The organism is Chryseobacterium formosum (genome assembly GCF_026460885.1).
Taxonomy (GTDB): Bacteria; Bacteroidota; Bacteroidia; order Flavobacteriales; family Weeksellaceae; genus Chryseobacterium; species Chryseobacterium formosus.
Map to the genome: position 1 here is coordinate 1 of NZ_JAOVZW010000019.1, position 57,671 is coordinate 57,671.

The 57,671-nt window shown below is 32.3% G+C and carries 58 protein-coding genes (1 of these 58 running past the window's edge); 30 read left to right on the plus strand and 28 right to left on the minus strand.

Going from position 1 to position 57,671, the window contains the following annotated elements; all coding sequences use genetic code 11:
• From OF897_RS15390 to OF897_RS15405, 4 genes are all read right to left on the minus strand, one after another.
• Positions 1-198: phage tail protein (locus OF897_RS15390; RefSeq protein ID WP_267266563.1), on the minus strand; the 198-nt coding region annotated here is incomplete at its 3' end.
• A 38-nt stretch (positions 199-236) separates the two neighbouring features.
• Positions 237-1,973, minus strand: coding sequence for a phage tail sheath family protein (locus OF897_RS15395; RefSeq protein WP_267266564.1), 1,737 nt, complete (start codon positions 1,971-1,973; stop codon positions 237-239).
• A gap of 76 nt (positions 1,974-2,049) precedes the next feature.
• Positions 2,050-3,843 carry a phage tail sheath family protein gene (locus OF897_RS15400; RefSeq protein ID WP_267266565.1) on the minus strand — a complete coding sequence of 598 codons (1,794 nt, stop codon included), beginning with the start codon at positions 3,841-3,843 and terminating at the stop codon, positions 2,050-2,052.
• A gap of 48 nt (positions 3,844-3,891) precedes the next feature.
• Complete coding sequence (locus OF897_RS15405) at positions 3,892-4,482, minus strand: DUF4255 domain-containing protein (protein ID WP_267266566.1); 591 nt, start codon at positions 4,480-4,482, stop codon at positions 3,892-3,894.
• 568 nt (positions 4,483-5,050) lie between these two features.
• Between OF897_RS15405 and OF897_RS15410 the strand changes: the two genes are divergently transcribed.
• The 15 genes from OF897_RS15410 to OF897_RS15480 all read left to right on the plus strand — a co-directional run bounded on the left by OF897_RS15410 (position 5,051) and on the right by OF897_RS15480 (position 16,790).
• A complete protein-coding gene (locus tag OF897_RS15410) occupies positions 5,051-5,365 on the plus strand; it encodes a hypothetical protein (protein WP_267266567.1) in 315 nt (104 codons plus the stop codon).
• Positions 5,366-5,413: 48 nt separating this feature from the next.
• Positions 5,414-6,892: a contractile injection system tape measure protein gene (locus OF897_RS15415; RefSeq protein ID WP_267266568.1), complete on the plus strand. Its 1,479-nt coding sequence runs from the start codon at positions 5,414-5,416 to the stop codon at positions 6,890-6,892.
• 197 nt (positions 6,893-7,089) lie between these two features.
• On the plus strand, positions 7,090-8,577 hold the full coding sequence (locus OF897_RS15420; RefSeq protein ID WP_267266569.1) for a hypothetical protein: 1,488 nt from the start codon (positions 7,090-7,092) through the stop codon (positions 8,575-8,577).
• Positions 8,578-8,855: 278 nt separating this feature from the next.
• Positions 8,856-9,569 (plus strand): hypothetical protein, encoded by a 714-nt coding sequence (locus OF897_RS15425; protein ID WP_267266570.1) that lies wholly within the window; start codon positions 8,856-8,858, stop codon positions 9,567-9,569.
• Positions 9,566-10,426 carry a hypothetical protein gene (locus OF897_RS15430; RefSeq protein WP_267266571.1) on the plus strand — a complete coding sequence of 287 codons (861 nt, stop codon included), beginning with the start codon at positions 9,566-9,568 and terminating at the stop codon, positions 10,424-10,426. Before OF897_RS15425 ends, OF897_RS15430 begins: the two co-directional genes overlap by 4 nt.
• Before the next feature lie 628 nt (positions 10,427-11,054).
• On the plus strand, positions 11,055-11,519 hold the full coding sequence (locus OF897_RS15435) for a hypothetical protein (protein WP_267266572.1): 465 nt from the start codon (positions 11,055-11,057) through the stop codon (positions 11,517-11,519).
• Positions 11,498-11,794 (plus strand): hypothetical protein, encoded by a 297-nt coding sequence (locus OF897_RS15440; RefSeq protein ID WP_267266573.1) that lies wholly within the window; start codon positions 11,498-11,500, stop codon positions 11,792-11,794. Before OF897_RS15435 ends, OF897_RS15440 begins: the two co-directional genes overlap by 22 nt.
• 32 nt (positions 11,795-11,826) lie before the next feature.
• Positions 11,827-12,474: a helix-turn-helix domain-containing protein gene (locus tag OF897_RS15445; protein ID WP_267266574.1), complete on the plus strand. Its 648-nt coding sequence runs from the start codon at positions 11,827-11,829 to the stop codon at positions 12,472-12,474.
• Positions 12,475-13,044: 570 nt separating this feature from the next.
• A complete protein-coding gene (locus OF897_RS15450; RefSeq protein ID WP_267266575.1) occupies positions 13,045-13,656 on the plus strand; it encodes a hypothetical protein in 612 nt (203 codons plus the stop codon).
• Positions 13,657-13,928: 272 nt separating this feature from the next.
• The gene (locus OF897_RS15455) at positions 13,929-14,348 is read left to right on the plus strand and encodes a hypothetical protein (protein WP_267266576.1); all 420 of its coding nucleotides are present in this window, start codon (positions 13,929-13,931) and stop codon (positions 14,346-14,348) included.
• Between the two features lie 77 nt (positions 14,349-14,425).
• The gene (locus tag OF897_RS15460) at positions 14,426-14,797 is read left to right on the plus strand and encodes a hypothetical protein (RefSeq protein WP_267266577.1); all 372 of its coding nucleotides are present in this window, start codon (positions 14,426-14,428) and stop codon (positions 14,795-14,797) included.
• A gap of 108 nt (positions 14,798-14,905) precedes the next feature.
• Positions 14,906-15,058: a hypothetical protein gene (locus OF897_RS15465; protein WP_267266578.1), complete on the plus strand. Its 153-nt coding sequence runs from the start codon at positions 14,906-14,908 to the stop codon at positions 15,056-15,058.
• A gap of 75 nt (positions 15,059-15,133) precedes the next feature.
• Complete coding sequence (locus tag OF897_RS15470) at positions 15,134-15,646, plus strand: hypothetical protein (protein WP_267266579.1); 513 nt, start codon at positions 15,134-15,136, stop codon at positions 15,644-15,646.
• A 313-nt stretch (positions 15,647-15,959) separates the two neighbouring features.
• Positions 15,960-16,409 (plus strand): transposase, encoded by a 450-nt coding sequence (locus OF897_RS15475; protein WP_267266580.1) that lies wholly within the window; start codon positions 15,960-15,962, stop codon positions 16,407-16,409.
• A gap of 42 nt (positions 16,410-16,451) precedes the next feature.
• Positions 16,452-16,790 carry a helix-turn-helix domain-containing protein gene (locus tag OF897_RS15480; protein WP_267266581.1) on the plus strand — a complete coding sequence of 113 codons (339 nt, stop codon included), beginning with the start codon at positions 16,452-16,454 and terminating at the stop codon, positions 16,788-16,790.
• 6 nt (positions 16,791-16,796) lie between these two features.
• On the opposite strand, the gene OF897_RS15485 is transcribed toward OF897_RS15480, so the two are convergent.
• From OF897_RS15485 to queG, 3 genes are all read right to left on the minus strand, one after another.
• Positions 16,797-17,435, minus strand: coding sequence for a murein L,D-transpeptidase catalytic domain-containing protein (locus tag OF897_RS15485; protein WP_267266582.1), 639 nt, complete (start codon positions 17,433-17,435; stop codon positions 16,797-16,799).
• 3 nt (positions 17,436-17,438) lie between these two features.
• Complete coding sequence (locus OF897_RS15490; RefSeq protein WP_267266583.1) at positions 17,439-18,122, minus strand: TIGR02117 family protein; 684 nt, start codon at positions 18,120-18,122, stop codon at positions 17,439-17,441.
• A gap of 347 nt (positions 18,123-18,469) precedes the next feature.
• A complete protein-coding gene (gene queG / locus OF897_RS15495; protein ID WP_267266584.1) occupies positions 18,470-19,432 on the minus strand; it encodes a tRNA epoxyqueuosine(34) reductase QueG in 963 nt (320 codons plus the stop codon).
• Between the two features lie 108 nt (positions 19,433-19,540).
• Here queG and OF897_RS15500 point away from each other — a divergent pair, with 108 nt between their 5' ends.
• Together OF897_RS15500 and OF897_RS15505 are read left to right on the plus strand one after the other, a co-directional pair.
• Complete coding sequence (locus OF897_RS15500) at positions 19,541-19,840, plus strand: rhodanese-like domain-containing protein (RefSeq protein WP_267266585.1); 300 nt, start codon at positions 19,541-19,543, stop codon at positions 19,838-19,840.
• A 32-nt stretch (positions 19,841-19,872) separates the two neighbouring features.
• On the plus strand, positions 19,873-20,490 hold the full coding sequence (locus tag OF897_RS15505) for an HD domain-containing protein (protein WP_267266586.1): 618 nt from the start codon (positions 19,873-19,875) through the stop codon (positions 20,488-20,490).
• A gap of 72 nt (positions 20,491-20,562) precedes the next feature.
• On the opposite strand, the gene OF897_RS15510 is transcribed toward OF897_RS15505, so the two are convergent.
• The 12 genes from OF897_RS15510 to OF897_RS15565 all read right to left on the minus strand — a co-directional run bounded on the left by OF897_RS15510 (position 20,563) and on the right by OF897_RS15565 (position 35,208).
• Positions 20,563-21,333, minus strand: coding sequence for an alpha/beta fold hydrolase (locus tag OF897_RS15510; protein ID WP_267266587.1), 771 nt, complete (start codon positions 21,331-21,333; stop codon positions 20,563-20,565).
• A gap of 3 nt (positions 21,334-21,336) precedes the next feature.
• The gene (locus OF897_RS15515) at positions 21,337-22,281 is read right to left on the minus strand and encodes an NAD(P)H-dependent flavin oxidoreductase (protein ID WP_267266588.1); all 945 of its coding nucleotides are present in this window, start codon (positions 22,279-22,281) and stop codon (positions 21,337-21,339) included.
• 134 nt (positions 22,282-22,415) lie between these two features.
• Positions 22,416-23,783: a peptidylprolyl isomerase gene (locus tag OF897_RS15520; protein ID WP_267266589.1), complete on the minus strand. Its 1,368-nt coding sequence runs from the start codon at positions 23,781-23,783 to the stop codon at positions 22,416-22,418.
• An 89-nt stretch (positions 23,784-23,872) separates the two neighbouring features.
• The gene (locus OF897_RS15525; RefSeq protein ID WP_267266590.1) at positions 23,873-24,796 is read right to left on the minus strand and encodes a PfkB family carbohydrate kinase; all 924 of its coding nucleotides are present in this window, start codon (positions 24,794-24,796) and stop codon (positions 23,873-23,875) included.
• Between the two features lie 69 nt (positions 24,797-24,865).
• Complete coding sequence (gene gldD / locus OF897_RS15530; RefSeq protein WP_267266591.1) at positions 24,866-25,423, minus strand: gliding motility lipoprotein GldD; 558 nt, start codon at positions 25,421-25,423, stop codon at positions 24,866-24,868.
• A 268-nt stretch (positions 25,424-25,691) separates the two neighbouring features.
• A complete protein-coding gene (gene mutY, locus OF897_RS15535) occupies positions 25,692-26,738 on the minus strand; it encodes an A/G-specific adenine glycosylase (protein ID WP_267266592.1) in 1,047 nt (348 codons plus the stop codon).
• Between the two features lie 34 nt (positions 26,739-26,772).
• Positions 26,773-27,243: a hypothetical protein gene (locus OF897_RS15540; protein ID WP_267266593.1), complete on the minus strand. Its 471-nt coding sequence runs from the start codon at positions 27,241-27,243 to the stop codon at positions 26,773-26,775.
• A 76-nt stretch (positions 27,244-27,319) separates the two neighbouring features.
• Entirely contained in the window at positions 27,320-28,681 is a 1,362-nt protein-coding gene (locus OF897_RS15545) for a DUF5458 family protein (protein WP_267266594.1), read from the minus strand.
• Positions 28,682-28,705: 24 nt separating this feature from the next.
• The gene (locus OF897_RS15550; protein WP_267266595.1) at positions 28,706-29,242 is read right to left on the minus strand and encodes a type VI secretion system contractile sheath small subunit; all 537 of its coding nucleotides are present in this window, start codon (positions 29,240-29,242) and stop codon (positions 28,706-28,708) included.
• A 151-nt stretch (positions 29,243-29,393) separates the two neighbouring features.
• On the minus strand, positions 29,394-31,493 hold the full coding sequence (locus tag OF897_RS15555; protein WP_267266596.1) for a M13 family metallopeptidase: 2,100 nt from the start codon (positions 31,491-31,493) through the stop codon (positions 29,394-29,396).
• Between the two features lie 198 nt (positions 31,494-31,691).
• Complete coding sequence (locus OF897_RS15560) at positions 31,692-33,746, minus strand: M13 family metallopeptidase (RefSeq protein WP_267266597.1); 2,055 nt, start codon at positions 33,744-33,746, stop codon at positions 31,692-31,694.
• A gap of 214 nt (positions 33,747-33,960) precedes the next feature.
• Entirely contained in the window at positions 33,961-35,208 is a 1,248-nt protein-coding gene (locus tag OF897_RS15565; protein WP_267266598.1) for a CinA family nicotinamide mononucleotide deamidase-related protein, read from the minus strand.
• A 112-nt stretch (positions 35,209-35,320) separates the two neighbouring features.
• Here OF897_RS15565 and OF897_RS15570 point away from each other — a divergent pair, with 112 nt between their 5' ends.
• Positions 35,321-35,797: a DUF7832 domain-containing protein gene (locus OF897_RS15570; protein ID WP_267266599.1), complete on the plus strand. Its 477-nt coding sequence runs from the start codon at positions 35,321-35,323 to the stop codon at positions 35,795-35,797.
• A 130-nt stretch (positions 35,798-35,927) separates the two neighbouring features.
• Here the strand turns inward: OF897_RS15570 and OF897_RS15575 are convergent, their stop codons facing one another.
• The 3 genes from OF897_RS15575 to OF897_RS15585 all read right to left on the minus strand — a co-directional run bounded on the left by OF897_RS15575 (position 35,928) and on the right by OF897_RS15585 (position 39,362).
• Positions 35,928-36,467: a lipocalin family protein gene (locus tag OF897_RS15575; RefSeq protein WP_267266600.1), complete on the minus strand. Its 540-nt coding sequence runs from the start codon at positions 36,465-36,467 to the stop codon at positions 35,928-35,930.
• 350 nt (positions 36,468-36,817) lie between these two features.
• Complete coding sequence (locus tag OF897_RS15580) at positions 36,818-37,552, minus strand: LytR/AlgR family response regulator transcription factor (RefSeq protein ID WP_267266601.1); 735 nt, start codon at positions 37,550-37,552, stop codon at positions 36,818-36,820.
• 28 nt (positions 37,553-37,580) lie between these two features.
• Positions 37,581-39,362, minus strand: a complete 1,782-nt coding sequence (locus OF897_RS15585) for a tetratricopeptide repeat-containing sensor histidine kinase (RefSeq protein ID WP_267266602.1) — start codon at positions 39,360-39,362, stop codon at positions 37,581-37,583.
• Between the two features lie 131 nt (positions 39,363-39,493).
• Here OF897_RS15585 and OF897_RS15590 point away from each other — a divergent pair, with 131 nt between their 5' ends.
• From OF897_RS15590 to OF897_RS15615, 6 genes are all read left to right on the plus strand, one after another.
• Positions 39,494-40,069, plus strand: coding sequence for a hypothetical protein (locus OF897_RS15590; RefSeq protein ID WP_267266603.1), 576 nt, complete (start codon positions 39,494-39,496; stop codon positions 40,067-40,069).
• Positions 40,070-40,076: 7 nt separating this feature from the next.
• Positions 40,077-41,219, plus strand: coding sequence for a hypothetical protein (locus OF897_RS15595; RefSeq protein ID WP_267266604.1), 1,143 nt, complete (start codon positions 40,077-40,079; stop codon positions 41,217-41,219).
• 112 nt (positions 41,220-41,331) lie between these two features.
• On the plus strand, positions 41,332-42,297 hold the full coding sequence (locus OF897_RS15600; RefSeq protein ID WP_267266605.1) for an SIMPL domain-containing protein: 966 nt from the start codon (positions 41,332-41,334) through the stop codon (positions 42,295-42,297).
• Positions 42,298-42,402: 105 nt separating this feature from the next.
• Positions 42,403-43,077, plus strand: a complete 675-nt coding sequence (locus OF897_RS15605; protein WP_267266606.1) for an SIMPL domain-containing protein — start codon at positions 42,403-42,405, stop codon at positions 43,075-43,077.
• A gap of 139 nt (positions 43,078-43,216) precedes the next feature.
• On the plus strand, positions 43,217-44,812 hold the full coding sequence (locus OF897_RS15610) for a DUF4139 domain-containing protein (RefSeq protein ID WP_267266607.1): 1,596 nt from the start codon (positions 43,217-43,219) through the stop codon (positions 44,810-44,812).
• Positions 44,813-45,063: 251 nt separating this feature from the next.
• The gene (locus OF897_RS15615) at positions 45,064-46,254 is read left to right on the plus strand and encodes a vWA domain-containing protein (protein ID WP_267266608.1); all 1,191 of its coding nucleotides are present in this window, start codon (positions 45,064-45,066) and stop codon (positions 46,252-46,254) included.
• Between the two features lie 185 nt (positions 46,255-46,439).
• Here OF897_RS15615 and OF897_RS15620 read toward each other — a convergent pair whose 3' ends face one another.
• Positions 46,440-47,645 (minus strand): NAD(P)/FAD-dependent oxidoreductase, encoded by a 1,206-nt coding sequence (locus tag OF897_RS15620; protein WP_267266609.1) that lies wholly within the window; start codon positions 47,643-47,645, stop codon positions 46,440-46,442.
• Positions 47,646-47,758: 113 nt separating this feature from the next.
• On the opposite strand from OF897_RS15620, the gene OF897_RS15625 reads away from it, so the two are divergent.
• Positions 47,759-48,139 carry a SpoIIAA family protein gene (locus tag OF897_RS15625; RefSeq protein ID WP_267266610.1) on the plus strand — a complete coding sequence of 127 codons (381 nt, stop codon included), beginning with the start codon at positions 47,759-47,761 and terminating at the stop codon, positions 48,137-48,139.
• A gap of 39 nt (positions 48,140-48,178) precedes the next feature.
• On the opposite strand, the gene OF897_RS15630 is transcribed toward OF897_RS15625, so the two are convergent.
• Complete coding sequence (locus OF897_RS15630) at positions 48,179-49,381, minus strand: MFS transporter (protein ID WP_267266611.1); 1,203 nt, start codon at positions 49,379-49,381, stop codon at positions 48,179-48,181.
• Between the two features lie 168 nt (positions 49,382-49,549).
• Here OF897_RS15630 and OF897_RS15635 point away from each other — a divergent pair, with 168 nt between their 5' ends.
• Positions 49,550-50,401 (plus strand): AraC family transcriptional regulator, encoded by an 852-nt coding sequence (locus tag OF897_RS15635; RefSeq protein ID WP_267266612.1) that lies wholly within the window; start codon positions 49,550-49,552, stop codon positions 50,399-50,401.
• Positions 50,402-50,639: 238 nt separating this feature from the next.
• On the opposite strand, the gene lipA is transcribed toward OF897_RS15635, so the two are convergent.
• Positions 50,640-51,506, minus strand: a complete 867-nt coding sequence (gene lipA / locus OF897_RS15640; protein ID WP_055983032.1) for a lipoyl synthase — start codon at positions 51,504-51,506, stop codon at positions 50,640-50,642.
• 108 nt (positions 51,507-51,614) lie between these two features.
• Between lipA and OF897_RS15645 the strand changes: the two genes are divergently transcribed.
• On the plus strand, positions 51,615-52,247 hold the full coding sequence (locus OF897_RS15645; RefSeq protein WP_267266613.1) for a hypothetical protein: 633 nt from the start codon (positions 51,615-51,617) through the stop codon (positions 52,245-52,247).
• Here the strand turns inward: OF897_RS15645 and OF897_RS15650 are convergent, their stop codons facing one another.
• The gene (locus OF897_RS15650) at positions 52,248-52,808 is read right to left on the minus strand and encodes an RNA polymerase sigma factor (protein ID WP_267266614.1); all 561 of its coding nucleotides are present in this window, start codon (positions 52,806-52,808) and stop codon (positions 52,248-52,250) included. It abuts the gene before it with no gap.
• A gap of 147 nt (positions 52,809-52,955) precedes the next feature.
• Here OF897_RS15650 and tyrS point away from each other — a divergent pair, with 147 nt between their 5' ends.
• Positions 52,956-54,251, plus strand: coding sequence for a tyrosine--tRNA ligase (gene tyrS, locus OF897_RS15655; protein ID WP_267266615.1), 1,296 nt, complete (start codon positions 52,956-52,958; stop codon positions 54,249-54,251).
• Positions 54,252-54,311: 60 nt separating this feature from the next.
• Here the strand turns inward: tyrS and OF897_RS15660 are convergent, their stop codons facing one another.
• Together OF897_RS15660 and OF897_RS15665 are read right to left on the minus strand one after the other, a co-directional pair.
• The gene (locus OF897_RS15660; protein WP_267266616.1) at positions 54,312-54,722 is read right to left on the minus strand and encodes a hypothetical protein; all 411 of its coding nucleotides are present in this window, start codon (positions 54,720-54,722) and stop codon (positions 54,312-54,314) included.
• A gap of 256 nt (positions 54,723-54,978) precedes the next feature.
• Positions 54,979-55,428 (minus strand): hypothetical protein, encoded by a 450-nt coding sequence (locus OF897_RS15665; protein ID WP_267266617.1) that lies wholly within the window; start codon positions 55,426-55,428, stop codon positions 54,979-54,981.
• Between the two features lie 223 nt (positions 55,429-55,651).
• On the opposite strand from OF897_RS15665, the gene OF897_RS15670 reads away from it, so the two are divergent.
• Together OF897_RS15670 and OF897_RS15675 are read left to right on the plus strand one after the other, a co-directional pair.
• Positions 55,652-56,290 carry an alpha/beta hydrolase gene (locus OF897_RS15670; RefSeq protein WP_267266618.1) on the plus strand — a complete coding sequence of 213 codons (639 nt, stop codon included), beginning with the start codon at positions 55,652-55,654 and terminating at the stop codon, positions 56,288-56,290.
• 92 nt (positions 56,291-56,382) lie between these two features.
• A protein-coding gene (locus OF897_RS15675; RefSeq protein ID WP_267266619.1) for a PDZ domain-containing protein crosses the window boundary here: on the plus strand, positions 56,383-57,671 show its 5' portion. 37 nt of this gene lie beyond the right edge of the window; only the first 1,289 of its 1,326 coding nucleotides appear in the window; the start codon lies at positions 56,383-56,385; its stop codon lies off the right edge, out of view.

The window sequence follows — 57,671 nt, forward strand, 5'->3', positions numbered from 1 at the left end:
GAAAGTTCCTCTCTTTAAAGTAATGTTGCTGAAAGTTTTCAATCCAGGCATCTTGATTTTACTAAAATCCGGACTTGCTCCATGTCTGTATTCAATTAAAGCTGCTTCGGCATTTAAACCGCTCACCTCCTGAAAACCTACTTTTGTTCCGCCCCAATCTACTTCAAAGGCAAACTTTACTAATGGATATGTACTCATAATTATTTTATATTTTTTTTTATTAAGTTTAAATTATTTTATGCTTCCTGTAATTTGTGTGAAAAACGAAGCACAATAAATTCAGCAGGACGCACTGCAGCCATACCGATTTCAATGACCATTTTTCCTTCTAAAATATCCTGAGCCGACATTGTTTTGTTCAAACCTACACTCACATAATAAGCTTCTTCCGGCTTGCTTCCTGCCAATGCGCCATCTTGCCATTGTTGATTAAGGAAATTTTCGATCATTGTTTGTACACGAATCCATGTATTGGCAGTATTTGGTTCGAAAACGAAACGTTCTGTAGCTTTTTTCACAGACTCTTCTACCATGTTGAAGAAACGACGTACTGAAATATATCTCCATTCGTTGCTGTTTCCGTCCAAAGTTCTTGCTCCCCAAACCAATGTTCCTTTTCCTGTGAACGTTCTGATAGCGTTGATCGACTTTCCTGATGCAGCATCTACATTAAGCAAATCTTGTTGTCTGTCAGAAATTTTTTCTGTTGGTGCTACAACATAATTAAGTCCTAAGTTAGCCGGTGATTTAAATACTCCGGAAGTACTATCCACTTTAGCATAAACTCCTGCCATTGAAGATGATGCACCCAATACTACAGATTTAGACTCAATTGCTTTTTTAGCTTGATTATAGAAATCAGAGTTTGTTGATTTTAATCCTGCTAAAGTTGAAATACCAAATGTACCAGTAACTAAAACATCAGCTTCATCAAAACTATAGCTTAAAACTGTTTTTAATTTTGGATGATAAGCAGCTCCGTAGTTTAAACCTTTAGCCGTAACTTTTTCTCTAAAAATAGCAGTATCATCTCCAAGAACATCCATGATAACAAATCTATCTTTCATCAATTCTGCCTGATTCAAAGCACTGTTGTATGCAGAGTAAGCAGTAGTAATATCAGTAGCGTCAATGTCAGCAAGATATTCAGCATAAGCAGCAGATGCTGTAGCTGTATTTGTAGCAGTAGTTGAAACTGTAGTAAAAACAGCAGCAGCAGTTTGAGCAGCAATTTTAACAGTGCCAACGGTAGCATTAGCCGCATCTGCAGCAACTTGTGTAGCAACTACTACAGCTTTAGCAGCTTGATTTTCGACAACTTGATCAAGGTTAGCAGGATTTGTAACAGGATAAGTATCTAGCTTCAAAACAGCAGCATCAATAGCAGCTAAAATATCATCACCACCATCAATAGCTGTCGTCACAGCAGCTGAAACAGCTCCGGCAGCAGCTTTAGCTTTAGTAGCTAAATCCTCGTTAACTTCTGCAACTAAAATAGCAGCTTCGGCAGCAGCAACATCAGCAGCAGTAGGAACTAAGCCTTGAAGATCCGGGAAAACGATAAGTGTAGGTTCGTCTTCTTTCTTTAGTAATTCAAGACCTTTTAGTAAAGTTTTATTTGTAGTAGTAGATTGTACAAGAACATCGTCTGAGTAATTTCCTACCGCTACAATATAACAAGGACCTCCACCATTTGCAAAATACATTTGCATCGCATAATACATTTTGTAATCACTTACTTTAGGTTGCGTTGCCGTTACAACATCGTCTTTGAAAGCTACAGCAAAAACTTCAGGATTTACTTTTCCAAAAAGAGCTTCGTACTCCATCATAGAAGAAATTCTTGTTGGCTTCATTTGCTCTCCTTCTGCAGTATACCCGATAAAAGCAGGAATAGCTGTTTCAACTTGCGCTACGGAAGGCGGAAATTTTGCCAGTTCCTCCACATAGACTCCAGGGGTTTTGTAATTCATTTTTAAAAAAATTTAAATTAATATTAATTATATCTCGAAATAATACTTCGAATTTTCATCAGTGATTGACTGTTTTTTATGATCGTTGTAATTTGTGTGAAAACTGCAATACAATAAATTCTGCAGGACGTACTAATGCTATTTCAATGGTTGCATTTAAAATATTATCATTCGTAATTGAATCTTTGGTTGCGTCAACTTGTACTTTATAAGCTTCTTTCGGAGTACTTCCGGCTAATGCACCATCCATCCACTGTTGATTAAGGAAATTTTCCAACATTGTTTTTGCTCTTAAATATGTAAAAGGAATAGTAGGCTCATCAATAAATGTTTTGAGTGCTACATTAATCGATTGTTCAAGCATATCAAGATAGCGACGTACATGAATATATTTCCATATATTATCTGTATTATCCTCATTTTTATCTTTCCCTTGAAGCGTTCTTGCTCCCCAAACCAAAATACCTTTTCCTGTGAATGTTCTGATTGCATTGATTGATTTTCCGGTACCATCGATGTTTAGACCTGACTGTTCTTCTTCCGAAACTTTTTCTGTAGGAGCTACTACATAATTAAGACTTACATTTGCCGGAGATTTCCATACTCCTCTTGTATTGTCTATTCTACCATATACTCCAGCCATTGCTGATGACGGTGGTAAAACAACTTTCAACGACGCAATTTCTTTTTTTATCTGATTATATAAAGCTGAATTTGAAGATTCTAAATCTTTAAGTTTTATTCCATCAGCATCACCTTTTTCGTCTTTTATATTAAGAATTGCATCTCTTAGTGCTTCAAATTCTCCGCTAAAAATAGGTGCATCTCCGTCAAATTCTTTAGGCATTACAAAATCGTCTATTATTCCGTTATGTATAGCGTCTAATACAATTTTTGCTTCCTCAATTGCCTCCGCTAAATCTGATTTTGCATCGACTGCATGACCTGTTGTATCATCAGCCGTTTCATTAATTTCTTCAGCAATTGCAATAGCTTGACTTAGTAAATCAGCAAGAACAAAAGCATCTGCAGATTCGCTCAAGATTTCTTCGCTTGCTAAGGTTTTTAATCCTTCTAAAGCAGCAATCTCACCTGCATAAAAGACAGCACTATCTTGTCCCGCTTGTTGTAAACCAGTGTGTACAATATCTGTTTCAGTCTCATCAAAAGTATAATTGAGAATTGTTTTTAAATGAGGAAAATAAGCTGCTGCGTAACTGGTTGAATCTACTTCAGCTCTAAAATGCCCAATGGTATTAAGATTATTTGATGAGGTTGTAGAATTTCCGTAATATGTATCTAAAATGGCAAATCTATTTTTTTCTTCTAATTCTAATTTTTCGTTTATTGTGTAATTATAAAGATCATAAAAATCAGTTTCATCTAATGAGACAGCATCTGGGAAAAGAATAAGGATGGGTTCTTTAATCGATTCTAAGGTTTCGATCTTATGCAGTCCGTTTTTCAGTGAAGATAATTCTACTCCTTCCGAAGCCGATGCATAAGTTCCCACAGAAACAATGTAACACGGACCGCCACCATTGGCAAAATACATCTGTAGCGAATAGTACATTAAAAATTGTACATCCGGCTTTACAACAGTTATTCCCTTATCTTTGGTATCTTTTAATTGAAGACTTTCTTTTTTTGCTTTTCCAAACTTATCTTCATATTCCAAAAGAGAACCTATTTTAAGATTTTCATTAGTCGTATTATTAATATTTGTCGTATTATTATTAATATCATAACCTTGAGGTACTAGTTCGGTATACCCGATGAATGTAGGTATAGCGGTATCTATTAATGAAATTGAATTAGGAAATTTTCTAATTTCTTCAACTGAAACACCGGGTGTTGTTGGATTTGGCATGATTTAAAAAATTTGAGAAATGGTTATTAGTTTTTTTTGGTTTTATGATTAATCGACTTTAAAACTTTTAATATTTACCTTATCAATCAATTCAATATCTTTAGCAGGTAGATTAGGGGCAATTTTTATCACACTGATTTTATAAAATGCAGAAGGCATTATCTTTCCGCCCAGCAATCCCCACACATAGCTTAGCTGTTCAAAAGGAATAGTGTGTAATTCGATTCTGAAGCTAAAACTTTTTGATGGTGTAGAATCAACATATGTCAATGTATTGTTTACCTGAAATACTTCGATAGTTTTTGAAATATTAATCAAAGCTCTATCATAACTAGACCTGTTTGCTGCAATCATTACATATAGATTTAAGTAAGCAGGGGGACTTTCCAATTCATAACCGGTTACAGTATTTCCAACTTTTACCGGAGTATATCTTGAGGCATTTTTCATGATAGATTCTTCCTCCACATTTAGCAAAGTGATGACTACTTTATCGTTGATACCAGAAGCATCCTCCTCATCATTTTTTGCGATGTTATTTACAGTAGCGATATCAACATCATCTGGAACATTCGGATCCCATAAACCATCCTGGCTATTTAGTTTATTTTTTAAAACGGTTAATACTTTATCAATCATAATTTCTGTTCTTGATTATTATGGTGCAAACATACAATCATCCCCAATCAAAAGACAAATATTTTGAGGTATCTATACAGTCTTTGCAGTAAACAATATTTTCACATCATTTTGATAAAATAAAACCTTAACACATTTAAAACACTATAAAACAAATTATTACAAACACAAATTAAAAGATAAAATTTAAATAAAATTATTTTAATCTAATGACAGTGAAATTACACCGAGTGATTTATTTATAATTCAATAACTATATTTTGTTTTATTTCAACAGAAAATAAAATATTTTTTTAGCAGTTTTAGATTGCTTCTTTAAAATCAACTTGTATTGTAAATAATTTAATTCAATAAATAATTGTCTTGTTTTTAGCTTTAAAAAGAATTTCGATTTTTTTGATTTTTTTTGATTTGAAGTATCATTTTTTTCTTTCTAAAAATTATAATTCCCAAATATTAGAAATAATTTTATGTTTTACTGCAAAGACCGAATAGAGCTGCCTAATAATTCTAAAAATGTCTTTTGTTCGTCTAATTTTGTCCTCAATAATTTTAAAACTTAAATCATATGAATATCAAAAACCTTTTTGGCAAGCGTAATGAAATCATTGGCGGTCATTTCAATGAGCTACGATCAAAATTGGGTGTAGCTAATCAAAACGAAGAATATATTTTTTCTGTGAGGACAGAAATCTGCAACCAATGTCCTTTAAAAAATGGCAACAATTGTAACGCTGTAAAATGGATGAATCCCAATACTTTAGAAGTTTCAGACCATCCAAAAGACGGATTTATAAGAGGTTGTGGATGCAGATTGAGTGCAAAGCAAAGATCAAAATTAAGTCTTTGTCCTGCTGGTTTTTGGGGAGGAGAATTTGATTAAAATCAAAACAATGTAACAACTTTTTTTTATAATTAAAACCATTTTAGCGTGAAGCAAGATCATATCATACAGAAAGTTTTTGTTGAAATTACCGTAAACAACAAAGAAAAAGCATTTAGTATAAAAGAAGATATTAGTAGCTTCTTATCTATTGATGTTTTTCCGGAAATAGAAAAATACATCAATGCTTTAGAGTACAAATTAGATGATCATACTTTGCAAATTCCTCGATTGGAACTGAATCTAGACGTAAAAAACAGCTCTCTAAATGCTGAACTAAAAGATAAAATTGCTCAACTCTTTAAAGATGAGCTCTCTGAAATTACAAAACCAATTACAAATTCAGATCAAGAAACAGAAAATGATTCTAAGGCATATCTAATTGACAATCAGGAAAAAATAATTCAAACGTTTATCTATTTTTTAGAAAAAGGATATATGCCTTGGTGGAATTCGGATACAGATGGGATTCCTTTTTTAGAGTCGACAGTATTTAACACATTGATTTTAAACAATAATTTTCAAAAAAGGATTAGATCTATTTTACCAAACGAAAATGTTAAGGAACGCATAATCAATCAACTTTCAAATGAACAAATTGCGCAATTATGTTTATCTATTTCAAAAAATAAAGAATTAAAAATCAACTTAGAGACCGATATAATACAACACATCTCAAAACTGAATCATGCCGAAAGACAAATTGTTTGGGGTTTAGTGTTAAATGTATTATCAGAGCATTTAAACTCATCAACTATTAATCTTAAGGAATATTTTTTACAACAAATAGTAAAAATAGAATCATTTTCACATAATTTATCAAAAGTAAAGGCTAACTATCAGAAATTGAGAATTGTAGCTAAGATATTTCCTTTAATTAAAGAAGAAGAAATTCTCGAAAGCATTGAAAGCATCAAAAATAATACAATAAATAATTCTGAAAATGCAAAAAATTCAGCGGAAACAGTTTATAAAACAGATGAAACATTAAATAATATTTTAAGCCAAAAAGATGAAAATTTAATTAAAGAAGATGGGCAGTACGTTCAGAATGCAGGGCTTATTTTGATACATCCATTCATCAAAACTCTTTTTGAATATTGTAATCTTCTACATCCAAAAACTCATCAACTTACTGATCCTGAATCGTGTGCACATTTACTACATTATATTGCTACCGGAAAAACAAATGCTCCAGAATATGATATGACTTTTGAAAAATTCTTATGTAATATTCCGATAAATCAAACCATAAACAGACATATTAAAATTTCTCGTAAGCATAAAACCCAAGCCAAAAATGTTATAGAAAGTGTTCAGCACAACTGGAATCCAATGAAAAAATCATCTGCAGCATTATTACAAAACGAGTTTTTCCAACGTTCAGGCAAATTAGTTGCCTCCGACCATGATTTCACTTTAACAATAGAACGAAAAACACAAGATATTTTGCTTGATAAACTTGGTTGGGGAATTAGTATGATTAAATTGCCGTGGCAGGAAAAATTTATATTGGTAAATTGGTAATTAAACGTGTTTAAATACTCTCTGCTTTTGTTGTTGTAGGAGGCTGTTTAATGATGATCACTTCGGTTATCGGTACAAAACCTCTGATTATTTCAGCGGTTTTTTTATTTACTTATAAAAAATCACACAAAAGTGCTATTGTTTTACAGAGGCTTTATTTATTAATTTTAAACTATAAAAATCTTAAAACCAAAACCATGAAACTATTCACAATTGGAGACAGCATTAGTCAGGGATTTATGTCTGGTGCAGCAGCAAAAACTGAGCTATGCTACTCTACTCTTATCGCCCAGCAATTAGGAATTAAAAATTATCAGTATCCGACGTGGCCTGAAGAAGGAATGCCCGTAAATGTTGAGAAACTATTTAGAAATTTAGAAGAAAAGTATGGTTCAAGTATAAGCACATTAGAATGGACATTAGCTTTAGCGACAACTATTCCATCCTATCTTAACACTGTCGAAAAATACTACGAAAGGGGTAATGGTGCAGCAGACAAACCATATCCCGGTAAAATATCTTATTTTGATAATGTTTCGGTGAGAGGATTTAACGTTTCTGATGCATGGCTTATTAATGCCAAATACTGTAAAGAACAAATAAAAGCAAACAGCTCCGGAAATGGTGTTTTTTCCAGTGTGGACAATAGTTTTCTGAGAACAGCATTGCGGGTTTTAAATCCTCAACTTTCAAAAGAACATGATGAAAAAACTCAGTTGGATTGGCTTAAATATCATTCTGATAAAGAAGGGGTTGAAAATGTTATCATTTGGTTGGGTTCTAACAATGCTTTGGGAACTATTGTAGATTTAAACATCCATTTTACAGAAGGAAATGGTAAAATAACCGATAAGCCAAGTGATACTTTTATTAAAGAAAGTAATGGAAGGGGAAAAGAAATAGCCTATAATCTTTGGCATCCAAAAGATTTTGAAGCAGATTATATTGAATTATTAGACAGAGTGGACAGAATTTTAGAGGGCAAAAACACGAAGGTATTTTTAGGAACAGTTCCTTTGGTGACGATTGCCCCTTTAGCAAAAGGTGTTGGTGAAACATTTACCGTAAAAGTTGAAAATGAAACAGAAAAAGATAAATTTGATGATGTAATTTATTCGAAATACTATACCTATTTCCCATTTGAAGAGGATTTTGCAGCTAAAACGGGAATTAATTTGGGATATAATCAGGTAACACATATTGACAATTGTATCCGAGAATACAATAAAACAATTAAACGCTTGGCTGAGGAAAGAAATAAGAAAACCCCCGGAAGATACACCATTATAGATTATAGCAAAATGCTTGACAGTATGGCATTCAAAAGAAATGGCGGAACACCTACCTATAAATTTCCGGCATATTTTGATTTCCAATATCCACTTCCCAACACAAAATATTACCACGCCGATACAGACGGAAACCTAAAGCAAGGCGGAATTTTTTCTTTAGATGGCGTTCACCCCACTGCAATTGCACATGGTTTGATTGCCTACGAAACTTTGAAAATCATGAAAGATTTAAATGTTCCGGATGCAGATCCTGACAAACTAAACTGGAAGAAAATCATAGAATCAGACACGCTTTACACCAAGCCAATCTCTTTAATGCATGAAATCTACGACAATAAGAAACTTGCAGAATGGCTCATGGATATTTTAAAGAAAATAAGAAAGCATAAATAAAAACTAATAACCATTGATATAACCAAGCCTCTGAGATTAATAATTTCAGGGGCTTTTAATCATTAATAAATTTCAAATTAACGCTGAATGCTTTTCAAAGAGTCTTTTTAAATTTCAATAATCTGAATCACTTTTGTTCTTAAGAGCTTAGCTTCTTTAATAGTTTAAAATCTTACATTCAATCTTTTTAATTGACTTGAACAACTTTATTCTTCAAATTATAAATTTATTTGTAAATTATTGTCCGATAAAAATGATTAACCCTCAACTTTCGAGACATGAGTGTATTCACTTACCACTTGGTAAAAACATCTTATTTTTCAGCTCTAAAAGCAATTTTATTTCCACTTAATCCGAAAAAAGTTAAGGGTTTAATTCATGCGGAATCCATGACTGTCATGACGCTGGGTTCACCTGTATTTTCACCTTCCCGAATGCTGATTCGGCAGATTGCAGTATTTGCACAGTGGGAAAATGAGGCGGTAATCGATCAGTTTTTAGATAAAAACAGTTTCGGTAAAATTTTAGCAAAAGGTTGGCATGTGAGATTAAGCTACTTGAGACAGTGGGGGAAAATATCCGGATTTGTAATTCCTGACGAAACTTTAGAAATAGACCCGCCCGATGCTCTTGTTGTGGCGGTTACCATTGCCAGAATGAAACTTCCCGAGGTTCCGAGATTCATTCATTGGGGAAGACCTGTAGAAAAACTGGTGCGAGATCATCCCGGAACGACGCTCTCTTTGGCTTCAATAAGACTTCCTCAAACAGTTTCTACTTTTTCTGTATGGAAAAATCAGAAAGAAATGACCGATATGGTTCGTGGTCACAGTGCGGTGCCCAACTCAAAAAAACATGCTGAAGCAATGAAAGAAAGAGACAGGAAAGATTTTCATTTTGAATTTACCACGCTTCGTTTCAAACCAATTTCTGAATCTGGAACATGGAACGGAGAAAAGAATTTCACCATCAATCCCAAAGTTGCTCAATGAGATTTGCTTATCCAATGCAGAAAATTCAGGATTGGTTTACTCAGCAATGGGTTATTTTCCGGGGAAGAAAAATTAATCCCGATGAATTCTTATGGCTGATCGGACCTTTTGGATTGCTAGATTCCATCGGGAAAGATTTCATTGAAAAGTTTGCTGCAAGTGAAAATCTGTCCGTCGATTATCATACCTCTTCGCAAGGTTTAATACCTTCCATGAAGCAGCTTAATCTATCGGAAGATGAGTTTTCACAACTATCAAAACAGGTCATCTCATTTTATGAAAATACAGCTGACTATGATTTGAATTTCTCAGTCAAGTGGAATCCGTTTTTCAAAGTTTTCGGTGTATTAATAACGAAATTATTCAGTGTAAGAATCAATCAACTTAATATTCCTACCGAAAACATCAAAGACACAGAATCTTTGGAAAGCGAAATCATCACACTCATTGATCCTGATTCTAAAGAAGTAAAATATACCATTTGGTTCAGATCAATAAAATCAAGCGGACAGGTGGTGTACTCAGGAATTTATGGAGTCTGTACTTTACCATCGGGACAAACCTGCGTGAAAGCCGTTTTCCCGTTACCCAACGGAAATGCAACCGTTATAATGTCGCCAACTGTTGGTAAAAACGGTGAGTTAATATTAGATTCATCAGGAAAGAAATTTGGGGATGCAGGATTTTATTTTCTTTTAAAAGATTCTAAAGGTGATTACTGGTCACAATTCATTAAATCTTTTAGAGACAAATTAATTATTGGTGAAGATGACGATGGTATTTCGGCAGAACAAACACTGACGCTTTGGAACAAGATGGTTTTGAAATTCAATTATAGAATTAAAGTTAAAAAGTAATTTTCAAACTTTACTTTATTAATGCAAGAGATAAAAGAACAATGTAATATCTTGAAGTTTTATAATAATTTATTTTAGAAAATTTAATAATAAAAAAATAGGTTAAAGCCATTCTTTTAATTCCATTACAAATGAAACGTCTACTATAGTTGTAGACGTTTTTTAATTGTAATCACAAATATATAAACCGTTTTCGCAAAGGATACAGAAGTAAATACTTCATAACAACACTTAAAAAAAAGATATTATTATGAAAATTATATGAAAAAAGATATATTATTCATGTGGTATCTTTATATAATATTGTATTTTTGAAACTGATATTAATAATCTTTTTGCCTAGATTTAATAATTCAAAAGAACACATGCCTATGAAAAAATTTATTTACTTTTTCATTTTTATCTTTTTTCCCAACCCCTACTTACTCAAAATACTGAGCCGACCGGAACAACACCACAAACCAAAACAATAGATAAGCAGCTTAATGACATTGCTGAAAAAAGTAAAACTTTTGTTGATCCTAAATACGAAGCACCACTACTCAAACTAAAATCAGATTCTGAAAAAGAAGGCTACGATTGGGGAGTATTAAGAAGCGGTAATTACCTCACCTCTGTTTATTTGGGGATGGGTGAAGACAAAAAAACAATTGATATTGCCAATGATCTCAAAAAAATCGCAAAAGATAAGAAAGATATCTATGGTCACATATCGAGTATATACCGCAGAAGCGCATTGGCATTAGGATATTTAGGTTTAAATGATGCAAGCTTCGAAGATTTTCAGGAAGCAATTGCACATGCCAAAACGGTAGAAAATAATGACCGAAGAATGCAGCTTCTATCTTTTGCATACGAGAATATTAATGTGTATTATGAAAATCGAGGAGCCGAACGTGCGGCAAATGATTCTATGTTCATCAATTACAAGAGAAGTCTTGCGATGGCAAAGATGATTAGTGACAAGGACGATGTAGTTCATATAGACCAAAAATATGATCTTATCGCATATATGAATATGCGTCTTGGACTTTTTTATCTTGAACATGAAGCTATAAAAGGATATTTAGAATGGCAGAAAAATATCTTCTAGAAGCTCAAAAGATATATGAAAACAAAAAATACAATATTGACCCTGCAAATAAAGCACAGACTTTAAATGAATTAAGCAGATTATATATTTTAAAAAGGGATTATCAAAAAGCTATCGAAAGTGCGACTCGATCCTTGGAATTTGAAAAATTACATAGTTATCCGTTAGTTAGAAAAAAATCTTATGAATTTCTTCTACAGGCCTATCTAGAAATTGGAGATAATGAAAGTCGAAATTTTATAGAGATAAATATACTATTCTTAACGATAGTTTAGATTACGTAAAAAAACGAGATGCGAATACCACTATGAAAGAAATGGTTTCGGAAGTTGATAATCAGCATAAACAAAACTATAAAAAACAATGGATCATTACAGCAATCTTAGTCTTTGCAGCAGCAATAGCTACAATTATCATTTGGAGGGTAAGAAGTAAGATACAGCGTAAAAACTATGAACAGACCATTAATAATCTGAAAAACGCACCTTCTATCAGCTCATTAGAATCTATTAATATTATAAATGAAGCCGATGTTGAAGAATCTGACAGTATTATTGATGAATTACAAACTTCATCCCTAAAAACTCAAATTTCCTCAGAAACGGAAACAAGACTCTTAAAAAAGCTTAATGCATTTGAAAAATCAGAGAAATTCTTGAAAAAGGATCTTACCCTGAGTATTCTATCTGCTCAGATGAATACCAATTCTAAATATCTCTCGGAGGTAATAAAGAACAATAAATCTCTAAGTTTCAGTAATTACATTAATAATCTAAGAATCAATTATATTGTACAAAAATTATATAACGACCCAAAATATAGAGAATACAAAATCAGCTACTTAGCAGAAGAGAGCGGTTATTCTTCATCACAGGTTTTTGTTGTTGTTTTCAAAAAAATCTATGGGATGACACCTTCTTATTTTATACAAAGTTTAAAAGACGACAATATATAGCTTCGCAAATACATTAATTATTTCTAAGAATTGGTTTCAATATATTATTATTTAATAATGAAAATAGTCTGTATTTTCGTCTCACTTTAATGCTTTAAAAGTTTCACCAATTTCATAAATAATCTAACAATTTCCATATTTCTTCAGAAGTAAATCATAAGATAATGTATTTTGAAAATTATTAATCTTCTTATTTTCTTGAACAAAATTATCTTAACTACCATTATCCCTTTCTCAATCATCATCATTCGCAACTCACATTACGTTAAAACCTGTTAATTTTTTACATTTTCACATCCTAAAACCTCTATTTGCTGATTAAAAACACTCTAAAATAACGCAAATACAGCATCATTTTCAATTATATTAAAATAATCATAAAAACACATAACAAATTAATAAACAGTACTATAAATTTGTAAAATAAGCATTATCAATAGAATGATTTCCGAATTTATGATACCATTTTGTTTTTTCATGCCTAATATCAGTGTAATATTGCTAAAGCTTCAATAGAGAAATTCCCCTTTGTCTCTTTGAACTTAAAAACCACAATAAAAATAGCTTGTGATGAAAAAGAACAAGAACCCAATTTCAAAATGCGTGAAACTTCTAGGTACCACGTGGAAATTGGGTTCTTTTGTTTTATTATTTTTTATTTTACTTTCATCTTCTCTTTTTGCCACAGAAAATTACCCTTCATCAGAAACTGTTGTTCATTCCGAACCGTCTCCTGAGATTGATCAGCATCAAAAACCAGTTGTATTTGTAACTGAGGGTACTGTTATCTATGGGATGGAGAATATGTCTCAAAAAACAGAGTTCAAAGCTTCTGAAGAGACAAAAACAGATAAGAAAGCTTCTACAAAAAAGATTAAGAGCATAGCTGTTTCAAAAAAGATTATTCAAAAAGTAAAAATAGAACGTGAAATTCAAAAACTTGAAGCTACAGCACACATCTCTTCTCATCAGTCTGAAAACTCTTTTGAAGTTTCAAAACAACGATATGGAGTCGGTACTCTTACTATTAACAATTCTTTCAAAGCAGCAATACTCAAGGATATTGCTAAAATTTCTGTTCCTGTAGCTGATAACACAAATTCTTCATACGAATACTGTGTTTTTTTTAAAGGAACAAAAATAGAACTTTTCAGCTTTACCCGGCCTCCCCCATTTTCTTAATGAAACAATTCCATTAAAGGAATTTTATTCTTTATCGAAACCATACTCTATTTGTAAAAACATAAAGATGTTTCTTACAACAGTATCTCTATCTTATTATGGTAACACCTTCATAATATTATAGATAGATGAAAAATACAGTTAAAAACACTGTATTCGATTTCGTATTGACTTTAGTTTAACTGTAACTGTTTCTAATATAAATTGATGTTAGATGCTAGTGATTTCATAAAAACTAAGAACCAAGACTAACGCACATTTAAACTGATAACATGGTAAGAAATCTATTACTTATTGTAATATTTTATATAGGAAAACTATTGATTTTCTCGCAGATACACTCTGTAAGCACAGGAATCAATACAAGCTTAGCAGTTTGTTACAAAGCTGCGGCAGCATCAGGAAGACCATTGGAAACTAAACATGTAATTACTGCATTAAACAGAGGAACATACAAAAACAATTGGCTAATGGAAAGAAAAGGAGCATGGACTGTTTTAGAATCTAAAGAAAAAGGATTCGTTATAAACAGAGTACCTACTACAGCAAGTTTAAGCTTAATTACTAATCCTATTGAAGGAATGATGGTTTACGATGAACAAGCGGGCTGTCTGAAAATTTACACTATAAAACAAGGAGAAACTGTTGCCAATTGGCATTGTTTCAACACTCAGACTTGCCCGGATAATTAATTCAATTCGATAGGACGAATAAAGAAGTGAATACTAATTGTCTGTTTACGCTCTTCTTTAATTTAAAAATCAAAACAATGAAAAAATTAACAATAATACTTTTAGGACTCTTTTCAATTTCTACGTTTTCGCAGATTGCAGTTGGGAAAAGTGCAGTAACTGCTGGTTCTAATGTTTCTCTTGAGTTTTATGATTCTTCTGATAATGCCAAAGGAATTGTTGTTCCATGGACTTCAACTGTTGCTAATAATCCTGTGACTTACAATGCCACTACAGGTGCAGGTTACAGAGGAATGCAGGGAACAGTAGTTGATGGCACTATCATTTTTGATCTTTCAGATAAGAAAATGAAATACATGAAAGCAGGCTCATGGTCTGATCTTACAGGAAGTCCAACTTTCCCGTTGACGGTAAAGGACGGAGCTAATGCAGATGTTACTTTTACGTAGTTCAATGCTATCAATTCCACATTACAGGATAATGCCAAAGAAGTTGATAATGCAAAAACTGCCATAGGAGTAAATGCTGCAACTGATACTACTAACGGGATTTTGGTTTTGACAGATACTGACAAAGCAATGGTTCTTCCTAAAGTAGCGAGGCCTCATCTTACCATTCAAAATCCGGCTCCGGGAATGATGGTTTTCGATACGGTGAAAAGACAACTCGCTGTCTACAACGGAACGGTGTGGAGTTTTTGGAAACCCTAACAATACATATTGCACAGGCAAATCTGTCTGTGCAATTTTTAAAGATTCATTATAATCTAATTTAATATTAATGATATGATACTTTTAAAAAAAATAACATTTCTGTCTACTCTGTTTTTGTCAACGTACATGCTATTTGCACAGGGAAAAAGCAGTCACGAAGATCATAAAATCATAGACTCCAACCCTATTTATACGATCACAGGAAACGGAATTTCAAACTCAGGAACGCAGGAAAAACTTTTTTTTTCCACACAGAATAACAGCGAAATAGAAGTTTTAGACAATACTGTGAAAGTAAAAAAGGATGGCATTTACAGATTTACTTTAAGCACCAACCTGAATGCTGCAGAAAGAAAACAGAAAGACATCAGCTATTATGTAAGCTTAAATGGCAAAGAATCTTTTAATAAAAATCAACGTAATATTCCTGCAAACGGAGAATATTATTTTCAGATTCAGTTGAAAGCAAATGATTTGATTGCATTTAATGTAAAAGGAAATGAAGAAATAAATAACAATCTTCAAAATACTTTAAAAATACAATTTACAGATCCTAAACTTATTAAAACAGAAGACAAACATTAAAAAAAGTCTGTTGTCATGTCAAAGTAAATCCTGCTTTGGCATGACGTAACAGATTTAAATAAAACAAAAAAAATAATATGATAAACATTTAACATAATTTAAATTTTGTAGGCATAATATATGATTATAATCATATATATTTTGCTCAAAAAAGAAAACCAAAGACAAATTTTTCATCGTAGATAATGTTGTTTTACTCTCTTTTAAAGTAATCATTTCACTTTCATGTGTATTGGTAGGGATTTAAAACATCCGAAATGATTCACAAAATATTATAAACCAAACAATTATAAACAATGAAATTTAGACAGTCATGGACTTTAAAAATATACACATCGGTAAAATGGTAGAAAAGAGAGTGAAGGAGACGAATACTGATGTATCAAGAATTTGCAAATTTTTGAAATGTACCGAAGAAGATATCAAACAAATGTATGCTTCACAAAGTATAGAGACGCAAATTCTTTTAAGATGGAGTAAACTTTTAGAATATGATTTTTTCAGAGTATATTCTCAACATATATTGCTTTTTACATCTTCACATAAAGAAAAAAATACACCTAAAACCAAAGATATTCCCACCAAACTTCCTCAATTCAGAAAAAATATTTACACCAAAGAAATCATTGAGTTTATATTAGAATCTGTGAATTCTGGAGAGAAAACAAGGCAAGAAATTATCGATACATATCATATCCCAAAAACCACTCTGTATAAATGGTTCTCAAAATACAATTCTGAGCAAAACGGACCAGAAGAGTAATTTCAATAAATCAATATTCAAATAAAAAAAACAAAAACAACTGTGCAAGAACTAAGACCTAACTATAAGAAAATATTCGAAGATATTGTAATGAAAAAATGTCCTGAACGTTTAGAAGAATTTAATCATTATTTCAAAAAAGAAAATCTTACCATCATGGATGTAATAGATTTGAATGATAAAATATTCGGACTAAAAGATAAAGACACCCTCAATTTCAATCAGCAACACAGATCTTACGATCGTGAAACAATTTTGCAAATATTGGCTTATCAAGATAAAGAAAAACTAAATAATATTCAGTTGGCAAATCATTTTAATCTGAGTAGAAATACAGTAGGTAAATGGCGAAAACTGTATATAAAAACTATGAGTAACTGATTTATTCTATTGATAAATCCACATCAAAACAGGTTTCTGAGAATTTTGAATCATCGGATCTATTGCTCTCATCGCATTGTTAGAAATTGTAGGGCAACCCCATCCTTCCGGAGAACCTTTCGGAAAAGTTTCTTCATCACTCATCAAATTCCAGGAATGAAAAACAATAAATCTTTTCAACGCATTATTATTTGATTTTTCCATTCCATGCATCAGATATTTTACATGAATTCCCCAATCACTGTAACCTCTCCCCGATAATTTATATTTTCCCAAAGATGAAAGATGACTCCCATCTTCATTACTGAAGGTAGGATTATCTTTAGACTCGTCACGACTCCAAGAATTGTCTCCGCAACCGTGACCAACCAAATATTTACCGGTAACTTTCTGTTCTTTAAAATTCCAGACCACAAAACGGTTAACTCCAGAATGCAAGCTCATATCAATTAAGATACAAAAATCTGTACTCAATTTATTGTCTTTGCTAAATTGTAGCGCTTCAATTGCTTTCTCTTTTGTTTTATTTAAATCTAAAACTGGCTTTTCCTCTTCTTTTACAATTGCATTTTGTGCTTTAACAGGAAATTCTTTCTGGCATGAAAGAAAAATCATCATGATAAAAAGTGTTGAGAAAAGTTTCATAACTTATTTATAATGTAAGAAAATTCCGTAGTCTGTAGGAGTCCAAAGTGCAGCTTTTTGTCCGGCAGATTTCAAAGCATCATTTGCCCAAGTATTGCAGGTATTTAAAAAACTGTATTTTCCTTTTGCATCATAAAATGCATCATTATCACTGTAAACTGCATCTGTTGGAATTAAAACATAATTTCCGTTTGCATCCTTATCAAATTTTTCATCTACAAATTTCACCAATTCTCTGTACTGGCTTTTGCTGATCATCATCATTTTACAATCATCTGCGACAGTCATTTTAGAATAATATGAACAGTGCATTGCAGAATCGCTCAACCAAAAAGCAGCATTAAAAGCTGTAGAAAACTTCAAATCTGCCCAAGTTGGCGTATCAAGGTAAAAACCTTTGTCGCCCCACCCGATTCCGACATATTGATAATCAGTTTTTTTAGATTTTGTATTGGCAAAAGGAATTTTTGTGCTCCAATCATGCAAATCGTTTTTTACAGGCATTACAATATCGGTGTGAACACCATTCGTATAAATATAAATCGGAATTTCTTTTTTCTCACCGTCATCTTTTGCCGAAACTTCAATAAACGGAAGCAAATAGCCCAAAAGAGCATATACAACAATAATTCCAAGGATAATTCCCAGCGTTTTCAGAAAGTAAATGAAGACTATTTTCACACTCATGTTTAAATATTCAAGTTTAATAAAAATTAATTTTAAATTTTTCCTAAAAGTATTTATTTTAATTTAAAAATTAACTAAATTTAGATATCAAACACTCACAAATATGCACAAAAAATCAAAATCTCAGAAGAAATTTAAAATCAGAGTAAAAATAGCTCCAAAAAGAACACAGAAAAAGCGTTGATTTTCTTAAAGATATTATCTTTTTGAAAGTCAATTTTACTTTATAGGAAAGGCTTTTTTGATTTTTTATCTGATTAAATTTTCAGTTTTCTTAGAACATAAGTTTTAAGAATCATGAAACAACCACCTCAATTCTCCGGAAGTCATTTTTCCGGAAAGATATTTTACCCTAAAATATTGACGTTATCTTTATCTGAAGTTTCGTTCAAAAATTCAATATTTCTTTTTAAACCAGCAAATTTCGTCCGTTTCACAGGAGATTTTCGGAATATTTCTGAGAACAACTCCTGAGTCAATTCCTTCCACTCTCCTTTTTTGAAATTCTTTAAAGAATCATTTGGTTTAAATCTACTTTGCAAATTCGGTGCAGAAAAACGATTCCACGGACAAACATCCTGACAAATATCGCAGCCAAACATCCAGTTTTCCATTCTATTTTTAAAATAATCGGGAATTTCAGATTTCAACTCTATTGTAGCATAAGAAATACATTTGCTTCCATCAACAATTTTTTCCGAAACAATAGCATCTGTCGGACAAGCATCAATACATTTTCTGCAACTTCCGCAGTGATCCGTCGTTTCACTGTCTGAAATCAGTTCCAAATCACAAATAATTTCAGCTAAAAAATAGAAAGAACCGCTTTGTTTAGTAATTAGATTTGCATTTTTTCCAACCCAACCGATTCCAGATTTTTTTGCCCAACTTCTTTCCATAATTGGTGCAGAATCAACGAAAACTCTAAAACTAAATTCGCCAATTTCACGTTGTAAATCAGAAACCATTTCACGGAGAATCTCTTTTACAACTTCATGATAGTCTTCAGCATAAGCATATTTTGAAATTTTAAAATTCTCTAATGCTGAAATTTTCTCTTCCGGAAAATAGTTGTAAGAAAGCGAAATTACCGATTTTGAACCTTCCACCAAAAGTCTTGGATCGAGTCTTTTATCGAAATGATTTTCCATGTATTTCATTTCGCCATGATAATTATTCTTCAACCATTTTTCGAGATGTCGTGCATCTTCTTCCAAAAAATCTGCCTTGGAAATTCCACAATTTTGAAACCCAAAACTTTTAGCTTTAGACTTAATTAATTGTGAATATTTTTCGGCTGTTGAATTCATATTTTCGCATTGCAAAATTAATATTATTTTATAAATTTGTTGAGATTTGGATGTCTGAAAGTGCTTCATTCATTTATTTTAAAATTTTAACATTAAAAATTAAACATTATGTCATTAGCAGATGTATTACAATCAGGAAACTATGAATTAATCGACGTTCGTGAGCCAATGGAGCTTGAAATGGACGGAAATATAGATGGCGCTAAAAATATTCCTTTAGGAGAAGTTGAAGACAGACAAGATGAAATTTTATCTATCGAAAAGCCTGTAATTTTGTTCTGCAGAAGCGGAAACAGAAGCGGAAAAGCTTTGGAATATCTAAACTCTCAAGGTCTGAAGGAAGGTTACAACGGTGGCGGTTGGGCTGAATTGAAAGCGCATTTAGAAGCAAATAAGGGAACTTTTTAAGTTCCTTTTTTTATTTAAATAAATTTGACATCATGATTTTGAAAGAAAAATTTGAAAGACTTTGTCTGAATTTCACTAATGATTCTGACCTAATTGAAAAATTTTGGGTTGAAATTGAGAAAAATTATTCCGCAAAAAGCAGACATTATCACAATCTTCAGCATTTAGAAAACATGTTTGGAGAAATTGAGAATGTAAAAGATAAGATTGAAAACTTCAATATTATTTCTTATTCTATTTTTTATCATGATATAATTTACGATGCAACTTCAAAATCAAATGAGGAAAAAAGTGCAGAAATTTCAAAGGAAAGACTTGAATATTTAGGTCTAAACAATGAAGAAATTCACAAAGTTTACGAACAAATTTTAGCGACAAAATCTCACAAAAAATCTGATAACGAAGACATCAATTTTCTTTTGGATGCAGATTTATCAATCCTTGGAAAAAATGATGAGGTTTATTTGGAGTACACAAAACAAATTAGAAAAGAGTATTCTATTTATCCCGATTTTCTTTATAAACCGGGAAGAAAAAAGGTTTTGGAACATTTTCTACAGCTGGAAAATATTTTTAAAACAGATTATTTTAAAACAAAATATGAAGTTCAGGCAAGGAGAAATATAGAATCTGAATGGAGAAATTTGTAGGCTTTGGCTAAAGCCACTCTTTTTTTATCCAAAAATTAAGGTAGGCTAAAGCCCACCTCTATTGAATTAATCTTATGAATATTTTCCTATAAATTCAATCGATTTATTCAGAACAATTTCCGGAGATTCTTTGTGAGGTTTATGTCCAATATTTGGAATGATAAATTTCTCTGCAATTCCGCTAACTTGAGAAACCGTTTTTTCAACCTGTTCTAAAGTTCCGTATTCATCGGCTTCACCTTGAATAAACAATAACGGACTTGTAATATCTTTTAGCAGATATTCAATATTCCAAGATTTGAATTTTTCACTAAGCCAGATTTCAGTCCAAGCTTTAACTATAGTTTCTACTTTCTCGCCATGATACTTTTGCAAACGTTCGGGAAGATTGGTAGTTTTGTAAGCCTTTAATGCTTCTTCAACTCCATTTACGGTAATATCTTCCACGAAAATATGTCCGGCTTCACAGATTACGGCTTTTATTTTTTCAGGATATTTTGAGGCTGCAATTAAGGCAATTGTTCCGCCGTCGCTGTGTCCGAAAAGAATAGTTTCGTTGATATTTAATTCAGAAAGCAAATCGTTTAAAACATCAGCCTCTAGTTCCATATAATTATTTTCTCTTTCATGAGTCGTCATCGGAAATGATTTTCCGTGGCCTAAACGATCATAAATTAACACATTGCATTGAATCGCTTCAGTTAGTTTCTCGGGAAAATCTCTCCAAAGCTCAATCGAACCTAAAGAATCGTGCAAAAAGACGATTGTTGGTCTGTTTTCAAATGAATTATTAAACTTTATAAATAAATTTTTATCCTTTACATTAATTACCTTCTCAATCATTATTTATAAACTTGGATTAGCAGCTTCGCTAAATTCTTTCAAAAGATTTTCGAAAACTTTTTCTACAGGAAGAACTTCATCAATCAAAGCAGAAACCTGTCCGATTTCTAATTCACCATCTTCCATATCGCCTTCAAACATTCCTTTTTTTGCTCTTGCTCTGCCTAATGAAGCGACCAAAGCTTCGGCATTTCTTCCGACGTCATAGATTTCCTCCAACTCGTTGAAAAATTTATTTTTAACCATTCTTACAGGCGCCAATTCTTTCAAAGTAAGATGCGTATCGCCTTCATTCAGTTCTGTGATTTTCTTTTTCCAGTTTTCGTGAGCACTTGCTTCTACGGTTGCAGCAAAACGACTTCCAATCTGAACTCCATCTGCACCTAAAATCATGGCTGCTTTCATTTGAGAACCCAAAGCAATTCCTCCTGCAGCAATTAATGGTTTTGAAATATGCTTTTTAACATTCGGAATCAGGCATAAAGTTGTCGTTTCATCTCTTCCATTGTGACCTCCAGCTTCAAATCCTTCAGCAACAATCGCATCAACTCCTGCATCTTCACATTTCACAGCAAACTTGGTTGAAGAAACTACGTGAGCTACTTTTACACCTTCTTTCTGAAGCGTTTCTGTATAATTTTTAGGATTTCCGGCAGAAGTAAAAACAATCTTCACTCCTTCCTCTAAAATAATCTGAATAATTTCATCTAAATTCGGATAAAGCAAGGCCACATTTACGCCGAAAGGTTTATCAGTAGCTTTCTTACATTTCTGAATATTTTCACGTAAAATATCGGGATACATACTTGCTGAACCGATTAATCCCAATCCGCCACAGTTTGAAACAGCTGAAGCCAATTTCCAACCGGAATGCCAAATCATTCCAGCCTGAATGATGGGATATTTAATATTGAAAAGTTCTGTTACTTTATTTTTACTTTCATTCATTTGATGAAGTTTTTTAGCGGAGGTGAAATCTATAAAATTACTCATAAGGTAAAAATACTAAAAACGTACATTCTATAACATATCTCTCAACTATTTTCACAAAAAAACCTCCAGAAATTCTGAAGGTTTTTGTTTTATTTTGTAAGAGATTCTTTTTTCCAGTTCCCTTTAAAATTACAATTGTCATATCGACCGTCAATAGAAATAAATGTGGTTGGAAGTTTTGAATTAATAAATTTCTCAATCATTTCACCTTTTCTCTTATTCAGCGCCATCTGCTTTATTCTGTCATAATCTGTTTCAAGAGTAATCTGGTGTGAAGGAATTACATCTTCGATTTTAATCATCTTCACCACTTTTCTATCTCTCTCGTCTACATCGTCAAAAGCAGTCGTAATATCACTTTTATTAAGACCTGCAAGCTCATAACTGATCGTTCCAGGGATAGATTCTCTTTCGATTTTACTAGAACCGTCTGCTCCAGTTATTACACCAGCGTTAAATTTAGTTCTTTTATCATCAGAAAATTTAAATGCTGCATCTTTAAAACTCAATTTTTCAGCCAAAATCAATCCTCTGATACTGTCTAATTTTTGTTTTGCAGTAGTAATTTCTCCGTCTGTAGGCGTTGCCATCAAAAGAATGTGTCTTGCTTCGTAAGCTTTACCTGATTTTTTCACCAATTGAATAATGTGATAACCAAACTCAGATTCTACTGGTTCTGAAATTTCTCCTTCCTGAAGATTTAATGCTGCAGCCTCGAAAGGTTTTACCATTTGTCCTTTAAGAATATTTTTCATCAAACCACCGTTCGGAGCCGTTCCTTTATCCTCAGAATAAATTCTTGCCTGACTTTCAAAACTTTCTCCCCCTGCAATATCTGCTTTAATTTTCTTTAATTTACCAATCAACTCATCTTTGTGAGCTTCGGTTAATTTTGGAAACATGATAATTTGCGAAAGAGAAACTTCATCTTTAATTTCAGGCAACTGAGACTTGTACATATTGAAAAAGTCGGTTACTTGATTTGGCGTAACGTCAGCTTTTTCTGTAATTCTCTGGTATTTTGCCTGTCCGTAATACTGGTCAGTATCGATCTTCTCCATAACGTTCTTCATTTCATACTGATTTCTGAACTTATACGCAGCAAGCAATGTTTTTTCATCTGGAAACTGAGATAGCAAATTGTTATATTTTGCATTTACTTGATCTTTAATTGCCGCAGAACGGTTATCAATTAACGTATCTCTTTTTGCTTCGTAAACAAGAAGTTTATTATTGATTAAGTTTTCCAAAAACTCACATCTGTCGGTTGTTGAAGCTCCTTGCTGTTTTCCGTAATTCATCTGCTCTTCAACATCAGATTCCAAAACGATTTCATCACCAATTACCGCCGCAATACCGTCTATCAACTGTCCTTTCTTCAATTGAGCATTCATATTCCCTGAGAACAACATCGTGAAGACTCCAAGAAGGAAAGTGATTTTTAGTTTATTTATCATTATACTATTTTAAAACAAGTTGCAAATTTAGAATTCTTAATGAATTGCACTCAATTTTTTATTATAAATATTTCTTAAAAAGAGATTATTTATTGCAGTTCTACATCAAAAGTTGTCAATTCTTTAAATTGTTTCAATCTGCTTTCAACATCTGCTTCGTTTACTTCTTCAATTCTTTGAGTTCCGAATTTTTCTACCGTGAAAGAAGCCATTGCAGAACCTACAATTAATGCAGATTTCATTGTTTCGAAATCGAATTTTCCTTTTTTGGCTAAATAAGCAGCAAAACCACCTGCAAAAGTATCTCCAGCTCCAGTTGGATCGAAAACTTCTTCCAAAGGAAGTGCAGGAATTGCAAATATTTTATTGTCATGGAACAATAAAGCTCCGTGCTCACCTTTTTTGATGATTACATAAGCAGGTCCCATTGTGTGAATTTTCTTAGCCGCTTTTACTAAAGAATATTCTCCTGAAAGTTGTCTTGCTTCCTCGTCATTGATACTGATTACGTCAGTTTTAGCAATCATATCTTTTAAAATATCCATTGCAGAATCCATCCAGAAATTCATCGTATCTAAAATAACTAATTTTGGACGCTGATTCATTTTTTCAAGAACTGAAAGCTGAACTCCAGGATGAAGATTTCCTAATAATAAAATCTCTGCATCCTGCATAGAATCTGGAATTTTAGGATCAAAATTTTCCAAAACATTTACTTCAGTAGCTAAAGTATCTCTTGTATTTAAGTCGTTATGATATTTTCCTGCCCAGAAAAACGTTTTTCCTTCTTTTACGATTTCAATCCCTTCGATATTCACCTCTCTATTGGTAAATTTATCAAGGTATTCTTGTGGGAAATCTCCTCCAACTACAGATACAATCCCTGATTTTACACCTAAAATAGAAGATGTAATCCCAATATAAGTTGCTGCACCTCCTAAAATTTTATCTGTTTTACCAAACGGCGTCTCAATTGCATCAAATGCCACGCTTCCTACGACTAAAAGTTTCATATGTATTTTTAATTTATTTAATTTTAATAAGTAATCAATTGATTACAAACGTTTTTATTAATTTAAAATTTATTTTTTCCATTCAAAAGTATCCAGCAAATGCATCATATCTTTTTTAATATAATCAATTGCAGGAGCTAAAGAATCTGGTTTTGGTCTAGAATTAAAGTATAAATATCCTGTCACGAAATGCTTTGTACTGTCGGTTGCATAAAACTGTAAATTTGATGCAGCCTGACCTTTAAGCTCATAAAAATTCCCAAAGACTCTTCTCTCAGGATATTCGAAAGATTTTGTATCGATTGAACTTGCCTTCACGGTATGTTTGTAAACCATTTTTTCGGTTTCCATAATTTGCTGAGCAAAATCGTTATTGATTGGGTAATACGTCAGGAAAATCTTCGCCTTCATTTTCGGATAGTTCAGATAATACCAACAAGGTTTCTTTGCATTATAAATTTTAGCGTAATCTGAAATCTCAAAAGAATACAAACAATTAGGCTCAAATTTTTGATATTTTGGCGAAGGATATTCTAATCTCAATTCCCCGTAAGGTTTTGGAGTAGCCTCTTTTTCGCACGAAATAATCAGCATCGAAACAAAAATAAAAATGACTTTTTTAATCATTTTGCAAAAATACAAATTAGATTTAGATTTTAAGAGACAAATTTCAGCATTTCAATGAGTTTTGAAATTTGTTGGAGAAGATTTTTTTAACGCAAAGTGCGTAAAGATTTTTTTTTCGTCACTTACTGCATATTTTTCATTCGCAAAGGCGTTTCACTTAACAAAGACAACAAAGTTAATGAAGTAGGAATTTTTGTCATTCTGAACGGAACGCAGTGGAGTGAAGAATCTCTATTCTCAATAATTTAAACTTCCAACATCCAGCTTATCAAATAATTCTGTAAGCTGTTTCATAATTTTGGATATAATTCTCCAAAGGTTTTGGGAAAGATCTTTCGTGAGAGCCTTCAACATCCGTTACGATATAATCGTTTTTAACAATAAAATCTGACCAAACTGATTCAGAATCAACTTCAACATTAAAAATTTCTATGCTTAAATTTTTGTGGGTAAGTTTATGATTAACCGTTTTTACACTTTTAATGAACGGAATTAAATCATCAGAAATAACAGGCGGAAATTCAAACAGTTTTTTCCAGATAAAATCATCTTTTCTTTGCTGAATTAAAAACTGCCCGTTTTTGTGAACGAAATAATATTGTAATTGTAAATCCTGAGCTTTCGTTTTTTTAGTTTTAACAGGAAATTCTGAAACTTTATTTAAAGAAAAAGCAAGACAGTCATCATTTACAGGGCAATCTCCACACAAAGGATTTTTTGGTTTGCATATTTCCGAGCCTAAATCCATCATCGCCTGATTAAAATCACCAACATTTTCAGGCATGATTAAATTTGATAATTCTGAAAAATAATTAAACGCCCGAGAATTAGAAATATCAAAATCATCTGCGAAAATCCGACTTAAAACCCGATAGAAATTTCCGTCAACGGCAGGCATTTTTCCTTCAAAACAAATACTGGAAACTGCAGCTGCAGTATATTTCCCAATTCCTTTTAGTTTTAAAATTTCATCATAATCAGAAGGAAAAACTCCGTTATAATCATTGATGATTTGCTGAGACGCTTTGTGAATATTAATCGCACGGGAATAATATCCTAAACCTTTCCAATACAACAAAACCTCATCTTCGGGAGATTCTGCCAAAGTTTTCACATCAGGAAATCTTTCGATAAAATTATTGTAATGATTCAATCCCTGAGCAATTCTGGTTTGCTGAAAAACAATCTCGCAAATCCAGATTTTATAAGGATCTTTGGTTTTTCTGAACGGTAAATCTCTCGCATTTTTATCATACCATTTCAACAATTTGTTTCCAATATGATGAAAGTCTGAAGTATTTTTATTCTTTTCCAAAAAACCTATTCATTTTAATAGAGGCAAAGATAATTTATTTTTTCTCGTTGTCAAGATGATAAACGGGAGCGCCTTTTAGCCATTGATATTTGATTTTTTTCATCTCTGCAATTGATTTATATCCTTTTAAAATCTCTAAAAAGACATACACCGAATCATTTTTTTCTTTTTTAAGATTTAATTTTTGATTGGAAAGAAATTGAAACGGATATGAAATCACAGAATCTCTTTTGCTAAACAATAAATCTCCTGAATTGATTCTGTAAATATAAAACGGTTTTCCCCGCGAAGAACTGTCGGAAATGGAAATATCTGAACTCGCAACCACCATATCGCTAATTCCGTAAGCTTCATCTTCTGACATCACATAAGCTTGAGCGGTATCTTTTCTTTCATTGGCAAAAAGATCAATCTCATATTTTCGAGGTCTTTCATATTCCTTTCTACAACTTACAATTGAAAACAGAGAGAAAAACAAAACAATGTAAAACGTAAAATTTTTCATTCAAGAGTTTTAAAATAATTAGAAACAAAAAACCGATGTTTTTGACGCACCGGTTTCTATATTAAATATTGGAAAATTAATCCTGAATATATTCTGCATCCCACTCATTACCGTCATCACCTTTGTGACCGTCAAGTTTAATTACAAAACTTTTTGTTGGGAAATAAGGAGTCAGTCTGATGTCTAACCAAACTCTATCTTTATTTACCTTATCTTGTTCAAAACGTACAATTTTAAACTTTTCAATCAATTTATCTGCACCCTTGATACCGTCTAAGAAACTTACAATCTGTCTTCTCAAATCATCTTCATTTCTTGCATTCCAGTTTTCAAAAGCTCTTCTGTTTAGGAAATCAAGCAAAACTTTAGTTACATAGTCGAATACACGAACTACAGAATATGTTTGAAGACCGATGTTGTCTCCCGTAAACAATGTTTTTGCAGAGAATGCCATGATTTTGCCGTATTCGTTGACCATAGGAACCAATCCCATTTTTTCTAACTGAGAAATTTCGCTTTTTTTCAACTCGAATTTTACAGCGTCTACTTCGTTGATATTACCGTGTTTTTTACCGGCTGCAACCTGGGACATTAATGTTTTATGGATTTTCCCTGCCAATGAAGTTGAAGGCGGAAGTTCTACATTTTCCTCTTCACCTACTTCTTCTGCTCTGCCACGACCAACTAACCAGTTACAAGTCATGATAACGTTACTTCTATGCAATTCACCACCTGTAAGATTCGCCGAGTGGAATAAATCTACAACATCATCCGGTTTATCAAGATTAGCAAAATCGGTAACCATCATTACTTTGTTTTCGTTACAGATTTTCGCCCATTTTTCAATAACTTTATTTGATCCCAAATAACCGGGAATCGCTAAAATAGAATAGTTATCTCTTAAATCTAAACGGTCATAATATTGCTTAAATTCTTCAGCAACCGCATCAATAAACAGAGGGTTATCTAGATCTGAAACCTGCTCTAAAGTAGCATTCACAATACTTACGTTATCTACTTTGTCTAATTCTGTATTTTTGTAAAACTGAGCGACCGTTCTGTATGAAGTCTCTAACTGTCGAACAGAATCTAAAGTATTTTTAAGATTTTGTTTAAGATTTTGTTCAGCATTTTGAGCTTTGCTTTTACACGTATCTGCCATTTTTTCGGCAGGTTCATTTGTGCTTAAAAGATCAACCCAAAGATTGATTTTTTGAAGAAGCTCTTTTCTTTCATCGGCTTTATTACCATCGTTCAAGAAAATTTCTTTCCTAGCTTTTCTGGTTGGGTTCATGTTTGCAATTCCGTCTACGACAGATTCTATAAAACCGAAACCTCCGATTTTGCTTAATTCTTCAAGCGGGTTACCTTTTGGTCTTCCGGCTTGCTGCTGTTGATTATGTTGTTGGCTTTCTGCAGCCTGTAATTTACTATCCATGATTTTAGTGTGATTTCGTTAAATTTATTTTTCAAGTTCTTGTGCCACATCCTTTAATGCCTCAATAAAAGCAGCTCTTGTCTGCTCATTTTCAAGCATATTGCGTAAAATTTTATTGTTTTTCAGCTGACGTACAATTTTGTTGTACTGTTCCTGCTCCATGCTAAGCTGCTGAAGGTAATTAGATTTTTGCGTAAGATTTTTGGGAGTGAAATCTGCAAGATTTTGAAAGCGAAATTCTTCTTCCACTACATTTCCATCTTCAGATTCGTGCTGTACAGCAACTGAAGGCTGAAAATGTCTGAAAACATCATCTACTGTTTTTAATCCTGTAACAATTTCGGGAACATAAGATTCGTCGGTTGTAAGCTGGCTTACGATAAGAGATTTGTTCTCCTGAATTTCCTGAATAGCTTCATTAGCGTCAACTTTTACTTCGTTACCACCAACGCCATAATTGAACATTGCCATATTATTATTATTTTGTGATTGTTGATTTTGGTTTGAATTAGCAAATTTTTGACCAATCCATTGTTTAAATTTATAAAAAAACTGTAACATACAAAATTTTGTGATGGTTTTTCTTTAAATAAATCAGATTACCTATGATAATCTGATGATTATTAATACTTTTTGGTGTCACTAAGCTATGAAAAACAAACAAAAAAACGCACCAAAATGATGCGTTTTAACAGTAATTTCATATTAAGAATTACCAGATTTTAATTCTTTCAGCAGGGGCTTTATATAATTTGTCTCCTTGTTTAATATCAAATGCTTTCATGAAAGAATCTTGGTTCACCAAAGGTCCGAAAGCTCTGAAATATCCCGGTGAATGCGGATCTGTTTTCACCTGATTCATCATATACTGATCGGTAGATTTGGTTCTCCAAACCGTTGCCCAACTCATGAAAAATCTCTGATCTTGGTTAAATCCTGAAATTAATCCCGGATTCCCTTTGTCTTTTAAATACATTTGCAAAGCATCATAAGCAACCGCAACTCCACCTAAATCACCGATATTTTCACCACTTGTAAACTTACCATTCACAAAACTTCCTTTTACGGGTTCGTAAGCGTTGTATTGAGCTGCCAATTGACCAACTTTAGCATCAAAATTCTTACGATCCTGATCTGTCCACCAATTATTAAGGTTCCCGTCGCCATCGAATCTTGAACCACTGTCATCAAAACCGTGAGAAATTTCGTGACCGATAACTGCACCAATTCCTCCAAAATTAACAGCTGCATCAGCTTTTGGATTGTAAAAAGGAGGTTGAAGAATTGCTGCAGGGAAAACAATTTCGTTATTTGAACCGCTGTAATAAGCATTTACAGTTTGAGGAGACATTCCCCATTCTGTTTTATCAACAGGTTTCCCTACTTTTTCTAAACTTTTCTGATATTGCCAAGCTGAAACATTCTGAAGATTTGAATATAAACTAGCACCTTGAGAAGGTGATTCTACTTTTAATTTAGAATAATCTTTCCATTGATCAGGATAAGCGATTTTTACAGAGAATTTAGACAGTTTTTCCTGAGCTTTTATTTTGGTTTCAGCAGACATCCAATCCATATCATTGATATGTTTTTTAAATGATTTTAAAATGTAATCGATGTACATTTCCATCTGTTTTTTAGATTCAGGACTGAAATGTTCGTCAACATACAATTTCCCGAAAGCTTCCCCCAAAACACTATTCACCAACGCCAAACCTCTTTTGTTCATTGCACGTTGTTCTTTTTGTCCCTGAAGATATTTAGAATAAAAATCAAATCTGATATTATCTAAACTGTCACCTAAATTACTTGCATTGCCGTTGATTACATGATATTTCAAATAATCTTTCAACAAAGGAAGATTTTTCTGGTTGATAAACTGATCCATATTCTGGTAATATTTCAGTTCACCAACAATTACTTTATCTGTTTTTACACCTGCATCTGTAAGATATTTAGCGAGATTTACATTTTTAACCAACCCAGAAAGTTCAGATACATTTTTAGGATTATATCTTAAATTGGCATCTCTGTTTTGCTCTAAAGTCAATAGATAATTAGCCAGCTGCTTTTCAAAATCAACAACATTCTTTGCAGCGACATCAGAATTTTTATAACCTAAAACTCCAAATAACTGTCCGACATATTTTTGATATTCCGCTAAAGTTTTGGTGTTGGCTTCGTTTACTTTTTGGTAATAATCTCTACCTAAACCTAAATCCGGACCACCCAAATAAACCGCATTCATATTAGAATTCTTCATATCTGCACCAACTCTCCATCCATAAAATGAATTGTCGCCCAGTTTTGTAGCTTCTAAAAGATATTTCTGAAGATCATTAACGTTTTTGATGGCATCAATTTTAGCTAAATCTGATTTAATAGGAGTAATTCCTGCAGCATTTCTTTTTTCAACATCCATGAAAGATGCGTAAAGGTTCTGAATTTTCTGACCTTCGGAACCTTCTGCGTATTTTTCAGTCAAAATTTTATTCAAAATATCAAGTGAAGCATCGTCTACATTTTCTCTCAATGCATTGAAAGATCCCCAACTTGCTTTATCAGAAGGAATCTGAGTTTCTTTTACCCAATTTCCGTTCACATAACTGAAGAAATCATCTTGGGGGCGAACAGATTTGTCCATATAAGCAAGATTCAAACCTTCTTCTTTTTGTTCTATATTTTTCACCGGTTCGGCACGAACTAAATTGATTGTTTCTTCAGGTTTTTCAGTAACTTTTTTTGCAGTTCCGCAAGAATTTAAAAATACAACACCCGAGAATGCAAGTGCTGCGATATTTAGTTTTTTCATTAAATTAATTTTGAATTGTAATCCGTTTGATCAAATATAAGAATTTATGTTAAATTGTTTTTGTCAGTTTTTTAATATTTAAAAATAAAAAATAGGTTTTGGCTAAAGCCAAATGAATATTTTCATTAGAAAAAACGGGCTAAAGCCCGTTTCTATTGAATAAAAAAAACCGCTCATTACTGAACGGTTTGATATTGATTACCAGATTTTAATTCTGTCTTCCGGTTTTTTGTATAATTTGTCTCCAGGTTTCACGTCGAACGCTTTATAGAAAGCATCAACATTCATTAGAGGCGCAAAACTTCTGAAATATCCAGGAGAATGCGGATCTGTTTTTACTTGGTTGATCATATATTTTTCACTTGATAAAGTTCTCCAAACGGTTGCCCAGCTTAAGAAAAATCTCTGATCTTGTGTATAACCACTGATTGAACCAGGATTTCCTTTATCTTTCAAATACATTTGAAGTGCATCGTAAGCTATATTTACACCCCCTAAATCTGCAATGTTTTCACCGTTTGTGAATGTTCCGTTGACGAAAGTTCCCTTTACAGGTTCATATTTATCGTATTGAGCAGCTAAAGCTTTTGTTGCTTTTTCGAAGTTGGCTTTATCTTCCGGAGTCCACCAATCTACCAAGTTACCATCTGCGTCAAACTGAGCTCCTGAATCATCAAATCCATGAGAAATTTCGTGACCGATAACAGCACCGATTCCACCAAAATTCACAGCAGCATCAGCTTGAGGATTAAAGAAAGGCGGCTGAAGAATTGCAGCAGGGAAAACGATTTCGTTATAAACTGGGTTATAATATGCGTTCACCGTTTGAGGAGTCATTCCCCATTCTGTTTTGTCAACCGGTTTTCCGATTTTTGCCAACTCTTTGTTGTATTGCCATTCACCAATATTCTGAAGGTTTTGATATAAATTTCCACCTTTAGATTCCGGAGTAATTACCAATTTAGAATAGTCTTTCCAAGTATCAGGATAAGCAACTTTTACAGCGAATTTATTCAGCTTCATCATTGCTTTTTCCTTTGTTGTAGAAGACATCCACGTTAATCCGTTGATGTGAACTGCAAAGCTTTTCTTTAAATAATCGATTAACTCAACCATTTGTGCTTTTGCTGAAGCCGGGAAATATTTTTCAACATATAATTTACCGAAAGCCTCACCAAGAGAACCGTTGATTAATTCATACCCTCTTTTGTTTAAAGCTCTCTGCTCTTGCTGACCTCTTAAATATTTACCGTAGAAAGCAAACTTCATGTCACCTAATTTTTCACTTAGATAAGAAGCGCTTCCGCTAATCATATTAAATTTCAAATAATCTTTGATAACTGGAAGATTTTTTTCGCTTACCAACTGATCAAAGTTTTTGTAATATCCTAATTCCCCGATGATTACTTTATCTGTATTTACTCCAACTTTTTTAAGATAAGCAGGAAGATCTACATTTTTAACTAAAGCTTTCAATTCTGCCATTGTTTTCGGATTGTACTGAAGGGTATTATCACGACTTTGTTCGTTTGTCAACAAATGTTTAGCAATACTTTTTTCGTAATCTACAATTCCTTTCGCAGCTGCATCAGCATTTTTGTAGCCTAATTCTTTCAACATAGAAGCCACATACTTTTGATATTCCGCAAGAGCTTCCGTGTTTTTAGCATCAACTTTTTGGTAATAATCTCTTCCCATTCCCAATGAAGCGTCACCTAGATAAACAGCATTCATATTAGAATCTTTAAGGTCTGCATAAACACCCCATCCATAGAAATTATTCTCTCCTTCTTTCGTTACTGAAGCTAAATAATTCTGTAAATCTGTAAGGTTTTTAATAGCATCAATTTTATTGATATTTTCCTGAATAGGTTTGATTCCGTCTGCATTTCTCTTCTGCATATTCATGTACGTCGCATACAAATCCTGGATTTTTTTACCTTCACTTCCGTCTGTAAATTTATCTTTCAGAAGAGAATTTAAAATCGTCATTGAATTGTTATCCGTATCATCTGCCAATTTGTTGAAACTTCCCCAAGTTGGTTTATCAGAAGGAATTTTAGCCGTTTTCATCCACGTTCCACTCACGTAGTTGTAGAAATCATCTTGTGGACGAACAGATTTATCCATCAAACTGATGTCTAAACCTTTATCTGCTGCAGTTGCTGTTTTAGTAGTTTTAGCCTGAGCGTTCAACGTATTTTGTGAACAAATTCCAGCCAATAAAAACAAAGAAAGCGTTAATTTTTTCATTGTAATAATAATTTATACAATATGTATATTTAATTTAAATTTTGTTACGGTAAAGTTAATTTATTTTGAAATTCAATCTTTGGAAAAACTGTTAGTTGTTTATTTAACGCAAAGTGCGCAAAGTTTTTTTTGACTACTAACTGTTTTTAAGTTCGCAAAGGCGTTTTTACTTAAAAAAAGATCAATAAGTTTTTTATGTAATAATTTTAGATTATTAATTGATTAAAATTCCAACCAAATCCTGAAGAATCTTCTGTGAAACAAAAGACACAAAATCTGGTCTATCAAGATGTGGAAGATATAATTTAAAAGTTTCTGAATTATTGTTAACTCTAATTGTGTAATAAACTGTCCCAATATCTTTTCCATCCTCCCCTTTTCCGGGACCGGCAACTCCTGTTGTAGAAAGGGAAATATCGGTTTTAAATAAATTCTGACAACCTTCTGCCATTTCTCTTGCAACTTCTTCACTTACCACAGTAAAACGCTCAATCGTACCTTCAGAAACATTTAGAATATCAATTTTCTTTTCGGTTGCGTAAGCTACAATTCCGCCGATAAAATATTTTGAACTTCCTGAATTTGAAGTCAGTAATTTTGCCAATTCTCCACCTGTACAACTTTCAGCCGTAGAAATTGTCAATTCCTTTTCGTTTAAAATTTCGGCTAAAATCTTTTCAATTTTATCTTCATTGGTTGCAATAATATTTTCACCAATAATCGGAAATAATTTCTGAATCTGATTTTCAAGTTGAATTTGCAAAAACTGCTCGTTTTCTCCGGTTGCAGTTAATCTCAATTTCACTCTGGTTCCAACAGGAAGATAAGACAACGCCATATTTTCAGGTAATGCCAATTCCCACTCTTCAATTTTATCGGCTAAAATACTTTCGGGAATTCCAACAACAGAAACAATTCTTGTAGAAATATAATTCAGATTAAATTTTTCTTTTAGATAAGGAATAATCTGGTCTTTAATCAACGGTTTCACTTCATAAGGAACTCCCGGCAAACTGAAAGACAATTTTCCGTCTCGTTCCATCATCATACAAGGTGCGGTTCCGTAATGATTCTGAAAAACAGTAGATTTCGTAGGAACAAAAGCCTGTTCGCGGTTTCTTTCAAGAATTTCAATTCTTCCGCGCTTTTCCATATACGCTCTAAGATGTTCAAAAGTAACCTCATCCAAAGCTATTTCATCATCAAAAAATTCAGCTAAAGCTTTCTTAGTTTTATCATCTCTAGTCGGCCCTAAACCTCCTGTTGTAATAACTAAATCTCCAATTTCAAAAGCTGATTTCATTGTGCTTTTAATAATGTCTATTTCGTCTGAAATAGTGAAAATCTGTACAACTTTGATTCCGATATTTTTAAGTTCAGTAGCGATGAAATTTGAATTGGTATCGACCGTATTTCCGGAAAGAATTTCGTCACCGATCGTGATAATAACTGCGTTTTGCATATTTTAAATTTGAATAAATTCATTACAAATGACGTGAAAATCTCCGTAGCGAACAAAAGAAAATGATTTTTTATATCTTTGATTTGAACTGTCTACAACTATAATAAAGAATATGACTAAATATGATGATGCTTCATGGCATTATGGAGGAGATTTTCCAGAAGGAATTCCCGAGAAAAACAGTGCAACTCACACCGGAATGTTTCTCAATTGGTGTATTAACAATGATTTGATTTCAGAAGAATTTAAAGAAGATGCTGAAGAAGAAATCGAAAAATTAATGAGAAGAGAAATCACTGGTGCAGAATTTATCCTCCAATCTATGGACGGAAAATTTTCGGAATATGATTTAAATGATTTGGGAAATGCTTTTGCCAAAGATTATTATGTTGACGAAACAGATTTTGCAGATAAATACAGTTCATTTGCGACTGATTACATTAATATTTTTGATTCTGTAGCGGAAGAAAGCGATTTTGAATATGAAACTTTTTATCACATTGAAGATAGTTGGGAAAACTATGATTTGATGAAACAGATTATAGATCATCGTTTTTTGGAGTGGAAAGAGTACAGAAATTTGAATTAAATCATAAGTTTTGTCATTCTGAACGAAATGGAATGAAGTGAAGAATCTATTTTTTAATGTGGAGATTCTTCCTTCAGAATGACAAACTATATATTAAATTATTTTAAGATTGCTTCGTTGGCAATGACAACTAATCATGTTTTACCCAAATTAAATCACCGGTATTGTAACCTAATTTCTGAGCTTTTGCTAAAAATCGTTCTTTAATACTGTTTGGAATTTCTTTGTTCCTAGATAATATCCAGATATATTTTGTGGAATTTCCTACAACCAAAGCATTTTGATAACCATCATCGATGTCGATAACATTATAACCAGCCCAAATTGGTTTAAAAAATGAAACTTTCAGTCTTGCTTCTGATTTATCGTTAACAAATTTAGCCTCACCAATTGATTCTTTCCATTCTTTTTTAACGTAATTGTAACCTCTGTTCTGAACTTTAATCGTTCCGTCTGAATTGAGTGAATAATTGGCGGTGACATTATCCATATTTTTCTCGAATTTATAATCGAAACGGGCAATTTCGTACCATTTTCCAAGATATTTATCTGAATTAAAATTGGTAATGGCAGTTGCACCTTTTGGAATTCCGACCGAACAAGAATTGAAAATCATTAATCCTATAATGCCTAAAGTTACTGGAATAGTAATTTTTTGAAACGTTTTCATAATACTAAATTTTGTGTATGATAAAAAATTCAAAAATGATGCCTTTTAATTTTAAATCATTGAGATTTATTAAGCAGTTGAGACAGGTTAAGTTGAGCTTCGATTAAAGTTGAATGCTTATAAAATCTATTTGAACTCTCCTTAAAAAACTTAATTCCTGAAATAATCTTAATTGTTCAAATAATAAATATGTTTAATTAAACCATTAAGATTTATTAAGTTGTTTAGAAAAATTAAGATGAGCCTCGCTTTAAGCAGAATACTTATTAAAATCTATTAGATTTTTCCTTAATAAAACTTAACTACTTAATAAATCTTAATGGTTAAAATAATTTCTACATTTAAAATTTTCAAGAAAAAACTTTCAGAAACTGTTCTTTAAAACTTCCGGAAACCTCAATTTCTGTTTCGTCTGAAAGTGTTGCTGTTCCGCTTTTGTGGTAAGATTTCACAAAATTAGTATTGATAATATGAGAACGATGAACCCTTACAAAAGGATTTTCAAGTAAATCATCGAAATGCTTTAAAAACCTACAAACCATTTTCTTAGAGCCGTCTGTAAGATAAACCTGAGTAAAATTTCCGTCCGCCTGAAGTCTTACAATATCTTCTGTTTTTACCACATCAAAACCTTGTAGAGTCGGAAGAATTAACTGTTGCTTTTCTGGTTTTAATTTTAAGTTTTCTAAAAGAATTTTATTTCGATTGAGCTCTTCTTTATTTTCAAGACTTTCTACGACTTTATTCACAGCCAAAATCAATTCCTGAATATCAATTGGTTTTAAAATATAATAACTCGCAGATTTGTTTAAAGCCTGAAGAGAATATTGTGAAAACGCCGTGATAAAAATGGTTTCGTATGAAAATTCTTTAGTCGCTTCCAACACATCAAAAGCATTTCCGAAAGGCATTTCTACATCCAAAAAAACGAGTTGAGGTTGTTTTTCTGCAATCAACGGAACGGCTTCTTTGATGTTTTCCGCTTCGCCCAAAATCTCGACTTGCGGACAGTATTTTGCGAGATAATTTCTCAGAACTTCTCTTGCAATTTTTTCGTCGTCTACGATTACGGATTTTATTTTCATCTTTTTAAGTTGAAATTAAGGTTGAGGTTTAGCTATTGATTAATTTATAAGAAATTTCAACAAAAACTCCATTTTCAGAATCTTTTACAGAACACAAAATATCTTTTTTATATAAATCATTCAACAACGTAATTCTTTCTAAAGTATTCTTCATTCCTCGGCCTTTTCTGCTTTTTTGGTGTTCGGTTTTTTGTTTTTTGCTTTCTTCGATTCCTATTCCGTTGTCTTCGATGAAAATGTTCAAAGAATCGTTGTTTTTTTCAAATTTTAAACTTAAAAATCCTTTTTCGGTTCTGTATCTTAAGCCGTGCCAGATTGCATTTTCAAGAAAAGGCTGAATGAGCATTCCGGGAACTTTTAAACTTTGGGTATTTAGATTTTCGTCGACTTCAATTTCATAATCAAACTTATCTGCAAAACGTGTTTTTTCTAAAGCTAAATAATTCTGAAGTAAATCTAATTCCTGCTGAAACGGAATAAAATCTTCTGTAGAATTTTCCATCACGCCACGCATCAGCTTTGAAAATTTGGTTAAATATTGATTGGCTTCCAGTTCGTTATTTGTGGCAATAAAATGATTCACAGAATTTAAACTATTAAAGATAAAATGCGGATTCATTTCACGACGAAGCGATTGTAAAGCAATTTTTTTGTTTTTGATCTGAACTTTTTTTAAGGTTCTGAAAATAAAAAATATCAAACCAATTAAAATAACCAAAGCTCCAATTAAACTATAATTAAATAGGTTTTTCTTGCGAATCAACTCGTCTTTCAGTTTCTTTTCCTGCAGAAGTTGAGAAATTTTCTGTTCGGTATCTTCAAGAATTTTATTATCAACCAAACTTCGGTCTTTTGAAACCAAATCAGGTAACTTTCCAAGAAAATCACGGTATAATTTCACAGAAGCATCTGTATTTTCTGAAATATTATACAGACTGTCGAGTTTTTGAACACTTTTTTGAGCTTCTAAAGTATGACCTTTATTTAATGCAATATCGTAAGCGTTTTTCAATAAAACAATGGCTTCTTTCGGATCATTTTTCTTGATATAAATTTCCGCCAATTCCTGAATCTGCTCTACTTTTTTCTGAGAATTATCTTTAACGAAATCTTCCTTTAAAACAGATTTTTTTGCTTCAATGGCTTTGTCAAAATTTTTATTTTCAACATACAAATCCGTCAGTTTTTGGTTGATAGCTAAAGCTTGTTGTGGAGCCTGTTCTTTTGAAATTTTATAGGCATTATTTAGGTTTTCTTCAGCTTTGGGAATATTTTTATTTTCGATATTTAGATCTGCCATTTGGCTATAGCCTATCGCAAGATCTTCTTTATTATTTTCTTTTTCGCTAATCTGAATGTTGTTTTGTATGGCATCCATTCGCATTACCGGAGAACTTGATTTTAACCTTGATGCATCATTAGAATTCTGCATTTTTTTAGCTTTAGAATAGCCTACATTCGATGCTGCTTCATAATTTCCTGCCGCTGCTTTCAGTTTATTCTGACTTTCCTGTGACTGTGCTAATTTTCGGGTTACTTTTTCAAAGTTTTGTTTGTCTTTGAGCTTTTCGTAGATATTTTTTGATTTAATAAAATATTCTTCACTTTTTGGGAAATTTCCGCTGTTGAAATAAGTTTCGCCAATATTATAATACGAGTCGGCTTCTGCAGATTCGTTTTTGGTATCGACCGCTTTTTTAAGCTTTGAAGATTCGGCAACAATTTCTTTAGTATCTCTGCTGCTTTGCGAATACAAAATATTCGCAGAAAACAACACCAAAAAAAATGCAAAAAGCCTAATAAATTTCATAAAACAAAGATATACATATAATTGATGTACGAAAAATGATTCACCAAGTGAAAATCTGCATTCACCAAGTTGACTTTAAATTGTTTTTGATAGGCGATTAAGTTTGCAGTATAATTTTAAACTTAATTATCATGAAAAATTTATCTTTTTTATTACTTATTGCACTGGTATTTTCTAATTTTCAGATTTCTGCTCAAACTAAATTAATCTCCTATAAAAGTCACAGCGGAGATATGAAATATTTTGAAAAAAGTATTGTAGAAAACAGTTCTAACGCTAATTATTCCAATCTGGGAATGGCACCTGAAAGATATATTACTAACTCAAAACTAGACAGCGTGATTATCATCGACGATAAAAAAAGCGTAATTGTAACCTCAACATTTTGCAAAACAAGAAGAAGCGAAAATCCCGAAAAATGGAGACCTGGAAGAGATACCGTTTACAATCATCAAGTTTTTTCAAATGAAAACATAGAAGGCATGAAAAAAACACTTAAAGAAAAATACAACTTCCAGAATGACATCGACAGCACTGTTTTTCTGAAATTTGATAAGAAAACAAAAGAATACAAACCGATTTCTAATAAAAAAGTAATCAAAACAGCAGAAGTAAAAAGCTTAAAATCTAAAGATGAAATGCTGTATTTATTTGTGGTAACTATTGTTTTTGTAGCATCGGTGTTTGTTTATAGAAAAAATCGTTAAAATTTAAATGGTGGATTGTAAATCAAATATTACAAGAAATTTTGCTGTTTTCTTTGGTGTCTTTTGTCTGCAGTTTATTCTTTTCTTTCCTTTAAGTTTTCTAAGTGATTTCCAGTTAAAAATTAGTCAATTCGTATTTGGAGATTTCACTCAATTTCTTTTAGACATTATTTTTAACAAAAGGAATAACAGAATAGATTACAGTTCGGATAGTTGCTCGATGTTGATTTTAATGATTGTTTTATTGATTACCTCGGCAATTTTCAGTTTTCTGATAAAGAAAAGATGGACAAAACGTTTTTTATTAATAACAGAATATGTTTGTGTAATTTACATTTCTATTATCCTGATAAAATACGGCATTGATAAAATTTTTAAAACGCAATTTCCCGAACCCGAATCTAATATTCTGTTTACAAGATTTGGGAATTTAGATAAAGATATTTTATTCTGGAGCACAATTGGAACATCAAAAATTTACAATATTATTACAGGTTCAATTGAGATTTTTTCCGGCATTTTACTATTACTTAAACGTTCTCAGTTTTTGGGATTATTGCTTGCAATTGTTTGTTTTAGTCAAATATTAATTATCAATATCAGTTTTGATATTTCGGTAAAATTATTTTCATTGATTTTACTTTTGATGAATATTTTTTTGTTGAGAAAAAACGGTTGGGAACTTATTCTGAAAATTATTAGCCTTCCAAAAAAGACTTTTCTTGACCAAACTTCAACTCTTCCGTACAAAATTTTTCTAAAGATTTTGATTTTAGGAATCGTATTGGTGAAAATTGGAATGCCGTATTTTAATAAAGAAGAAAATAAAAATTCTGTGCAATTGACAGGAGTTTATGAAATAACTTCTCACGAAAGTCCTTACAAATATTTATTTTTTCATAAAGACCAGTACTTGATTTTTATGGAAAAATCTTCGGAAAAGATGACTGCATTTCATTATGATATTTCTTTTGATAATCAAATTATCCTTGAAGATTATCAACACAATATTTCTAAACATTTATTAGTGAAAGATGAGAAAGACAGCACCATTGTTTTTTCTTTTAATCATCAGATGATTCACGCTAAACCTATTAATTATAAAAAAATGAATGCAATGCAGGATCGGTTTCATGTTTTGGTTGATTAGCCACCAATCATTATCTCTCTCACCAAGTGAAAATCATTTTTCACCAAGTTTTAGTTAACTAATCTTTCCTGAGCTTTTAAGTTTGCACTATTAAACTTAAAAATTAGTCATTATGAAAAAACTTTCTTTATTTTCTTTTATTGCTTTATCTTCATTTACTTTTGGACAGGCTTCTGGAAATATTAATTATCAAAATCAATCCAACAACCAATATCAGTTTAGATATCCTGATGCAAATATTAATGTAAACTCACCCTCATCAAATAATATTTTTATCAATATCAAAGGCTTGGCAAATATAAAAGCCGATCAATATGTTGCGATTTTCAGTTTAACTCAGGTCGCAGAAACTGCCGAAGAAGTAAATGAAATGATGGATAAACGCTTAAATTCTTCAATTTCACAAATCAAACTTTTAAAAGGAAGCGAAACATTTATTGATATGATATCGTTCGTTCCCGTTTACAATTACGATGTTGAGAAAAAAGTATTCAGTAAAAAAACATATAACGAAGTTCCAAAAGGATTTGAACTGAAGAAAAATCTACACGTAAAATTTTCAGATCCGGCACAACTAAATCAATTGATTACCATACTTTCTAAAAACGAAATTTATGATTTAGTGAGAGTCGATTATTTTGCAAGCAATCTTGAAAATATTAAAAAAGAGTTGATGAACAAAGCAAAAATAGCTTTGCAGGAAAAAACAAAAAATTATGAATTCATGATTGGCGAAACTTTCACTAATTCAACCAGAAGCTTGAGTGATGGCTACAAGATTGTTCTCCCTTCTGAAATGTACAAATCTTATGAAGCTTACAACAGTTCGTCTCTTTCACTCACCAAATCAGCCAATGTAAATCAGGCAAACAAGTCGACAACGATGTTTTATCAGCCGATTTTAGATAAAGAATTTGATTTTGTAATTAATCCCACAATATTAGAACCGGTTATTCAGATAATGTATGAAGTTAAAATGATAATTACTAAAGAGAAAAAACAGGAAGTAAAAGATCAAAAATCCTATATTTTGATTACTCCAAATGGTGATATGAGAGATTTGAATATAGCTAAATAATATTTTCTAAATCTTCACCAAGTGAAAACCTCAGTTCACCAAGTTTACAAAATTTCAGTTTTTATTCGAAGTAATTTTACTTTAGAAATTTAAAATAAAACAATTATGAAACTGAAACACCTTTTATTAGTAGGAATTTTTGCAGCAGGAAGTTTGGTGAATGCGCAGGAAATCAAGAAAAATGCAATTGAAGTAACCGGAGTTGCCGAAATGGAAGTAGAACCGGATGAAATTATTTTTAACATCGGAATAAAAGCCGACAACAAAAATCAATTGGCAGACAGCGAAAAACTTTTATTTGAAACCCTGAAAAACAACAGTGTAAAAAATGAAGACATCAAGTTCAAATCGATGTACCAGAATTTGTATTCGAAAACAACGAAGTTTACCAAGAGTTTTCAATTTAAAGTGAATGCTAAAACCAATGTTAGTAAGCTTTTCGAAGATTTGAATCAGAAATGGGTAAGCAATCTTAATATTGCAGAAATTAAAAACACAAAAATTGCAGATTTCAGAAAAACAGTAAAAATCAATGCATTAAAAGCCGCCAAAGAAAAAGCTGATTATCTTTTGGGAAGTATCAACAAAAAGACAGGAGATGCGATTGAGATTACAGAAATTGAAGATTACATGAGCGATTCTATTATGCCCGTTGCTTACAGAAGTAAAATGGCAAATGTACAACTGGAAGCTACCGACCAAAGTATGGATTATTCGTTCGACAACATCGAAAATATCAAGCTGAAATACAGCATCAAAACAAAATACGAAATTCTTTAGTTTTTAGGAGGCAGTCAGAAATGGCTGTCTTTTTTTGTTCTAAAAATTTACACCAAGTGAAAACCTCAGTTCACCAAGTCTTCAAAACTCCGGTTTAAAATCAGGGTAATTTTACTGTAGAACTTTAAAACAATAAACAATGCGACACTCTATTTTCATACTCATTTTTATGGTTTCGTTTTTTAAATCTCAGGAAATTAAAAAGGAAATCGATGTGAAACAGGCAACTGTATTTTTGCATGGAGCGAAAGTTTTCGGAAGCACGAATGTAACTCTTCAAAAAGGAAGAAACACGGTGAAAATCATCAATCTTCCGAATGATTTGGACGAAAACACTTATAAAATCAATCTTGAAAAAAACACTACCCTTTTATCAATTACTCCACAAAGCAATTATCTTAAAGACGATGAATTAACCGAAGGAGAAAAAAAACTGAATGATGAAAAGAAAAAATTTCAAAGACAAGCTAATTTATTAAATATCCAGATTAAAAATCTGACGGGCGAACAAAATATCATTAATGATAATCTTAAAGTTTCAACCAATGATAAATCGACCCCCCAGGAACAACTGATTAAACTGACTGAATTCTACAGAAAAAGAATGCTGGAAATCGACAATCAGGTTTTTCTTCTGAACGAACAAAAAACTACGCTTGATGAAAGCATCGCTAAAATCAACAAGCAATTCTCTGAAGAACAGACTCATAAGACACAAAACAGAAAAGAATTAATTCTTGAAATTCTCGCCGAAAATGAAATGAATCTGAACTTGGGTGTGAGCTATATTGTTTCCAATGCAGGCTGGGTTCCTTCTTACGATTTGAGAGCTTTGTCAACTAAAAAGCCTTTAGAAATTGTCTACAAAGGAAAAATCTACCAGAAAACCGGACAAGATTGGAACAATGTGAAACTTTTTGTCTCCACTTACAGACCTTCTTATAATCAAAACAGACCGATTTTATCGCCACTTTATGTCGCAGAATATACCGCTTACAATAATGAAGATGTTGTAGCAGGTTACAATAAAGTTAAAAAAGCGGAAATGTCAAATTCTTATCAGATGAGGGCGGAAGTTGCTGCACCAAGTCAGATTCCTGTGGCTACCGTTTCAGATAATCAGATGAATATTTTGTATGAATTGAATTACAATCAAACTATCGTAAGTCAGGAAAAAGAGCAATATGTGATTTTAGATAAGAAAAATGTCGAAGCCAATTACAAATATCACACGGTTCCGAAACTGAACAATCAGATTTTCCTGATGGCTTTTGTGAAAAACTGGCAGAATTTAAATCTGATTTCAGGTGAAGCGAATATTTATTTTGAAGATAATTACATCGGAAAAACCAATATTACCAGCAATTATGTAAAAGATGAATTCCCAATTTCTTTAGGTGTTGACGAAAGAATTGTTGTTAAAAGAATCAAGCTTGAAGACAAAACTTCACAGAAAACGCTCAACTCAAATAAATGGGAAACTGAATCTTATGAAATATCAATCAGAAATAACACGAAAGAAAGTATCGAGCTGGAAATTTTAGACCAGATTCCATTAAGTGAAAATCAGAAAATCACAGTCAAAACATTAGATATCGGAAACGGAGAGTTTGATGCTAAAACCGGAAGTATTCTTTGGAACAGAAAAATCAACAGCGGAGCTTCAGATAAAATCAATTTCTCTTATGAATTGAAATATCCTAAAGAAATGCAGATTCAGTATTACAGTAGATAATTTGAAGTTTTGAATATAAATAATTGTTGGATTATCGCAAAGGCGCAATGGTTTTAGACAAAATAAACTGTTTTAAGGCGCAATAAAATCAAAGATTTTCATTTAGAAATTGCTAATAAATTTTATCGAAGATAAAATCCTTGCGCCTTTAAATTATATTAAAATTCTTGCGCCTTTGCGAATACCAACAAAATCAGAAATCTTTAAAAAACTAAATTAAGAATAAAAAAAAATCATTAAAAACATACAATATGAACACATTAAAAGTTTTAACAGTAACAGCAAGTGTAATTGCTTTTTTGAGTGCAGGTAAAATTTCAGATATTCGTTGCAGTAAAAATAACGACAGAGAAATTGTAGAAAGTACTATTTCAAATCAACCACAAATTTCAATTTCAAAGGATAATAAAATTCAGGTGGCTTTACTTTTGGACACGTCCAACAGTATGGATGGCTTGATTGATCAGGCAAAATCCAGACTTTGGAATATTGTGAATACTTTAACCACTTTAAAATACAACGGAAAAACACCGCAAGTGGAAATTGCTCTTTATGAATACGGAAATGATGGATTACAAGATGAAAATTACATCAGACAAGTAACTCCGCTTACACAGGATTTAGATTTGGTTTCAGAAAAACTTTTCGCTCTAAAAACTAATGGCGGAAATGAATATTGCGGAGCGGTTATTCGTGATGCCTCAACCAATTTGAAATGGGACGGAAACGAAAAAAGCATGAAACTGATTTACATTGCCGGAAACGAGCCGTTTGATCAGGGAAGAATCAGTTATAAAGATGTTATTTCTAAAGCCAAAACCAAAAATATTTACACGAATACGATTTTCTGCGGAAGCCGTGAGGAAGGCATTCAATCTCATTGGCAAAACGGAGCGACTTTAGGGGACGGAAAATTCTTTAATATCGACAGCGACCAAAAAGTAATTTATATTGAAACGCCTTATGATGTGAAAATTTCGCAATACAATTCTCAATTAAACAACACGTATATTTCATATGGAAGTCGTGGTTCTGAAATGAAAAACAAACAGTCTGTTCAGGATGTTAATGCTGAATCTGTTTCGGCTTCCAATGCTGTGGAAAGAGCAGTGAGCAAATCGAAGAAAAATGCTTACAAAAATGATCATTGGGATTTGGTAGATAAATTTGAAAAAGACAAAGCCTACATTTCATCGATAAAAGAAGAAGAATTACCTTCTGAACTAAAAGGAAAAAGCAAAGCTGAAATTCAGAAAATTGTTGCTCAAAAATCTGCAGACCGAGAGAAAATTCAGAAAGAAATTGAAGTTTTAGCGAAAAAAAGACAGAAATTTATTGATGCGGAAACCAAAAAACGTGGAAATTCAGATTCTGATGATTTGGGAAAAGCGATTGAAAAGTCAATTGCGGAAATTGCGAAGAAGAATGGATACGGGTTTTAAATTTGAGATTTAAATTAAGATTGTTAGATGTGGTGGCATCAAACATTAATTTTTAGAAGTTTCAGTTTTGGTTCCAAATATATTTTTGAATTAATGTGAGTGTTACTATTGTTTTATTTTGTTTCGGGCTCGGCTTCGCCGAGCCCTGATTTTTTTTAGTTTTTATCAATAAATTCTCAAAGTAGTTATCTCCCAAATTTAAAGTATTGTGAAAGTTGATGTGTTTCATTTCTCATAAACGCAGAAGCCATTTCCATTCCGGTGACGGAAAAAGTAATTCCGTTTCCGCCAAAACCTAAAACAAAATAGGAATTTTTAAAATTATCATGCGTTCCGATGTATGGAAGTCCGTCTTTTGTTTCCCCAAAAGTTCCTGCCCAGACAAAATCTGTGTAGAAATGATAATCAGGTTTTATTCTTTTCAGATTTCTCAGAATTTCTTTTTCTTTTTTGTTTAATAAAGAATCACGTTTTTCGGGATTTGAGAAATCTTCATCACCACCTCCGATCAAAAGTCTTTCATCATCGGTTGAACGCATATAAATGTAAGGATCATCAGTGTTCCAAACGAGTATATTTTCGATATTTTTGAACTTATCTGAATCGACCTCAGAGACAATTGCATAGGTACTTTTTAAGTCTACAAAATGCTCTTTAATCATTGTTGAGCTTTCGTAACCAACACAGTAAATGATTTTTTTAGCTTTAATACTAAAATTATCTTTCGTTAAAGCCAAATTATGATCACGTAGATATTTCACAGATTTCATTTCTGTTTTATCAAAAATTTTTAAGCCTTTATTAACGTTAAATCTCAGCAATTCATGAGCAAATTTAAAGGCATCAATACTTGCGCCCTGTTTTGATAGAATTCCACCATACGTATTTTGGAAACCAAACTTTTCTTCAATATCTTCAATTCCGAGCCAGGTTACATCAAACCCCGCTCTTCGTCTTGCCTCATATTCCTTTTCAAGCCAAATAGCATCTTTCTTTTTGGAAGCAAAATACAACGATTGTTTTCTTTTGAAACCCGAACGAGCCTTTATTTCTTTTGTTAATTTTTCCAGATCATCTATAGATTTTGAACAGGCCTTATAACTTTCTATCGCCCCTTTTTCGCCAATCATTTCAATCAATTCGTACAACGGAGTATCAATTTCGTATTGCAACATTGAAGTTGTCGCAGAAGTACTTCCGTTGCAGATTTCACGTTTATCAATTAAAATGGTTTGGTATCCGTCTTTTATCATTTGATGGGCAATAAGACTTCCGGTAATTCCACCACCAATGATGAGAACGTCGCATTCTTCATCAGATTTCAGGGAAGGATAGGAAGATATCAAGCCATTTTTCAAAAGCCAGAAAGGTTCGTTAGATTTCAGGTCCATAGAAATTATTTTTCAAAATCTTAGCAATAATTAAGCCTTAAACGTATTCATTCTTTAATTATGGTTTAATTATTGATAATTTAAAGTCACCAAAACCATTTAAAATATAAATTATGATATCAATTATTAATGATGCTCCTGAAAATGTAGCGGCATTTAATGCAACAGGCGAAGTGACGAAGGAAGATTTTGAAAATCTTGTTATTCCTCATGTGAAAAGTAAAGTAGAACAGTTTGATGAACTGAATTATCTGCTTTATCTCGATACAGATTTAAGTAATTTCACAATGGGAGCCTGGCTTCAGGATGCACTTTTAGGAATAAAAAATCTTTCAAAATGGAATCGTGCAGCGATTGTAACAGATAAAGAGGGTGTACAGAATTTCACTGATATTTTCAGTGTTTTAATGCCTGGAGAGTTTAAATCTTTTCCAAAAGAAAACCTTTACAACGCTTTGTATTGGTGCCAAAACGGTAACGAAGTCGAAAGTTAGTTAACAAAAAAGAGAAGCATTGAACTTCTCTTTTTTTATTTATTTATCGCAATTCGCAGTTTTTAATTCTAAATCCTTCTCTGAAACTTCTTGAGATCGATAGAGATACATATACCTTACACTGATAATTAATCCTATTAGTGTCATAAATACGCCGACCAAAGAAGGATAATTATATGAAAAACCGTTTTCCAAAGGAATTCCGCCTAAAAACGCTCCCATTGCATTGGCAATATTAAATGCAGCCTGCATAAATGCTGCAGCCATCATTTCGCTTTTTGGAGCGGCTTTCATCATCATAATGTTAATTGGTGCTGCAACAGACATCGATAATGCTCCACAGATAAAGGTTAATCCCAAAGAAATATATTGATATTCTGAAAGGAAAAATACACCCGACAAAGAAACCATCATCAAAGCAAGCAGTAAAATACACGTTTTTTCAGGGCTTAATCGGTCTGATAAATATCCGCCAACAAGATTTCCCACTACCATTCCGGCTCCAGCAAGAATCATTACATAAGCCATACTGCTTTCTGCTATTCCTGAAACTACTGTCATTAAAGGGGTGATATAACTAAACCAAGTGAAAAGTCCGCCAAACCCGATTGCTGTAATCGCCAAAACCAACCAAGCCTGTTTTCTCTTTAAGAATTTAATTTCTTCTTTAAAATGGGTATCCTGATTCGCATCCATCGCAGGAAGCCATATTTTTAAAAACAATAAAGCAACCAAACCTATAACGCCAACAATCGCAAAATACCATCGCCAATGAAATTCATGACCGATGTAAGTCACCAAAGGAACCATCGCCAAATTGGCAACAGTTAATCCCGTAAACATTAAAGAAATATAAAATGCTTCCTTCCCTTTTGCTGCCATTCTAGTTGCAACAACAGTCCCAACTCCGAAAAATGCTCCGTGAGGAAGTCCTGATAAGAAACGGATAATCATCATCGAATTGTAATCTGGTGCAATTGCAGATAACGTATTAAATAATGTGAAAATCATCATCAATACAATCAAAACTTTTTTTGGTGGAAATTTCACCGAATATCCAATCAAAATTGGTGCTCCCACAACAACTCCAAAAGCATAAGCCGAAATCAAATGTCCCGCTTCCGGAATGCTGATTTGTAAACTTCTTGCCAAATCGGGAAGCAATCCCATAATGGTAAATTCCGTTGTTCCAATTCCCAAACCACCTATTGCGAGCGGGATAATTCTTTTATCAATCTGCATTTTAAATACTTTAAAATAAACCTATTCATGCAATTATTTATTGCTTCTTTTAAAAGCACAAAATTCGATAGAATAAATCATTTAAACTTTAACAGAAATGATATAAATTTGCTCTCTATTAACTTTTTTAGTTTAATTTAAATCAAATATTAATCAAAAGAGAACCAAATGAAAATACAGAAAGAACTCATTCAGTTTGAAGACGGGAAATCTTTTAAGCTGTTTTCACCTTCATTGAAAGACTGTTTCTTTTGGCATTATCACCCAGAAATAGAGCTTGTTTATGTAGAAGCCTGCAAAGGAATCCGCCATGTCGGGAAAAATATTTCGGATTTTAAAGACAACGATTTATTGTTAATTGGTTCAAATGTTCCACATCTTAATTTTGATTATAAAATCCAGACAGAATGCAAACAATTGGTTTTACAGATGCGGGAAAACTTTCTTCAGGAGCTTATTTTTCCTATTCCTGAATTTGATAATATTAAAAAATTGCTGGAACGCTCTTATCTGGGATTATCATTTTCGGGGGATGCAAAAACAATTGTTGTTGAAAAACTTCATCAAATTAAAGATGAAAATTCCTTCGTTTCTTTCATGGGTTTGATTGAAATTTTGCAAATTCTTGCAAACTCAGATGAGGTGAAAGAACTCAACACTGAAGACACCAGAATTAAATGGTTTTTGAATGACAAAATCAGGATGGGAACGATTTACGATTACATCCACGAAAATTATGATAAAAGCCCGAATGTCAACGTAATTGCTGAAATTGTAAATTTAAGTACTCCCGCTTTTTGTCGTTATTTTAAAAAGCAAACCAATATGACGTTCACCGATTTTGTGAATAATTACAGGCTTAATCAAGCTAAACTTTTACTTCTTCAAAATGAATGTGTGACTGAAGTCTGTTTTCAGGTTGGCTTTGAAAGTCTTTCCTATTTTAATAAATTATTTAAAAAATATATTGGAGAGACACCTTCTGCTTTTAAAAAAAAGCATTTGAGTAAAGTTGAATAGTTTTTTTCTCCCACTGATTTCACAGATTTACACAGATTTTTATGCTTTTCTTTCTAATTAAATCTTATTTTTCTTACTAAATCGTTTCATACAACACAGAGTTTGTCATTCCGTAGGAATCTAAGATAATATTTTAAATTTTTATTTCTAGTAATTTGTCTAGATTCCTACGGAATGACAGACTAGACGGTTATTTGCTACAATAAGAAATCGCTTCAAAAAATGAAGCGATCTATATTTAGTGAATATGTTTTTCAGCGTGATAAGAACTTCTTACCAAAGGTGAACTTTCAACGTGTCTGAAACCTAAACTTCTTGCAAAATCACCAAATTCATCAAACTCTTCAGGAGTAATGAATTTTTTTACAGGTAAATGTTTTTTAGTCGGCTGTAAGTACTGTCCCATCGTAATAACATCTACATTAGCATTTCTAATATCTTCGATTGTCTGAAAAACTTCATGTTTCTCTTCACCCAAACCAAGCATTAATCCTGTTTTCGTTCTGTTTTGTCCAGCTTCCTTTAAATATCTTAAAACTTCAAGACTTCTTTCATATTTTGCCTGAATTCTCACTTCTCTTGTCAAACGTTTTACCGTTTCCATGTTGTGAGAAATCACTTCCGGGGCAACATCTACCATTCTATCAAGATGTTTTGTCAACCCTTGAAAGTCAGGAATCAATGTTTCCATCGTCGTTCCCGGAGAAATTCTTCTTACCGCATTGACGGTTTCACCCCAAAGAATAGAACCCATATCTTTCAAATCGTCACGGTCAACAGAAGTTAAAACAGCGTGTTTAATTTTCATTAATTTGATCGAACGAGCTACTTTTTCAGGTTCGTCCCAGTTGACATCCATTGGTTTTCCGGTTTTTACCCCACAAAATCCACAGCTTCTTGTGCAGATGTTTCCAAGAATCATGAAAGTTGCTGTTCCTTCACCCCAACATTCACCCATATTCGGGCAGCTTCCACTTTGGCAAATTGTATTTAATTTATATTTATCAACCAAAGTTCTCAATTCTCTATAATTCTTTCCGGTAGGAAGTTTTACACGAATCCACTTTGGTTTTTGAACGGTAGTATCTTGAACTAAATTCTCCATTTATTTCTCAAATTGAGGTTCAAAGTTAGTGATTTTTTTATCGAAACAATCAAAGACAGACATTGATGAAACAGATAATTTCGTAATTTTAAAGATCAAAATATTTTTATGAAGACGACATTTTGCGTTCTATCGTTAATTTTTAGCACATTTTGTTTTGCTCAAAAAGAATTTCAGCCTAAAGGTTCTATAGTTAATGAAACCATTGATGGAGATTTGGATGGTGATAAAATTCCAGAGAAAGTAATTGTTTATAATATTAAAACCAATGATGATTTGGGAGATGCCAGAGAAATTCAGATTTTAAAAAAAGTTAATAATAAGTGGACAGTCTTAGAAAAATCCCGAAATGCAATTTTAGGAAGTAAAGACGGCGGAATGATGGGTGATCCTTACATGAGTACAACGATTGATAAAGGCATTTTAAACATTAGTCATTATGGTGGAAGCAGCTGGAAATGGGGCGGTACAGATAAATACAGATTTCAGAACGGACATTTTGAATTGATCGGATATTCTTCTGAAAGCGGAAAACCTGAGGAATATTGGACAACCGTAGATTTCAATCTTTCAACAGGAAAATTAATTTTCGACAAAGAAGTTGTTAATACTAAGGAATACGGGAAATCTAAAAAGGAAACTTTTATTAAAAAAGGAGTGAAGATTAATCTCCAAAATAGAAATCAGGAAAAACAAAGAAAAATTATTCTACCACAAACCAAAGAAGAAGTCTATCTATAATTAGTCCTCACCAAACTCGTTATTTTTCAGCAATTCGGCTAATACTTTTTTAGCACGCATCACTCGAACTTTTGTATTGGCAACAGAAATCCCCAATTCTTCGGCAATTTCTTTAATGCTTTTTTCTTCAAAAAATCTTAGCTTGATAATATCCTGATAATTGGCGTCTAAAGATTCGATTGTTTTGATGATTTTTTTTTGCTCTTCTTCCGAAATCATTAACTCTTCCGGAGATTTTGCATAATGATTTTTTACTTCATCCAGATTTTCCGTCGGATCTTGATTTTCTCTTGATTTTCTCCGCCAAAAATCAATAATTGTATTCTGAGCGATCGTTAAAATCCATGTTTTAAACTGAAAATGCGGATCATACATATCCAACTTTGAGAGAACTTTTGAAAAAACATTAACTGTAATTTCATCGGCATCATTTTCATCATGTACCTTTTTCATCACAAAAGAAAAAACATCCACCCAAAAAACATTGATGAGTTTAGTCTGCGCTTTCTGGTCTTTTTCCTTTGCTTTCTGGATAAGAGGAAATAATTGCTCGTCTTTCATTATTAACAAATTTATTAAAATTATAAAGATTATAGAATTAAAAGATTAAGAAATTTAGAGATTGGGAGATTTCTGCGTAAAAGAAGGACATTTTTTCGCATTCTATATTTACTTATCTTTGCAGCTTAAATTTTAAACTGAAAAATAATGAATTCCTTTATAGAAGAATTAAAATGGCGTGGTCTTTTTGCAGACATGATGCCCGGAACCGACGAACAATTAGATAAGGAGATGACAACTGCTTATATCGGATTCGATCCTACCGCAGATTCTTTACATATTGGAAGTCTTATTCAGATTAAAATTTTGGCTCACTTTCAGCAGCACGGTCACAAGCCAATTGCTTTGGTTGGTGGAGCAACAGGAATGATTGGTGATCCTTCAGGAAAATCTGCCGAGAGAAATCTTTTGGATGAAGAAACCCTTCTTCATTATGTTGAATGCCTGAAAAACCAACTTTCAAGATTTTTGAATTTCGAAGGAAATGAAACTAACAACGCAGAATTGGTGAATAATTATGATTGGATGAAGAAAATTTCATTCCTTGATTTTGCTAAAAATGTTGGAAAAAATATCACGGTCAACTATATGATGGCGAAAGATTCTGTAAAGAAAAGACTTTCAGGAGAAGCTGGTGTTGACGGGATGAGTTTTACAGAATTCACTTACCAATTGATTCAGGGATATGATTTTTTACATTTATATCAAAATAATGGTGTGAAGCTTCAGATGGGAGGTTCTGATCAGTGGGGAAACATCACAACAGGAACAGAATTAATCCGTAGAAAAGCACAGGGAGAAGCATTTGCATTAACGGTTCCTTTGATTACAAAAGCAGACGGTTCAAAATTCGGAAAATCTGAAAGTGGAGAAAATTATTGGTTAGATAAAAAGAAAACATCACCTTATAAATTTTATCAGTTTTGGTTAAATGCAACAGATTCTGATGCGGAAAGATTCATTAAATTCTATACTTTTTTACCAAAAGAAGAAATTGATTCTTTAATTGAAGACCATCAAACTGCTCCACACGAAAGAAAATTGCAAAAAAGATTGGCTGAAGAAGTTACAGTTTGGGTTCACGGAAGAGAAGAATATGAAAGAGCATTAAAAGCTTCTGAAATTCTATTCGGAAAATCTACTGCTGAAGATTTGGTAAGTCTCGACGAAGAAATTTTCTTAGAAATTTTTGACGGAGTTCCACAAAAAGAAGTAGCTAAAAATGATGTTTTAGGAATCAATATAGTCGATTTACTTTCTGAAAAATCAGGATTTTTAAAATCTAAAAGTGAGGCTACAAGAGAATTGAAAGGAAATTCAATTTCTGTAAATAAAGAAAAAATCAATGAAGTTTATACAGCCAATGAAAATGATTTGATTGACGGTAAATTTCTTTTACTTCAAAAAGGAAAAAAAAGTTACTTTATAGTAAAAGTAATTTAAAAAAATAAAAAATCCGATTCAAAAACTGAGTCGGATTTTTTTATATCAATATAATTATTTCTAAAACGTATAACTTGTCGAAGTCATAAGATTTTGTCCGCTGGAAACGCCTTCCGCTTTAAGTTGACCATCTACCCAAATCTGAACTTTTAAAGTAGATGTAGCATCAACTCCTGTTGCATTGACTACAACATTAGAATTATAAACTACGCCTTCTGCATTGATTTCAGGGCTTGTCCATGTTGTTCCGTTCAAACCGCTTACCGTAATAGGATTTCCGTCGATTCCGTAGACGGCTTTAGTTATATTAACTCCGGATGATGCTTCTGCCTTAAAAACTATTTTTTGTGTCTTAATCTCTTCAGAAGTATCATCATCTTTGCGACAAGACTCAACAAAATTTAAAATCATTACTGTGATTACAGCAACAAATAATCCTTTAAATACTTTATTCAATTTTAATTTTTTCATAATTTATTTCGTTAACAAAACAACACTTAATCCTCAAAAATAAGGAAAATATTCTATCTAATTTTAGACGTTATTTGATATTCTTTAAATAAAGCTATAATCTATGAAAAGTATAACAATGAAATAGATTCAAAATGAATGAATGCTCATTTATTTCAAGGCATTTCCATTCTGATGAAGTCGTATTTTATAAGATTTGGGAACAAAAAAACCTCTGAAAGTTTCAGAGGTTTATATATAGAATTTTAATATTCGATTATAATTCAAGAAAGCTGTAATCAATCGAAGCGCTTTTTGTTCCTGCACCAGGAGTTGTTTTTACAGTTTTAGCAACTTCTCCGTCAATATATAACGTTAATTCCAATTGAGAATTTGCATTTGGAAGTTCTGCATTTGCATCAAGATTAAGCTGAGATTGGCTAGAATTCACAAAAAATTCGTCACTTGACCAAACCAAACCTACATGATCAAAAATTGTATTCTGTACAGTTCCTACCTGTGTTACAATTGTTTTAAAAATATGAATCGGTGGTGTAGGAGCAGGTGTTCCAGGAATAATCTTTGCTTCAAATTTCACCAAGTGATCTTGAAACTGCTCTTCATCATCATCGTCTTTACAAGAATTAAAAACAGAAGCTACTGAAAATAATATCACTGCTAAAAACGAAAGTCTAAGTAAATTTTTTGATTTGTAAAATTGCTTCATTTCTCCAAATAGATTTTTAATGTTTCAAATATAGGTTTTTTATCAATATAAAAATAACTTTTATGAAAATTTTCCAACAAAGATTTCTAAATAATATCAAATCAATAAAACAGTCACAACACTTATATGCATTATTATTCAACAAATTATTCTTCTGAATTTTAAATCATTTCGTTTGAAAATTATCAATCAAAAATAGATCATTATTAATTATATTTGCTTTATGAATTTAGATTACATCGTAAGAGAACCCGAAAATATTACTCCCGAAACTTCTATTCTTTTTATGCTTCACGGTTATGGCAGCAATGAGCAGGATCTTTTCAGCTTCAGAGAAAGTCTTCCGGCAGATTGGATTATTGTAAGTTTCAGAGCACCAAAAACCACTCAGTTTGAAGGATATTCTTGGTACGATATCGATTTTAATAATCCTGAACAATTTATCGATATTGATCAAGCCAAAGAATCTCTAACTGCAGTTACAGAAAATATAATGGCAATTGTCAATAAATACGGACTTACTACCGGAAAAACACATTTATGCGGTTTCAGCCAGGGAGGAATTCTGTGTTATGCTTTGGCTTTAAAATATCCGCAATTATTCAATCTGGTTGCTTGTTTGAGCTGTTATCCTGAAGAAAAATTATTGCCCGATATTGTAAAAGAAAAAAAGAAATTAGAAAATCTTAGATTTTTTGTTTCTCACGGAACAGATGATGCTATTATTCCTTTTGAATGGGGAAAAAGAGCAGCCGATTTACTTTATGATTTAAGCTGTTATTTTACTTTCAGAGAATATATGAGCGGTCATGGCGTTAACCAAAAAAATTATATTGACTTGATGGAATTCTTTTCTAAATAAGAATCCTACTCTTTTCAATTTTCAAAATACTAAACATTCTTCAAAAAGAATGTTTTTTTGTTACGTATGATATAATTCACTAATTTCAGTTTATGAAACTGTGGATTTTTATATCGATTTTATTTTTAAACATTTTGATGAATGCGCAGGATAATTTTGAAATTAAAGATGCTAAAAAAGTCGTTATTCCATTTAAGTTTATCAACAATTTGATTTTCATTCCTATGAATGTGAATGGTGTTGAACTTACATTTCTTCTCGACACAGGAGTTGCAGAAAACACAATTTTCAGTCTTGAAAACAAAGAAATGGCTCTTACTTCAATGGAAAAAATGAAATTTTCAGGATTGGGAGGCAATGCAAGTATTGAAGGTTTTAAATCTGATAAAAACATTGGGAAAATCGGCAATCACTTTGTAAATAATTCGTTATCGCTTTATATTATTCTTGATGAAAGTTTTAATATTTCGTCGCATGTAGGAATTCCTGTTAACGGTATTATCGGCTATCATTTTTTTAAAGATCATCCGATTATTATTGACTATAACTCAAAAAAAATTACTGTTTATAAAGACTTGGAATTATTCAGAAAAAAAATTAAAAAATTTGATCAGCTTTCTATTTCTGTCGAAAAAAACAAACCCTACATCAATACTGAGGTTGAAATGACGAATGTAAAGAATGATTCAAAACTTTTAATTGACCTCGGAAACAGTGATGCAATTTGGCTTTTCCCGGTTTTAATTAAAGACTTTGTTTACAACCGACCGAATATTGAAGATTTTTTGGGAAGAGGTTTTAATGGAGATATTTTCGGAAAACGCAGCCGTATTCACAATTTTTATTTTGGGAAATTTAAATTCAATAAGCCTTTAACTGCAATGCCTGATGAATATTCTATTCAGCATTTAAACTTAGTAAAAGACAGAAAAGGTTCGCTTGGTTCGGAAATTATGAGACGGTTTACTGTTGCTTTTGATTATCCGAATGAAAAATTATATCTGAAAAAAAACAAATATTACGAAGATCCTTTTCATTTTAACATGAGCGGACTCGATTTTAAACAAGATGGATTGCAATGGGAAAAAGATTATCTGACTTTCAGAACTTTAAACGAAAAATCAGCTTCAGAAAACAACGAGACTTACAACAGTAATCTTCAATACAAATTTGTTTTAAAACCTTTGTTTTCGATTGCCGGAGTAAGAAAAGATTCTCCTGCAGACAAAGCCGGTCTGAAAAAAAATGATGATTTAATAATTATCAACGGAAAAAAAACTCTTGACATGACTTTAAACCAAATCATGGAAATGATGAAATCTGATGAAGGTAAAACAATTAATATGACAGTGAAAAGAAAAGGCGTAGAATTGAAATTTTC

Coding starts and splice junctions, on each gene's coding strand:
- OF897_RS15485 (WP_267266582.1), bottom strand. CDS start 17,435: ATGAAACTTTTCTCAACACTTTTTATCATGATGATTTTTCTTTCATGC.
- OF897_RS15670 (WP_267266618.1), top strand. CDS start 55,652: ATGAATTTAGATTACATCGTAAGAGAACCCGAAAATATTACTCCCGAA.
- gldD (WP_267266591.1), bottom strand. CDS start 25,423: ATGATTAAAAAAGTCATTTTTATTTTTGTTTCGATGCTGATTATTTCG.
- OF897_RS15555 (WP_267266596.1), bottom strand. CDS start 31,493: ATGAAAAAACTAAATATCGCAGCACTTGCATTCTCGGGTGTTGTATTT.
- OF897_RS15625 (WP_267266610.1), top strand. CDS start 47,759: ATGATATCAATTATTAATGATGCTCCTGAAAATGTAGCGGCATTTAAT.
- OF897_RS15405 (WP_267266566.1), bottom strand. CDS start 4,482: ATGATTGATAAAGTATTAACCGTTTTAAAAAATAAACTAAATAGCCAG.
- OF897_RS15600 (WP_267266605.1), top strand. CDS start 41,332: ATGAAAAAACTTTCTTTATTTTCTTTTATTGCTTTATCTTCATTTACT.
- OF897_RS15565 (WP_267266598.1), bottom strand. CDS start 35,208: ATGCAAAACGCAGTTATTATCACGATCGGTGACGAAATTCTTTCCGGA.
- OF897_RS15665 (WP_267266617.1), bottom strand. CDS start 55,428: ATGAAGCAATTTTACAAATCAAAAAATTTACTTAGACTTTCGTTTTTA.
- OF897_RS15400 (WP_267266565.1), bottom strand. CDS start 3,843: ATGCCAAATCCAACAACACCCGGTGTTTCAGTTGAAGAAATTAGAAAA.
- OF897_RS15410 (WP_267266567.1), top strand. CDS start 5,051: ATGAATATCAAAAACCTTTTTGGCAAGCGTAATGAAATCATTGGCGGT.
- OF897_RS15540 (WP_267266593.1), bottom strand. CDS start 27,243: ATGAAAAATTTTACGTTTTACATTGTTTTGTTTTTCTCTCTGTTTTCA.
- OF897_RS15590 (WP_267266603.1), top strand. CDS start 39,494: ATGAAAAATTTATCTTTTTTATTACTTATTGCACTGGTATTTTCTAAT.
- OF897_RS15520 (WP_267266589.1), bottom strand. CDS start 23,783: ATGATAAATAAACTAAAAATCACTTTCCTTCTTGGAGTCTTCACGATG.
- OF897_RS15570 (WP_267266599.1), top strand. CDS start 35,321: ATGACTAAATATGATGATGCTTCATGGCATTATGGAGGAGATTTTCCA.
- OF897_RS15610 (WP_267266607.1), top strand. CDS start 43,217: ATGCGACACTCTATTTTCATACTCATTTTTATGGTTTCGTTTTTTAAA.
- OF897_RS15420 (WP_267266569.1), top strand. CDS start 7,090: ATGAAACTATTCACAATTGGAGACAGCATTAGTCAGGGATTTATGTCT.
- OF897_RS15635 (WP_267266612.1), top strand. CDS start 49,550: ATGAAAATACAGAAAGAACTCATTCAGTTTGAAGACGGGAAATCTTTT.
- OF897_RS15445 (WP_267266574.1), top strand. CDS start 11,827: ATGAAAGAAATGGTTTCGGAAGTTGATAATCAGCATAAACAAAACTAT.
- OF897_RS15575 (WP_267266600.1), bottom strand. CDS start 36,467: ATGAAAACGTTTCAAAAAATTACTATTCCAGTAACTTTAGGCATTATA.
- tyrS (WP_267266615.1), top strand. CDS start 52,956: ATGAATTCCTTTATAGAAGAATTAAAATGGCGTGGTCTTTTTGCAGAC.
- OF897_RS15620 (WP_267266609.1), bottom strand. CDS start 47,645: ATGGACCTGAAATCTAACGAACCTTTCTGGCTTTTGAAAAATGGCTTG.
- OF897_RS15500 (WP_267266585.1), top strand. CDS start 19,541: ATGTCATTAGCAGATGTATTACAATCAGGAAACTATGAATTAATCGAC.
- OF897_RS15560 (WP_267266597.1), bottom strand. CDS start 33,746: ATGAAAAAATTAACGCTTTCTTTGTTTTTATTGGCTGGAATTTGTTCA.
- OF897_RS15650 (WP_267266614.1), bottom strand. CDS start 52,808: ATGAAAGACGAGCAATTATTTCCTCTTATCCAGAAAGCAAAGGAAAAA.
- OF897_RS15440 (WP_267266573.1), top strand. CDS start 11,498: ATGGCAGAAAAATATCTTCTAGAAGCTCAAAAGATATATGAAAACAAA.
- OF897_RS15645 (WP_267266613.1), top strand. CDS start 51,615: ATGAAGACGACATTTTGCGTTCTATCGTTAATTTTTAGCACATTTTGT.
- OF897_RS15585 (WP_267266602.1), bottom strand. CDS start 39,362: ATGAAATTTATTAGGCTTTTTGCATTTTTTTTGGTGTTGTTTTCTGCG.
- OF897_RS15430 (WP_267266571.1), top strand. CDS start 9,566: ATGAGATTTGCTTATCCAATGCAGAAAATTCAGGATTGGTTTACTCAG.
- OF897_RS15435 (WP_267266572.1), top strand. CDS start 11,055: ATGGGTGAAGACAAAAAAACAATTGATATTGCCAATGATCTCAAAAAA.
- OF897_RS15470 (WP_267266579.1), top strand. CDS start 15,134: ATGATACTTTTAAAAAAAATAACATTTCTGTCTACTCTGTTTTTGTCA.
- lipA (WP_055983032.1), bottom strand. CDS start 51,506: ATGGAGAATTTAGTTCAAGATACTACCGTTCAAAAACCAAAGTGGATT.
- OF897_RS15460 (WP_267266577.1), top strand. CDS start 14,426: ATGAAAAAATTAACAATAATACTTTTAGGACTCTTTTCAATTTCTACG.
- OF897_RS15510 (WP_267266587.1), bottom strand. CDS start 21,333: ATGATTGAGAAGGTAATTAATGTAAAGGATAAAAATTTATTTATAAAG.
- OF897_RS15490 (WP_267266583.1), bottom strand. CDS start 18,122: ATGAGTGTGAAAATAGTCTTCATTTACTTTCTGAAAACGCTGGGAATT.
- OF897_RS15525 (WP_267266590.1), bottom strand. CDS start 24,796: ATGAAACTTTTAGTCGTAGGAAGCGTGGCATTTGATGCAATTGAGACG.
- OF897_RS15455 (WP_267266576.1), top strand. CDS start 13,929: ATGGTAAGAAATCTATTACTTATTGTAATATTTTATATAGGAAAACTA.
- OF897_RS15605 (WP_267266606.1), top strand. CDS start 42,403: ATGAAACTGAAACACCTTTTATTAGTAGGAATTTTTGCAGCAGGAAGT.
- OF897_RS15595 (WP_267266604.1), top strand. CDS start 40,077: ATGGTGGATTGTAAATCAAATATTACAAGAAATTTTGCTGTTTTCTTT.
- OF897_RS15505 (WP_267266586.1), top strand. CDS start 19,873: ATGATTTTGAAAGAAAAATTTGAAAGACTTTGTCTGAATTTCACTAAT.
- OF897_RS15630 (WP_267266611.1), bottom strand. CDS start 49,381: ATGCAGATTGATAAAAGAATTATCCCGCTCGCAATAGGTGGTTTGGGA.
- OF897_RS15450 (WP_267266575.1), top strand. CDS start 13,045: ATGAAAAAGAACAAGAACCCAATTTCAAAATGCGTGAAACTTCTAGGT.
- OF897_RS15545 (WP_267266594.1), bottom strand. CDS start 28,681: ATGGATAGTAAATTACAGGCTGCAGAAAGCCAACAACATAATCAACAG.
- OF897_RS15515 (WP_267266588.1), bottom strand. CDS start 22,281: ATGAATGAAAGTAAAAATAAAGTAACAGAACTTTTCAATATTAAATAT.
- OF897_RS15395 (WP_267266564.1), bottom strand. CDS start 1,973: ATGAATTACAAAACCCCTGGAGTCTATGTGGAGGAACTGGCAAAATTT.
- OF897_RS15425 (WP_267266570.1), top strand. CDS start 8,856: ATGAGTGTATTCACTTACCACTTGGTAAAAACATCTTATTTTTCAGCT.
- OF897_RS15580 (WP_267266601.1), bottom strand. CDS start 37,552: ATGAAAATAAAATCCGTAATCGTAGACGACGAAAAAATTGCAAGAGAA.
- OF897_RS15660 (WP_267266616.1), bottom strand. CDS start 54,722: ATGAAAAAATTAAAATTGAATAAAGTATTTAAAGGATTATTTGTTGCT.
- OF897_RS15615 (WP_267266608.1), top strand. CDS start 45,064: ATGAACACATTAAAAGTTTTAACAGTAACAGCAAGTGTAATTGCTTTT.
- OF897_RS15475 (WP_267266580.1), top strand. CDS start 15,960: ATGGACTTTAAAAATATACACATCGGTAAAATGGTAGAAAAGAGAGTG.
- queG (WP_267266584.1), bottom strand. CDS start 19,432: ATGAATTCAACAGCCGAAAAATATTCACAATTAATTAAGTCTAAAGCT.
- OF897_RS15550 (WP_267266595.1), bottom strand. CDS start 29,242: ATGTTACAGTTTTTTTATAAATTTAAACAATGGATTGGTCAAAAATTT.